We start from the raw sequence: 57,314 nt of genomic DNA, 5'->3' as shown, positions 1-57,314 counted from the left end.
GAACATATAGACCGCAGCCTGCAAACCATACGCGATCATGGCTGCAAGGCTGGCCTGGTATTCAACCCGGCGACACCGCTGCATGTACTGGAAAACGTCATCGATAAAGTTGATATCGTTTTGATCATGTCGATCAACCCCGGCTTTGGCGGCCAGACCTTTATCCCGCATACACTGAAGAAAATCGCACAAGCCCGCAAGATCATTGATGAATCTGGCCGCGACATCATGCTGGAAGTGGATGGCGGCGTCAAAATCGAGAACATCGCCGAGATAGCCCGCGCCGGCGCCGATACCTTTGTTGCCGGTTCTGCCATATTTGGCAAACCCGACTACAAGGCCATCATTGATGCCATGCGTGTTGAGTTGTCCAAGGTTTAATTCTCAAATTCATCCACAGGCTTTTCACCGCAAGAGGTGGAAAGCCTATATCTGATCGCCCCCTCCATGTTCAGCCACATCAAAGCCGCCATCATCGACCTCGATGGCACCATGATAGATACCGCATCAGACTTCCTGGTCGCCATCAACCGCATGCGTGAAGACTTTGCGCTGGCACCGTTGACGCTGGATGTCATCAAGACCATGGTGGGCAAGGGTTCTGAAAATCTTGTCCATAAAGTTTTATCCGTGGATTTTGATGCGGATGGCGTGACAGCACGTTTCAATGACGCGTTGGCTGCTTACCAGCGTCATTATCTGAGTATCAATGGTGACCACAGTCAGCTTTACCCACAGGTGCACGAAGGCTTGCAAGCCATGCGCGATCTGGGTCTGCGTCTGGTCTGCGTTACCAATAAACCACTGGCCTTCGCCTTGCCGTTGATGCAAAGGAAGGAAATACTCCATTATTTTGAACAAGTCTATGGCGGTGACAGCTTTACTAAAAAGAAACCTGATCCCCTGCCCATGCTGGAAGCCTGCAAGTCTCTGGATTTGCCGCCATCACAAGTGCTGGCCATAGGCGATTCCAGCAATGACGCGATTGCCGCCCGCGCTGCCGGTTGCCCGGTCTTGACAGTGCCGTATGGATACAACCACGGTGAAGCTGTACAAAATATTCAAAGTGATGGTATAGTCGAAACCCTGTTGGTAGCAGCACAACTGCTGTCAGCAAAAAACTCTCATTGACTTTCAAACCATTCACATAACGAATGTTCATCGATAACAAACGTTCCATGATCACTCCAGGCACTTTTGAGGCCTGGCTATGGCGACGCTGGCAATTCTGTTAATACACGAATGCCGCGAGTGGCTGTGCACATCCCCAGCACATCTTCTTGCTTGTTATATCAATCTGTCTTACCCGTCCACACTCTCTTGAGCGAATTTGCGTGCGCTGCTGGCTGCTGTTGCAGACGCGTGCATAAGTTTCAGGAACAGGCAGGCGGTTGAAAGAAAACCATGACCGAACTCGAATTCAAATCGTTGGCCGCGCAAGGCTACAACCGTATCCCCATGATTGCGGAAGCCTTCGCCGATCTGGAAACCCCGCTCACCCTGTATCTGAAACTCGCGCAAACCCAGAATGCTGGCAAGAATACCTTCTTGCTTGAATCCGTCATGGGTGGCGAACGTTTTGGCCGCTATTCCTTCATAGGCTTGCCTGCCAATACCCTGGTGCGCAGCTTTGGCGACAAAGTCGAAGTCCTGAAAAATGGCCAGATCATCGAAAGCCGCGACATGAACCCGCTGGATTTCATTGCTGAATTCCAGGCGCGTTTCAAGGTGGCATTGCGCCCTGGCCTGCCCCGTTTCTGTGGTGGTCTGGCTGGCTACTTCGGCTATGACGCCGTGCGCCATGTAGAAAAACGCCTGGCTGGCAAGGCACCAAAAGATGATCTGGGCTTGCCAGAAATCCAGTTATTGCTGACTGAAGAACTGGCCGTCATCGACAATGTATCTGGCAAACTCTACCTCATCGTGTATGCCGACCCTACCCAGCCAGAAGCCTGGTCCAAAGCCCGCCAGCGCCTGAAAGACTTGCGCGCCATGTTGCGCCGTAGTGTGGATGCTCCGGTCACATCGGCGTCTGTCCGTACAGAGTCGATACGCGACTTTGCCAAGGATGATTACCTGAAGGCAGTAGAAAAAGCCAAGGAATACATCATGGCTGGTGACCTCATGCAGGTGCAGGTTGGCCAGCGCATCAAGAAACCCTATGTCGATTCACCGTTGTCACTGTATCGCGCACTGCGTTCACTGAACCCATCTCCTTATATGTATTTCTATAATTTTGGCGATATGCAAATCATCGGTGCATCACCAGAAATTCTGGTGCGCAATGAAAGTCTGAATGATGGCAGCAAGAAGGTCACGATACGTCCACTGGCTGGTACCCGCCCACGCGGTGCGACACCAGAACGCGATGCAGAACTGGCCAAAGAATTGCTGGCCGACCCGAAAGAAATCGCCGAACACGTGATGCTGATAGACCTGGCCCGCAATGACATAGGCCGCATCGCCCAGACTGGCAGCGTCAAGGTCACTGACCAGATGGTCATAGAAAAATACTCGCATGTACAACACATAGTATCGAATGTAGAGGGTGTCCTGCAAGCCAACCTGTCCAACCTTGATGTATTGAAAGCCACCTTCCCGGCCGGCACATTGTCTGGCGCGCCGAAAGTCAGGGCCATGGAACTCATCGATGAACTGGAACCTGTAAAACGCGGCATCTATGGCGGTGCCTGCGGTTACCTGTCCTTTGGTGGCGAAATGGACCTGGCGATTGCGATACGCACCGGCGTATTGAAAGACGGCATGCTGTATGTGCAGGCAGCAGCTGGCGTAGTGGCAGATTCCGTTCCCGAAATGGAATGGCAGGAAACTGAAAACAAGGCACGCGCAGTATTGCGTGCAGCAGAACAAGTGCAAGATGGCCTGGATGGAGAAATTTAAATGTTACTGATGATAGACAACTACGATTCCTTCACCTACAACCTGGTGCAATATTTTGCCGAGCTGGGTGAAGATGTGCGTACCTACCGTAATGATGAAATTACGATAGAAGAAATCGAAGCATTGAAGCCTGATCACATCTGCATTTCCCCCGGCCCCTGCACACCAGCCGAAGCAGGTGTTTCCATCGCCGTCATAGAACGCTTTGCCGGCAAGACGCCTATCCTGGGGGTCTGCCTTGGTCACCAGGCCATAGGTGCAGCATTTGGCGGCAAGGTCATCCGTGCCAAGCAAGTCATGCATGGCAAGACTTCTGCCATTGCCCATACTGGTGTTGGCGTCTTCAGGAATTTGCCCAGCCCTTACACGATTACCCGTTACCACTCGCTGGCGATAGAACGCGCCAGCCTGCCGGATTGCCTGGAAGTGACCGCATGGACAGATGATGGCGAAATCATGGGTGTGCGCCATAAGGAATTCAATCTAGAGGGCGTCCAATTCCACCCCGAATCCATCTTGTCCGAGCATGGCCACGCCCTGCTGAAAAACTTTTTGACTGGAACCGCATCATGACCATCTCACAACAAGAAGCACTGACACGCCTGATCGAACACCGTGAAATTTTTCACGATGAAATGCTGTTCCTGTTCCGTAAACTGATGGGTGGCGAAATGTCGCCAGTCATGATCACCGCGCTGACCATGGGCTTGCGCGTCAAGAAAGAAAGCATAGGCGAGATCACCGCAGCAGCCCAGGTCATGCGCGAATTCTCAACCAAGGTACCATTGGCAAATACGGACAACATGATCGATATCGTTGGTACAGGTGGCGATGGTGCGCATACCTTCAATATTTCTACCGCATCCATGTTTGTCACGGCTGCTGCTGGCGCCCGTGTTGCCAAACATGGCGGACGTAGCGTCTCCTCTTCTTCCGGTAGTGCCGATGTGCTCGAATCATTGGGCGCGAATATCAATCTTAAACCTGAGCAGATTGCCCAGTCGATAGCACAAACCGGCATAGGCTTCATGTTTGCACCTAACCACCATGCTGCGATGAAACATGCGGCGCCAGTAAGACGTGAACTGGGCGTGCGCACCATCTTCAATATCCTGGGGCCATTAACGAATCCGGCAGGTGCGCCAAATATTTTGATGGGCGTATTCCACCCTGACCTGGTCGGCATACAGGTACGCGTCTTACAAAGACTTGGCGCACAACATGCGCTGGTAGTCTGGGGGCGTGACAATATGGATGAGGTCTCACTCGGTGCACCAACCATGGTGGGTGAACTGGTGAATGGCGAAATCCGCGAATATGATATCCACCCTGAAGACTTTGGTTTGCAGATGGTATCCAACCGCAATCTGCGTGTCTCTGGCGCAGACGAATCAAAAGCCAAGATACTTGAAGTGATGAACAATGTTGAAGGCGCAGCAACTGATATCGTCGCCCTGAATGCCGGTACAGCCTTGTATGGTGCGGGCATAGCCACGTCGATTGCAGATGGCGTCAAACTGGCACAAGCAGCGATCGCATCCGGTGCAGCCAAAGCCAAGCTGGAACAGTTTATTGAAGTCACCCAGCAATTAGGGAAGTAAGCGCATGTCTGACATTTTAAATAAAATCCTGGCAGTCAAAGCCGATGAAGTGGCGGCCGCAAAGAAATATCAATCCTTTGCCAGCCTGCGTGCAGAAGTGGAGAGCAACAAGGAAGCGCAAGCAGATCTGCGCAGTTTTGAAGGCAGCTTGCGTAGCAAGATTGCGGCAGGCAAAGCAGCGGTCATTGCGGAGATTAAAAAAGCCTCGCCTTCCAAAGGTGTGCTGCGCCCAGATTTTCATCCGGCAGAGATTGCGCAAAGCTATGCTGAACATGGTGCGGCCTGTTTGTCGGTACTGACTGATATGCAGTTCTTCCAGGGTGCGCCCGAATACCTGCAACAGGCGCGCGCAGCTTGCACCCTGCCAGCATTGCGCAAAGACTTCATGATCGATCCTTACCAGATCTACCAGGCCAGACATTGGGGAGCGGATTGCATCCTGCTCATCGTCTCTGCGCTTGATCATGGCCTGATGGCCGACCTGGAAGCCTGCGCGCATGAACTGGGCATGGGCGTTCTGGTAGAAGTACATGATGCGCAAGAACTGGAAGCCGCGCTAAAACTCAAGACCGCCATGCTGGGCATCAACAACCGTAACCTGCGTACTTTTGAAGTGTCGCTGGATACGACAATAGGTTTGCTGCCAAGGATTACGCCAGACAAACTGGTGATTACCGAATCCGGCATCATGTCAGTTGCTGATGTCACCCGCATGCGGGAGGCTAATGTGCATGGATTTTTGGTGGGCGAGGCTTTTATGCGGGCGGAGAATCCAGGGGCAGAACTGGCGAAGGTGTTTGGCTGATTGCTGAATTCTATTTCCTTTCTTATCAAAGAATGATGTCAGGGATTCGCAAAGCATGGCTTTGCGAATTTCCAATCACCACTTACATCCCTTCCCACTTACCGTATCCGCCACGATCACTCCAGCGACAAGCAAACCAGATATAGCGACATTACCTATTCTCGCCCCTTGAGAATACGCATTCATGCAGTTTTTGCGTTTGGCATCCGCGACATCCCTGCCAAATTTTTCTTCCATTTTCAATTCAGTGACAGGCTGACTAAAAGCCAATGCAGGCTCTTTCAAACGCTGCTTCTTGTCATTCGCAACAGCACCGCGCCGCAAGGCTTCGAGATCCAGCGACGCTGATTTACTCTCTGTCGCAACTTGAGGAGCTGGCACATCAGTGACAGGAAAGCTCAGGGGTTCAGGCGATGCGTTCGCAGAAGTCGCTCTGTTCTTTTTACGGACAGAAGGCAATTCGGGCGTGACTATCCTGGGTGCCCGGATAACTTCAGGCTGGGTTTCAGGCTTAGCTTGAAGAGGAGGTTTTGGCACAGGCTGCACCATACTGACATCCAGATACACCAACCCATCCTGCTTATTTACATACCGCCAGTGTATCTGCCGCAAACCCAACAACAAGATCAGGTGCAATAGAATTATCCCTGCCCAGTTAAGGGACTTTTGCCATAGCGCTTGCTGCGGGTAAGAAGGTGACACTGTCATGCAAGCCCAGACTGAGGTAGTAATTTGGTATGACACAATCATATAGCAGAAAGTTCAGCGCCTACGCGGCAGAAATACCAGATAAAAAAACGCCGTACAGTAAGTCACTGTACGGCGCCTTATCAGATATCAGATGCAGTTTACAACTTACTTCTTGCCAGACTTCTGAAAGCTTGGTCTCACCAAACCAGCAGACTTGCCTGCTGCCAGTACAGTCAAAGTCACGGCTGGCACATCATCTGCCTGCAATTTAGCCTGCACAGTCAGCAATTCATCGCGGCGGAAAGCATGAATCTGCACCGTCTCGCCAACGCGATAGCGGCCCAGTGCCGTAGCCAAACTATCGGCTGCATCTGCCGCGCTTACACGCAGACCATTGATGGAGATGATGATATCGTTTGGCGACAAACCGGCGACATGTGCTGCACGGCCTTCATGTGCATTGGCGATCTTGCAGTCATTACCATCACGCACCACGCGCACACCGAGGCTGGCTTTTTTGCTTGCACTGCCATCGCTTACCTGCAAGGCGAAGTCTGCATACAGACTTGCCAGCGGCACGTCTTCAGTGCCACGCACATGCTTGTCGAGGAAGCGACGTACGTTTACGTCAGTGACTTGCTCAACCAGGCTTTCAAACTCAGTTTCACCCAGGCCTTGTTGCTTACCTGACAGGCTGCGCTCATAAAAGTCACGGCCAAATTTTTGCCACATGGCGCGCATGACGTCATCAAGGGATTTTTTACCCGCAGTTTCTGCGCGTATCATCAAATCCAGGCCCAATGCCACCAAAGAACCCTTGGTGTAATAGCTGACTATCGCATTCGGTGAATTTTCGTCCTGGCGATAATACTTGGTCCAGGCATCGAAGCTGGATTCGGCCACGCTTTGCTTTGTACGACCGCTACCACGTGTCACCATATTGATGGTCTTGGCCAGCAACTTGAAGTAAGCAGCTTCATCAATCACGCCTGCGCGTACCAGCATCAGGTCATCATAGTAGCTGGTGAAACCTTCAAATACCCACAGCAGGCTGGTGTAGTTTTCGTGACGCAAATCATAGCTGGCAAAGGCCGCAGGCTTGATGCGCTTGACGTTCCAGGTGTGGAAATATTCATGGCTGCACAGGCCCAAAAAGCCACGATAGCCATCGCTCATTTCTGCATGGTGTTTGACTGGCAAATCAGTGCGGTTGCAAATCAGCGCGGTAGAAGCACGATGCTCCAGACCGCCATAACCTTCGCCGACCACCATGGTCATGAAGACATAGCGGTCCATCGGTGCTTTCTTGGTACGCGGCTCAAAGAAGGCGATCTGGCTTTCGCAGATTCTTTGTACATCAGCGACCATGCGCTCCATGTCCATATTTGGTACTTTGCCAGTGACCACAAAATCATGCGAGATGCCATGCGCATCAAATGTCGCCAATGCGAAATCACCCATTTCAACCGGGTGATCGATCAGCTCATCATAGTTGGCGGCTACATAAGTACCAAAACCATAGCGCTTGGCTTTCAGCTCAGGCAAGGACGTGGCAACGCGCCAGGTTTTGCATGCGATATCTTCAGAGCGCTGGATATCGACTACATGCGGGTTCATCTCCTGGCCATGCACACTCAAAAATACGCTGGTGCCATTGAAGAAGCCATGGCTTTGATCAAGGTGCGCTGCACGTACTGACAAATCCCAGGCATAGACTTCATAAGTGATACGCAAAGTGCCTTTGCAAGGCGCAGCCTGCCAGGTATGTTTGTCGAGCTTTTTCAGTGTGATTTTTTTGCCTTCACAGCTAGCCTTGATCTGCACGATATTGCGGGCAAATTCACGCACCATATAGCTGCCGGGTATCCATGCAGGCAAGCTGACGATCTGGCCATCGGCATCAGGTGCTGCGATATCCAGCGTGACCTGGTACATATGTCCGGCCAGGTCCTTGGGAACGATGGTATATGCCAGTGCATGTGCTGATACAGACACGTTCGTCACTTGTCTCTTTGTTGTTATCGTTTTTTTCATTCTGAACGATCTTTCTGTTTCTTAAATAATGAGTGCTGAAGTGAGAGCAGTATTTTATGACGCGGTGTAATTACGCACATTGGCCGCAATAAAAGTAAAGAGCTGCGCCCCTACGACTGCACGTGTCAGTTGTAAACGCAAACTGATAAACCATGCTGGCACGCCATAAGATTGATAGAGACGCTTGTCTATCTTGTAGGTCGCGATAAAACCGGCAACCTGCACGATAAAACCGATGAGCATATGGTTCAAAAACAGCCAGGCAATAATAATGGGAACCACGCCCCAGATCAGCACTTTTTTGTTTTCATTCTCATGTCCGCCACCTGCCATAAGAGCTACGCCCCAATGCAGGCCACCAAGAAAAGACAAAATCACAATGCCATAATGCAGTTGTGCCTTGATCAGAGCCCCCAACCAGTCTGGATGCACGATCCAGCAAGCCAGCGTCAAAAAGATAAATGGTGCAAGCCCGGCAAAACCTATCCGTATTGCCAGTTTTTGATTAAGATTATCCATACATTTTGGCAGCACCAATACCGCCACTTCTAAATCAGGTGGAAGAAAACCGCTATTCTATGGTTATTTTAGTTGTATAGATATATCCACAAGCTATTTAGAAGTAACAAAACAGCAGGGAAAGTGAAAAATTGTGGGAAATCCATGGGCATTTTTACCATCATCTGTGAAAACATGTTTTATTTGCAGGATTTTCATCACAAAAACATCGATTACAGCAGACTAAGTCCCCGGCTTATCCACCATGCCCAGATGGCTGATCAAGGCATCCGGGGTATCAATATCCTGATGAATACCAGGGTCATCTACCATTATTTGCGTCACCAAATCACTCTGCAAGAGATTGCGGGCACCGACATCGCCCTGCAAATCCATTAATTGCGGCAGGTATTTATGCGCAAACCCAACCGGATTACCCCGCCGCCCCTGATAGACAGGTACAACGATCTCTGCTCCAGCCTGCAGCGCATCAAAGAGCAATGTCATGGTAGAAGGTTTTACTGCAGGCATGTCTGCCAGCGCGATCAGCCAGCCAGCACTGTCTGCGGTGGCGCGTAGCGCATGCTTAAGGGAATTGGCCATGCCGGCATCAGCATCAAGACAGACCAGGCACACAATACCCATTGCCTGCAATTGATCTGATAACACAGCATTATCTGGCCTCGACACCGCAACAACTTGCGGCATGGCATTCAACAGATTCTGCGCACTATGCTGCGCCACGGATCTACCATCAGCCAGTTTTTGCAAGAGCTTGTCTTGCTGGCCGCTGGTATCGAAACGGCGACCGCGCCCCGCTGCCAGCAAAATACCTGTCCAGCGTGGCGATGACGTCATAGCAAAAGTTTTAGTTGGCTTTATTGCCGCTGGCAGCCGCAGCAATCCTGCTCTCCAGCATTTTCACATCTACCATGCCTGGTGCACGGCTACCATCAGTGAAGATGACTGACGGTGTACCGGTGACCCGCATCTTTTGACCAAGGGCAAAAATTTTGTCATTCGGTGTATTGCAATTAGCTGGCGCTTCTGGTGCTGCCTTGCCATGCAACATCCAGTCATCCCAGGCCTTGTTGCGATCGGCAGAACACCAGATGTTTTTGGACTTGACCTTGGAATCATCGGCAAGGATGTTATACATGAAGGTATACACCGTGATGTTATCCAGAGTATTGAGCGTCTTGCGGAACTGTTTGCAGTAACCACAGTTCGGGTCTTCAAATACGGCGATGACGCGTTTGCCATCACCCTTGACCATCTTCAAGGCAGATTCCAGCGGCAAATCAGAAAATTTTACCTTGCTCAAATCATCTATCCTGGCCTTGGTGTAATTCGTACCGTTTTTTGCATCGATGACTTCGCCGGTGAACAGGAATTGCGCCTTTTCATCGGTATACAAAATGTCTGAGCCTATGCGTACTTCAAACAAACCCGAGTAGGGCGTCTTGCTCACGGAATCAATTTTTACGCCTTCACGAAAGGTAGGCTGTATCAGCTTGCGCACACTGGCTTCTTGCGCTGTCTCAGCCGCAAACACACTGCTGGTCAAAGCCAGTGCCATGATCATCAAGCCTTGTATCGTTTTTTTCATTTTCAATCTTCTTTCATTTTCGTCAGACTTGTGCGAAGCCATCAAGCCTGATCATGTCATTTGGTCGCACTCATTGCCACAAACTTACATGCACACTTACTTACACACTTACTTACACACTTTCATGCACACCGTAAGGCAGGTTTATTTCCCCATGGCGTGGGCGATCAATTTGTTCTTTATGACTGGCAACCGGTCCAGCAAGTTCAATCCCAGATCACGTATTGTACGCAAAGGCGTCAAATCAGATGCAAACAGGCGCGCCAGACCGTCTGTAGTCGCCAGCATCAGCATCACTTCTTCCTTACGTGCACGCTGGTAACGGCCCAGCAAACGGGCATCACCGCAATCGCGATGCGCTTCTTTTTCCTTGATCACTTTCAGCAAATCAACGACATCAGCAAAACCCAGGTTCATGCCATGCCCCGCCAGCGGATGCACAGCATGCGCTGCGTCTCCCACCAGCGCAACGCGTGGCGCAATCATGCTGTGTGGGCGCATCAAGCGCAAGGGAAATGCCTTGATCGTTTCCGGCAACACCGGCTGCAAAGCACCCAGCACTTCACCACAATATGGCATCAAGCGCTCAACCAATGCCGACAAGGGTTCACGCAATAAAGTCTGCGCCAGCGCATCCGGTGCCGACCATACCAGTGATACACGATTACCCGGCAAAGGCAGCAAGGCAATAATCCCCTGTTCTTGCACAAACCATTGGTGGGCAACACCATGATGCGGTTTGGCACATTCAAAATTGGTCACAACACCCTGCTGGTCATAAGAACGATAATCCAGAGCTATATCGCAAGCACCACGCACCCAGGACTGCGCACCGTCAGCTCCGACAACCAGAGATGCACATATGCTACTGCCATCGTCCAGCACCACTTGTGCCGCATCAGCGCTAATGTCCAAAGTTTGCGCCCGTCCCTGCACCAGCGTCAGGTTTTGCGCGAACCGTAAAGCCGTATCCAACGCCTGATTCAGATTCTTGTCTTCGATGATCCAGGCCAGCTCATTCACATGCGCACCATAGGCATCAAAGCCCAGCTTGCCCGCATCCACACCACCGCCCTGCACCTGCATGGCCGACACCGGCGCCACCCGCGCCTGGTCCAGCGCATCCCAAACTTTCAGAGAAGACAGCAAATCATGCGCCACATGGTTCAGCGCATACACCCGCACATCCCAGTCAGCCGAAGGCGCATTGGTCACAACTGCAGGCGCACACAATAAACTCACACGCAAACCCGCCTGGGCAAAGCCCAATGCCGCCGCCTTGCCCACCGCCCCATTACCAACAATACAAATATCGCAATCCCGCACCTGAGCAGACATTAGTCCCCCATTAAAAACCAGATAATGCCCCATTATACGGGAAGCCCACGCACCTGCCCGATGCGCCAGATCAAAGCCCCATCATAGAGAGAAGCACAGGTTTTTTCAGAAAAAGCTTGCAAACCACGCCCAACATGTCTATAATTCTTGGTCTTGGCCTGGTAGCTCAGTCGGTAGAGCAGAGGATTGAAAATCCTTGTGTCGGTGGTTCGATTCCGCCCCGGGCCACCAAGAATCTGTTTCATCATCAGCGCCAACCCTTCAGGTTGGCGTTTTTGTTTCCGCAAGGATAAGATGCCTCAGAGTCCCCAATTATTGCGACGCTTGCTGCGAGCGAAAGACCGGATGGATGGGGCCGCCCATGAGGAATGGCCTGTCCACAAGCTGGCTGAAGTGAGCGCAGTATCGGCGGCACACTTCGCGCGCGAATTCAAGAAGGCTTTCGGCCTGCCTCCCCATCGTTACCTGCTTACGCGCCGCATCGAACGGGCTAAAACCCTGTTGCGCGATACAGATCTGCCGGTTACCGAGATCGCACTTCAAACTGGCTGGACCAGTCTTGGCACCTTTGGCCGCATCTTCCGTGATATCACTGGTGAAAGCCCGGGAGAACTACGGGAGCGCGAACGCTCGCTTCCGCATGCAGGCGTGCATATCCCTGAGTGCGTCATGCGCAATGCAGCACGTCCCGACCTCAATACAGCAGTTTTGGAGAAGCGGCGAATAGAAGCCGCTGGCAAACTGGAGCCTCAATCAAATCAGGAGGATATATGACTCAAGGTGTTAATGTGGCAGGTCTATATGTGCATGATCAGGACGAAGCGCTGGCATTCTACGTCGGCAAGTTGGGATTCATCGTCCACACCGATGTTCGTAACGGCAATTATCGCTGGCTGACAGTTCAGCATCCAGACCAGCCCTCTTTCCAGCTCGGTTTGTCTGTGCCTGGCCCGCCTCTGCATGACGCGGCAACGGCACGTACTTTGCAAGAGATAGTAGCGAAAGGGGCCATGCCACCAAACGTGCTACTGGTAGATAACTGCCGTGCTGCCTATGAGCGTTTGAGCAAGTGCGGTGTTGAATTCACGCAGGAGCCCGTGGATCGTTACGGCACCGTGGATGCAGGTTTTCGCGACCCGTCTGGCAATGGCTGGAAAATGATAGAGGCCGCGTCCAAACCACAACCGGGGAAATCATCATGAACTTGAGCGAATGGATACGACAAAGTCACCGCTGGCTGTCCATCGTTTTCACGCTGACGGTATTAGCCAACTTCGTGGCAAGGGCAATCAGCCCGGCTGAACCACCGCCGTGGATAACATACGCGCCACTGCCTCCGCTGTTTCTGCAGTTGTTTTCCGGTCTGTACATGTTTGTGCTGCCTTATACATCCAAAGGGCGCACCAGGCAGCGTACATAAGAAGTGCCGCTTGAGCCAAAAGCAAACGCGTTAATTTCGAACAATGCCATCACTGAAAGCGTAACTCGTATAAAACGCTTGTTGCGCTACAACGCGACTATTGAAAATCCTTGTGGTGGCGGCTCAAGCTTGGGGAGACTCACGGCATGACCGTAGGAATCCCTTATTTACCTAAGCACCTATTATCTTTTTCATTGATGCCCCGATCTTGCCGCCGCAATAGGCATCACCGTAATCTTCGCTTGCTTTGACTGCCAGCTTGACCAAGGGAGGTAGTGAACTGACGCGTAGTGAAAGGTTGGCCGTCATGGGCGCAGTCTTCTCAAGTAGCTTTTTGATTTTGGGAAAGTGCCCGGCTAAAGTCGACCACAAAGTGGCTGTTACGATGTCAGCAATGCCAGGTGCCTCGCCGCCTAATACAAATCCACTGTTTGCCTGCAAGCCGTGGCGCTTACCAGTCTCTTCCCATAGCAACATCCACTTTTGCAATCTTGGAATGAATTCCTTCCAGCGTTTTTCGGTCCACATCTGACGCCCACCATCCAGGGTGATCTCGTCGATAACGTCATTAGCATCGTTGACTATTTTCATGGTCATGGCGCGGAGTTCCGGCGTTGCTGGCATGAGGTCCAGTGTTTCGCCAAGATACAGCACGATGGCTGGCATTTCGGCGATGGCGAATTTGGTTTTTTTGTCGATGAGTATTGGTGGCCCCATGAAGGGTACCGGCATATCTTCTACCGGCCCGCTCATGAGCTTCAAGATAGACGCCTCGTCGGCCTCTACCCAGGTTTTCCCGGCGCATGCCAGGATCGCCCGTACAAACTGACCACGAAACGGTACCGGCCAATAGTACAGCTCATAGTCAGGAACATTTGAAATACTCATGGCCTGATCCCTTTCTCAATGACTTGCAAATCATATTCGATGTACTCATCTGGGCGACAAGAAAAATCTTGTCACTGTATGCCGCCTGCAATAATAATCTCTTTCTAAGCATATTTCTTCTGACACTTCTCACAATAAAAAGCCCTGCGCTTCTTATGCCCAAGATGTCCTTTCAGAAACGGAATATGGCAACGTGGGCAAATCTTTTTGGTATGCGCAAGCCAGTGCTGTTTCAGGACGAAGGCTTTTTTCCATTCGAGGAATTCAAAGCTGTATTGTCTCGCCTGCGTAACCATTTCCGACAATTTTGCACTTGATAAACTGCCGACTAGCGAAAGAGGATGCAGGCGGATTCTGAACAGGACTTCATTCTTGATGATATTACCAACGCCAGAAAAAATATCCTGTTCCAGCAAGGCGTCACAAACATACATAGAAGCATGTTCGCGTAATTTTTTGCGCGCGGCTGCGGCATCCCATTTGTCTGACATGACATCGGTGGTCCAGTCATAATGGGTATTAATATCGCCTTCGAGATATTTGATTGAGCAGGTATAAAAATTGAGTTCTTCACCGTCCTGAAATGACAGAGACAGACGCGGAACTGCATCTTTTTGTTCATTGATACGGTAACTGCCAAACATCAGGAGATGTATGCGTACCGTAAAGTCCTCAAAGACAATCAGGAAGTGCTTGCCCCAGGTACGCAAGGCCTTGATCTTTTGATTTTCCATGCGTGACATACCCATCTTCGCATTGCCATGTGCTTTCTTCACGGTCTTTCCTGGAAAACCGCTGGCGGCTTCCTGCAATATGCGTATGGACGGGCCTTCGGGCATGACTACCCCTTATCAAGGTTTTATTTGCAAGCAAGGAGTTTGCTGTAGATAAGGGAGATGGGCTATAGGAAAACTCTGAGAAAGATGTAGGACATCTATTGGATGTGAAATGCTACCCCTACGTTTGATACAAGCACTGTTTAGAAAAGACAAAAAAAAGTAATTGCTGTGAATGACGGTGCAGCAAGAATTTGCTGCACCGGCCAATAATCAGATAACAGCTACTTTAGAGTCATATCATTTCCAGAAAATATAATCCGCCTGGTAATTCACCATTTGTTTGCTACCCGCGCTGCCTGCGTCGCATGCACTAGATGGTGCGACCCCGCCTTTGGTCGCCACTCGCTGGATGTAAGTGACGCCTGTCATTGCGCCGCTGCCAGTCGCTGGATTGGCTTTGACCAGTTGATACGGGATATTGCCGGCGCCTGCCGGGGCAACTGCTACCTGGGTGGCCGTGACTTTGGAGCCGTCCAGATTTTCCCAGGTGGCGGGTGGGCCATAGTATTTGCCGACCTTGGTGCCGCTGCGCTCGCTCAGTGTTGCATCAGGGCCGACGAAGGCCCATTCAAACTGGCCAGCCATGTCTTTTTTGGCGCGGCATTCATAGGTGATCAGCCCTGCGCCTACGGTCTGCATGGCGACCTTATTGCCTGCGGGCACCTTGACTGCATCTGGCAAGCTGTCTTGCGAGTAGGTGGCTGCCATGGGGCTCATGGAAGTACAGCCTGCCAATAATGCACTGGCCAGTACGGTGGAAATGCCAGCAACGCGGGACGCGGTAGTCAGAGTGAAGGCTTTCATTTAAGGCTCCTGAATAGTGGTTGAGGTATCAGTCTTTGAGACCAATATGTCAGATACGTATCAGATGCCTGATCGGATTCAAGATTTTTACATTAAATCGACTATTGGCTCACATTGTCTCATCAAGCCAGTTTTCCTCAGCCTGAATTTATTTAGCTGTAAAATTGTCCAGAATATACCGCCACTTGCAAAATGAGTGCGGTACCTGTAATCCAAACAGAAAAGCATCGTATGAACAGAAATCCGGCACAGGCCGAAAAAGATTTGCGCGCCCTGATCAGGGCGAATAAACAAACACTCAAGGGCATGATGTTGCCGCAGGCTTTTAGCCTGATGAGTACTTATTACCGGGATGTGAACGACTACGGTGTTATTCCTGTTGATGGAGATGGCCTGGTGGTGTATGACGACATTACCAATCGCGGGCGCGGAACACGTTTTGAAATAGGGATAGTTCGTCTGTTTTGCTTGCCCTCAGACAAGACTCGCTCAGAGCCGCAACCTGCCCTGCGTTTGCGGCTGCGCCTGTGCTACAAGTTTGACATGGACGTTGCTACAGGTATTCTGCCGGAAGATACCTGGTCACATTATTGCTGGTCACCAGCGGGCGTCGCGACTGTGCTTGAGAAACTGGGTAACGAAACTGCATATCAGGTTCTGCAAGGCAAAGTGCCTGCCGAAGTCAATATCAGCCTGGAAGAAACGACTTACCTGCTCACAAAGAAACACCCCGCACCAGATGCGCAGCAAAACTGGTGGGGCGTCTGGGATGTGAACTGATGTATTTTGTTTATGCTGGCTATTTTGATTTTGCCTGAATAATTTGATTCAGACGAAAACCTTCGATGTCGGTTTTGACTTGTATCCAGACAGGAAAATGGTCAGACATCTGGTAGCTGAATTGCTGCACTGTGTAGTTTTTGCCCGGATAGAGCTTGGCGATATTGGCTTCATCTACAAAGAAATCGACAGCACCACCGGCATTGGTGAAATTCTCTGGCACAGTCGGCAAATGCAGTATCTGGTCATAGCGCGCATTGCGTCCCAGATTGGAACCGCCAATAGTGCGCTTGCCTGCTTTTAATTGCACCAGCGGTTTGGGTATCTGCAAACCGCAATCAACCAGGGCTGCGAAAATCTCGTCCTTGATGGTGGGGGTATTGAAGTCGCCAAAAACAATCAGGTCATTGTCTTCGACATATTTACTTTCAAAGCGGCGCTTGATCCAGTTGCTGAAGCGCTGCAATTCATCACGACGTGCATCTTCGCTGTCACCCCATCTGGCATGCAGTGCCAGCGCCAGAAAATCAAAGTTGCCAGCCCTGAATGAACACAGGTAAGGGGCACGCCAGTAAGATTCTTTGGTGACCCATTCAGTTCCTTCCTTGACGCGCTGTGCGTCAACTTCGGCAGCCAATCCGGTATGCGTCACAGCCCTCCTGTCATATAGAAAAGCAGTGCGTTCATCATTGCCGCCACGGTCATCAGACCAGTCAGAATAGACCACACGCCACGAGTCACCCAGGTAGGTCATGACCTTGCCCAGGTCTTCAAGGTTATTGCGCAGCTCAACAATGGCAATCAGGTCAAATTGGCCCAAAATTTCTGCGATGTAATGTATCGACGCTTCATTGCGTGATTTCTTGCCGAATTCGCGAATATTCCAGGTGGCGATATTGATGGTTTCATCGAGCTTGGATGAGGGTATTCCAGCCTCCTTGATACTCTGTTTTAAGACCAACAAACCTGCTGCAATTTCTGGTGATACCTTGCCGTGATGCATGATTACTCCTTTGAAAGCGTGAGTATTTTCAACTGGAATCGACAACAAAAATAATCGTATTGGCGCTTATCATAGCATCGCAAAATCACGCAATAATATTTTTTACGTGCGGATAAAAATAGTTATCCTGTCATCACATCGTCACACTCAGCTTATATCGTCGCTCTTTTTATCGAGAGACGTTCATGCTACCTACACGCACCCCTGAATATTTATTGGCATCCTCCCTGCTGGTCTTGCTCAGCGCCTGCGGCGGCAATAGCCTGCAGCCTCTACCTACCTTGAATGGTGAGAAACCTTTGGTCGTTGCCCACCGTGGTGCCTCTGGTTATCTGCCTGAAGAAACCTATGAAGCCTACGTGAAAGCAATTGATCTGGGTGCAGACGCGATAGAACCAGATCTGATTTCCACCAAGGATGGTGTGCTGATTGCGCGTCATGATCCTAACCTGGCATACAGCACGGATGTCGACAAGCATCCTGAATTTGCATCCAGGAAGAAAACCATAGCCGTCGATGGTGAAACGCAAACTGGTTGGTTTGCCAGCGATTTTACGTTCGCAGAGATCAAGACCCTGGGAGGCATATCCACGGATGCTGAGCGTCCACAACAATACAATGGCTTGTACAAAATCGTCAGCTTCCAGGAGATTATTGACCTGGTCAAAGCCAAGAGCAAAGAAACTGGCCGCACGATTGCGGTTTACCCAGAGACAAAAAACCCCAGCTACCACCGTGCACTTGGCTTGCCGCTGGAAGACAAGCTCATCGACATCATCACCAAGGCGGGCTGGAATGATAAGACTGCACCTATCTTCGTGCAGTCATTTGAACCAGGCAGCCTGAAAGAATTGCGCAAGAAAGGTTTGAACGTCAGACTGGTGCAATTGATAGATGCGGATGACGTTGATCTGAAAACCGGTGCGCTGACTTTTGCAGCCCCTTACGACAGACCTTATGACTGGGCACTGGTTGGTGACAAACGCCTGTTCAGCGACATGGTGACGCCTGCCGGCCTGGCTGAGATCAAGACTTATGCCGATGGCATAGGCCCGTGGAAGCGGTATATCGTCAGCGTCAAGGGTACGGTTGGTGCCGATGGCAAAGTGGTGGATGTGAATGGTGATGGCAAGGTCAATGAAACTGATACAACAACTTTACCAGCGACCAGCCTGATCAGCGATGCCCACAAGGCTGGCTTGCTGGTCCACCCTTATACTTTCCGTAATGAGAAACGTCGTCTGGCAGCCAACTACAATGGCGACCCCAAGGCAGAATATCTGCAATTCTTCCGTCTCGGCATTGACGGCATGTTCTCTGACTTTGCCGATACGGCACTGGCTGCACGCGCAGATTATTTGAAAGAAACTGGCCGCTGATTTATCTCATCAGCATCTTGCCTATTCATGCGTGAAGTGCCTTCACTTCACGCATGATATCCAGATCAAAGCCCTTTGGCCAAGGCGCCCAGACGGGTAATATCATTGATCAGGAAAGCCGGTACACAGGGGATGTGCTCTGCCGGTTTGACGGGGCAACCCATACGGTCTATCAACGTCCCGGCACCGCGTCTGCTCATGGCCTGAAAGGCTGAATCAGTATTCCCATATGGCACGGTAGTGTCATCACGACCATGGAAGAATGAGATCGGTGATTGCGGTGCCCAGTCATTGACGTTGCTTTGAGCTGTGATGGCATCATCATCATCGTTGAGGAAGTTGTCGAGGAAGGTGGAGTCAAAGCTGATATCGCTATTGTTGCCCAGTGCAGACGACAATAAGAGATTACGTACATTGGCCCTGTCATTCGCACCCAGTTTTTTCAAGAAGCCGGGACTGATGAGTGCACCGACAATGGGGTTCTCTTTACGCACTGCATCCAGCATAGCATTCAGCGTCAACACCACATCGTAGGGACCGGCACCAATGAAGGTACTGACGGGCAAAGCGCCAGTCCGGTTTTGCGTCAGATAGCGCAAGGTTGCCATGGTCGCATACGCGCCTTCAGAATAGCCGGTTAAAAACACCTGACCATTCTCGGCAATCGATTTCATTTGCCGCCAGCGTGAATTGGCCGTCATAAAGTCTGCAACCGAAAGTGCAGTCGGCGTCGCCAGCAAATAGGGATGTGGCAGCCCCTTGGTAGTGCCATAACCTACATAATCAGTGGCACTGACCAGATAACCCATGGAGGCAAACAAGACAGCTGGTTCATCTGCAGTGGCATGGTTGCTTGGTGCCTCGGCATTGGTTTTGATGGTTGCGTGCTGGTAACTGAGTACCGGGCTGGCAAGGCTGCCTGTCTTGCGCGGGATGGCCGCAAGACCAGACGCAGTCACGCTGCGCCCGCTGGCATCAGTCGTGGTGTAGGTGATCTTATAAGTGTCAACTGCGTACAGGGGTTTGACGACAGCCGTTACTTCTTTGGGCAAGGCTGCAGTCACTTCAGCGGCGCTGATGGTTTTGATGAAGGTGGCCGCCTCGAAATGACCAGGGCCAGGGGGATTGGCGACATCCGGGGTAGTGACAACGGGTGTAGTCACCGGGCTGGACGAAGAGCCACCGCCGCATGCAGCTACACTCAAGCAGGCGACCAGACTGGCTGCCTTACATGCGGTAGCAAAACTTAGAAAATTGTGTTTCATACTTATTCCCATCAATGCGGACGATATCTCATCCTTTGTTACCATGCCAAATACTGTATGCATTTTGACATCATGGGGAAAATTACGTTCAATGTGTACATGACAAATTGCGAAATACCCTCGCGCAATAGGGTCTGAGAGTAAAAACATCCAGCCCCTGCAAAACGTGGCCTGAATCTACCTATAACGGCAGAGCAATGAATTGGATGACAGGCATGGCCCAAGAATCAAGCTTATTTGCTCCAGTGCTGCTCATGTCAGCGCTTATTTTATTTATGCTTTGGGCAGGAATCACTTTCAATGCCTGCCATGACAAAAAAAAAGGGGATTCAAAATTTCCCATTTTTTATTTTAGTCCTTCGATGTGGAAAGAATAATTGAAGTTGCAATATGTTACGCCATTGACGTAACAGACATTGGTTTTAGTGTCTGACATTTAAGAGTGCGGCTCAGGAGCACAATTTAAGAATGCTATAGCGAGATGAAAAAATTTCTTGCCAAAACCAAAATCCATCGGCTACTATCAAGCCCTCACCTCAACCAACTTAATCTGAAAGGAGATCAACATGCGACTACTACAAAACCTCTCTCCTTCATTGGGTCTGGTTTTCTGCTGCCTGCATTAATTCGTAATTCATCGCGCCGTTGATACGGCGTACACGTCTGCAAGCATTTCATCTTATCGGTAATTGCCGATGAAGTGATGCGTCTATATCCGCATGCCAGCGCCCAATTCCTCAAAAAATATTATTTGGAATTCCTACATGGGCAATTTTATTCAGCAATTGTCTGAGCGCGTATCCGTGATCGCCTCAGACCGCTTGTGGCTTGAAGACAGTGCAATACAGCAACTCAAGACCACAGCACAATTAACACATATGGTAAGCGTAGTTGGCCTGCCTGATCTGCACCCGGGGCGTGGCTACCCTGTGGGCGCAGCATTTTTATCGCAAGACCATTTCTACCCTGCCCTCGTTGGAAATGATATAGGTTGCGGCATGAGCCTGTACCAGACTGACCTGGCAATCAACAAGGTCAAGCTGGATAAACTCGACAAGCAAATCGGCAATCTTGATGAGCCTGTCGATGAAGATGAGTGGCAGCAATTGCTCAGTCTTGATCCTGCACTGGCAGTAAAAAAACAGGCCGTCGCTGATGGCTTGCTGGCAGCAGGACTGGATTTACTGCAAATGCGTTCACTCGGCACCATAGGTGGTGGCAATCATTTTGCCGAACTGCAAATCACTGACAGGGTCGATGATGTAAACAACTATGAAGCAGCCAGCTTGCATGTCAAACGCGTGCAATTACTGGTGCACAGTGGCTCGCGTGGTCTCGGGCAATTTATCTTGCGTCAGCATGTAGATGTGCATAGCCATGCTGGCCTCGCAAGTGATAGCGAAGCCGCGACAGATTACTTGCGCAAGCATGATGCAGCGCTGGCTTATGCCGCACTTAACCGCGCCATGATCGCAGCACGTATCTTGCGCCGCCTGCGTTGCAATGGTGAACTGGTTCTTGATATACATCACAATCTCGTCACGTCTGTACATGTGGATGGCAAGAATTTGTGGTTGCATCGCAAAGGTGCAAGTCCTAGTGATCAGGGTCTGGTAATGTTGCCGGGTTCACGTGGTGACTATAGCTATCTGCTGCAACCAAAAGCTGAAAACGGCGCAGCCAGTTTGTATTCACTGGCGCATGGTGCGGGCCGTAAATGGCAACGCACAGATTGCAAAGACAGGCTGTTCAAACTGGCTACACCAGATCAACTGAGCCGCACGGAATTTGGTAGCCGTGTCATCTGTGCAGACCGTGCCCTGATTTATGAAGAAGCGCCGCAAGCCTATAAAAATCTGGACAGCGTGCTCGACTGCTTGCTGGGTGCCGATCTGGTTACAGTCATCGCCCGCAGCAAACCGCTACTGACCTACAAAACACGCGGGGAGTGCTGCTGATGCTGTATCTACAAATCACCGCAAATACCGGCCCGGCAGAATGTTGCCTGGCTGTTGCCAAGGCCTTGCAGTTATTTAACAAGGAAGCGGCAAAAGCGGGCGTCACTGCCCGCATCATTGAACAGCTGGATGGCCCGTATGCTGGCAGCCTGCGCTCTGCCTTGCTGGAATTGACGACCGATAAAAGTGAGGATGCCGTACAAAATCTGGCGCAGGCATGGGAAGGTAGCCTGCTGTGGATATGCAATAGTCCTTACCGGCTGGGCCATAAACGCAAGAACTGGTTCTTGGGCTGCAAAGTATTTCAGACTGGCAGCACTATGCCTGAAAGTGAAATACGTTATGAAGCCACACGTGCATCCGGCCCCGGCGGCCAGCATGTCAACAAGACTGACAGTGCCATCCGCGCCACCCATATTGCGACCGGCATTTCAGTCAAGGTACAGACTGAACGTAGCCAGCACGCCAACAAGCGCCTGGCCGCGCAACTGCTGAGCAGCAAACTGGAAGAATTGCATGCTGCCAAAGAACGCGACAGCAAGGCAGAACGGCGCATGCAACATCACGATACAGAAAGGGGAAATGCCAAACGTGTTTTTGTGGGCATGGATTTCAAGGAACAAAAAGCTTAAAGCTTTTTTGTAACAGGTTTCTTGAAAGCCTTCTTTACCATTACCGCACCTGCACCGCTGCCACTATCGGTAGCGGTGCTTTGTGTGGTGGTGACTGGTAATTCAGGTTTGCAAGTCAGCAAGGCAAAGGTCGCCTGCAGTTCTTTTTTTAGGGTTTTCAACTGACGCATGTGCGCGTCTATCTGTGCCATCTTGTTCAATAATTGCTGCTCAATATCGGCGCGACCAAACTTGCCCTCTGCCAGGCGCGGCAGGATGGCCTGTATTTCTGCCAGAGAAAATCCCAGCGCCTGTGCACCTCGTACGAAGCGCAGGGTTTGTACATCAGCATCACCATACTTGCGGTAGCCATTACCCTGACGCGGGGCAGGCTTGATGATGCCCTGCTTTTCATAGTAACGCACCGTGTCGGTGGAAACTTCGCAGGCCCCCGCAAACTGGCTGATGTTCATAGACTGCTCCAGATTGAAATTTTTCTTGACCATGGAGTGTAGTCCAGGCTTTAGGCTGGATACAAGATTAAATAATTTCGCTTTGCAACAAAATCTGTGCGCAGTGATTATTGCTTGACTGCGTTAGCTGCTTGCGAAATGATGAGAGCCTTGCTTAAAAAGGCAAACAAATACAACAATGGGTAGGCCAGAGCCTGACCCAGATGGAGACAAGATGAGTAAAATGTTGAAACGCACGACCGTAGGTCTGGCGATCGTACTGGCCTTGGGCGCTACGGCTGGATACCTGAAGTTGCGCAGTTCCGGCCACCCGCAAATCGATGGCGAAATGCAGTTGACTGGTTTGACTGCACCAGTCAAAGTCTTACGTGACGAATTGGGGATACCCTATATTTTTGCCAGCAATACGCCTGACCTGTTACGCGCGCAAGGTTTTGTGACTGCGCAAAACCGTTTGATGCAAATGGAATTATTCCGCGCCACCTGGCGCGGTGAATTGTCGGCCATACTGGGGGCTGAGACCGTGCCCAGCGACATACGCATGCGGGTACTCGGTATACGTCGCAATGGTGAGCGCCATGCAGAAAAACTCAGCCCTGAATCACGAGCTTTCTTCCAGCATTATGTCGATGGCATCAATGCCTATATCAAGTCTTATCCTGGTGAACATCCCATAGAACTCAAGGCAGTAGGCCTGGTGCCGCAAGCCTGGACAGTAGCTGATCTGGTGTCGCTGGTGCATTACATCCATTACACCCACTCAACCAATTTCAAGGCAGAAGTCATCGCGCAAAAATTGATTGATCATCTGGGTATGGAAAAAGCGCGTGAGATTTTCCCGTTGACGATCAATCCTGACTGGAAGAATGCGCCTACGGCCCAGACCACACAAAGTCAATCCGCGCAATTGAACCTGGCCTGGAGTGATTTGAATATCGCACCAGAGACTTTGAATCATCAGGGATTGGGTTCAAACAACTGGGCGGTTGGCCCGTCGCGCTCACAATCAGGCAAGGCCATCGTCGCCAACGACCCGCATCTGGACAACCGCATCTTGCCAGGCACCTGGCATCCCGTAGGTTTGTTTACACCTGAGATACAGGCGGTAGGTGCCGCCATACCCGGCATGCCTGGCATCATGGTAGGGCGTAACAAGCATGTGGCTTTTGGTGTCACGAATGCCTATGGCGATGTGCAGGACTTGTATGTGGAAAGCCTGGACCCGGCCAATAAAGAGCATTACATGGATGGCGGCCGCAGTGTGCCATTCACGGTCATCAATGAAAACATACGCATCAAGGACAAGAGCGCCGCAGGCGGCTACCGGGATCAACCACTGGTCATACGCTACACCAAGCGCGGGCCGGTGATTACCGACCACCCTGGCCTTGGCCCCAAAGGTGACAAGCTGCTGGTCTTGCGCTCTACCGATGCCGAAGTATTGACACCTCAAATCGGCATAGAAGGCATGCTGACTGCTACCAATGCTGCTGACTTTGACAAGCAAGTGCAAAAGATAGATTTGATGATGTTCAATTTTGTCTTTGGTGATGACCAGGGAGCGATAGCCCACAGAGCCACAGGCGCAGTACCCATCAGGGCAGGTGCTGATGGCGGCTTCCCGCGCCTGCCACCAGCAGATGGCAGTGATGACTGGACAGGCTTTATTCCTAAGGACAAGATGCCCGGCATGGTTAACCCTGCACGCGCCTGGGTGGGCACGGCCAACCATGATACGCGGCCTGAAGATTTCCCCTGGTATTACACCAATTACGTCTCACCAAATTATCGCTATACCCGTATAGGTCAGGTACTCGGTGCGGCACAAAAAATGACAGTAGAAGATCACTGGAAACTCATGCACGACAGCCGTAACCTGCAGTCAGATGCCTTGCGCCCGGCCCTCATTGCTGCACTGGAAAATGATCCAGCACAAAAAGACCTGGCAGCCATACTCAAGAACTGGGACGGCACAGACAATGCCACCCTCGCGGCACCGTTGCTGTATCAGGCGCTATACCGCGAAACTGTGATTGGTACTTTCAATGATGAACTGGGTGACGATGTTGCCAAGGATATGCTGTCTACCTGGTATTTCTGGCAGCAGCGTTTTGATAGCTTGCTGGCCAAGCCAGATTCTATCTGGTTTGATGATGTGCGCACCAAGGACAAGCGCGAAACCCTGGCTGATGTGATACGCGCAGCAGCACCACGTGCCCGGGCAGAGATAGAAGCCTTGCAAGGTAAGGATGCGGCACAATGGCGCTGGGGCAAATCGCATACCGTGCGCTTTGTCAGCCCCTTGCGCCGCAATGGCACAGGGCAGGAATTATTGGGTGGTTTTAGCGTTGAGCGTTCAGGCAGTGGTGAGACTGTCAGCCGCGGTGTCTATGATTTCCAGAAACCTTATGAATCCAATTTCTTCGCTTCCATGCAAGTCATCATGGATTTTGGCGATAATGAAAAGATAGAAACGGCCATGGCGGGCGGTGTCAGTGAAAGACATTTCCAGGAACACCAGAATGACATGGCCAAATTATGGGCCAAAGATGAGCGCCGCCCCTGGTGGTTTGCGCCCGATAAAGTAGAAGCTAATGCCAGGCACAGACAAACTCTCAAACCTTAGCATGTAAAAAGGGGCAGCCTGATCGCTGCCCCTTTTGTTTTTTTAACCTATCAAGTCCACACTTACCTGTCGTTCACGCAGAGCCTTGGCATGGCGATGCCGCGCCCGCAAGCGGGGATTGGTAATCACGCGTCCCAGCGTCTCGCCCACCACCATGGCGATACCCAGTATAGGCAACACCAGCATCAGGCCAGGTACTCCGGCCAGTTCTCCACCTACAAAAATCATCAGCACAGAAATCAGTGGATGCATGTGCAGGCTGCGTCCCAAAGTCAGCGGCATGAAGATGAAATCATCCAGCAAGCGCACGGTGATAAACACCGTGATGGCACCATAGGCCAGCAAGGGAGTATCAGGCGCATCAGTGGCGGCCACCAGCACTACCATGATGCAACCCAGCACAGAGCCAACAAAAGGCACCCACGCCAGCATGGCAGATATCAGAGCCAGTGTGAACGGTGCCGAGATACCTATGGACCACAGGCCGAGAGCGAGAATGAGAGTGTCTATCAGTGTCAGTTTCAACAGCCCCTGAAAGTAGCGACGGGCAGTCTGGTCAACTTCATGCATGAGGAACAGGGTTTCTTCAAAAAATGCATTTGGTACCGCGTTCGCCAGAAATTGCTTGAACTTGCGGCCATCACGCAAGAAAAAGAAAGTCAGGAAAGGTGTCAGAAATACCGCCGGCAATACCCCTGCCATGGACACCAGGATGTTTGCCACATATTGCTGGGCAAAATTGTCGGTATTGCTGGCCATCCAGGCATTCACCGATTCACTGGCATGGGCCTTGTGCAAGATGGGAAAATTTTCTTCCATCGCTTGCATGCTATTGCGCACGAAACGTACGCCGCCATCCACATAATGCGCCAGCATCTCCTGCAGCGAGCCTGCACGCAGGGTAATTTTATTGATTGCATAGGCCAGCACCAGAGCCAGTAAAATAAAGAAGAGGCCGCCCACCAGCGTCGCGGCCAGCTCACGCGGCAACCCCAGCAAACTCAAACGCGCAACTGCAGGCACGAGGATGTAATACAGTATCATCGCGAACAGAAAGGGAACCAGCAGCCACAATATCCTGGGCAGCAAGAACAGTAGCAGGCAAGTGGAAAATAATACGCACAGCCAGACTATGGGGCCGGATTGACGCTGATTCACAAGGCCTCACTACGCGAATTGGCATCCAGGGAATCGCGCAGGCGACGGCTGTTCAGGCGTGCCAGTTCCAGCGAAATTTTGTAACCGATGACAGCATTGGTTTCCAACAAAGAGCTGAAGTCGGCGCGGAAGAATACCGCCACCTCACAATTTTCTATTGCCTTGACCTGGGCACTACGGGGAGAATTATCAAGCAAGGCCACGTCACCAAAAAAATTTCCTGCGCCCAGTTCAGCAATCATTTCATCGCCATGCTCACGTCTGCGGTTAATACTGACCATACCGGACAGGATGATGTATAAGGCTTGCCCCTCCTCACCTTCATCAAAGATGATTTCATTGGCCAGATAATGCCTGTTGTGCAGCATGCCATCGATAATCTTTAGCTCACGCGGACTCAGGGTGGCGAACAGGGACATACCTGACAAGCGCTGCAGGCGATAAGAATTGGGCGGTTGTCTTATCCAGGTGAGTGTCATGTGTATCCTTTTTTATTATTGGTAACAGAGCGATCTACAATTATGCTGTACCGGACGACACTTGCCCATGAAAATCTCATGCATCGTATCCATGCGGCACAATGAAAACGTAGATATTATCACCACAAATCCTGCAAAAGCACCCTCACATTTATTTTCCGTTGCCTGCCTCCGCATTTACTGCACGCTTTGGAATAGCAAGCTGCCAACCGCGCTGATTGCCGAGTACAGCCAGCAAGATCATGAACATGCCCAGCAATTGCCAAGTACTCAGGATAGTTGCAAAAAACAGCACATCGACCAGCAGAGCCACCAAGGGGTAAATAAAGGACAGCGTAGCAATACTCGTTGCTGGCAGCTTTTGAAAAGCATCGTACATGAGTTTGTACATCAAGCCGGTATGGACAAAACCCAGCAGCAATAAACTGCCCCAGCTTTGCCAGCTCCAGCTCCAGCCTGATAAATCTGCCATTGGCGCCAATACCAAGGCCCCCGTCAGCAATTGCAAACCAGCGATCTGCGCCGGGGCTATGCCTTGCAACTTGCGCGTCGCCAGCGTGGCGAAGGCGTACAACAATGCGGCCAGCAGCGCCAACCCGGCACCTGCCAGGGCATGACTAAAATGTCCGTCAGCACTGCGCAGGAAATCATGCTGGATATCCAGGCCCGAGCTAAATACCACGCCAGCAAAAGCCAGCAACAGGAAAGGCAGCTTGCGCCAAATCTGCCCATCTCTTTGCGTCATGGCCAGCAAGATCAGCAAGAAGAAAGGTTGCACGTGATAGACCACCGTGGCAATCGAAATACTGCTGAGCCTGTATGCAGAAAACAGGCATAGCCAGTTGATGATGAGGGCTGCGGCTCCCAACAATAGCCACTTCACTTGGTTGGCATTCAAGTTTTGCCAGCCGCCTTGCCAGTACAGCAAGGCCAGCAGGCTGAGGCCGCCGATCAGGCAGCGCAATAAAACCACAGTCATTGCTGGCTGGCCGCTGGCCAACACGAACATGCCTATGGTGCCTGACAAGCTCATTGCCACCACCATTTGCCATTTGCCGGAGTTACCCGAAGTGCTGCTATTCATCGTATTCGCCTGCTTCTGATTTAAGTTGCCTCCATTATCGACAGGCTGACACTCTTCAACAATACGCATAAAATACAAATAATTATTGCCTAATGGGCAAAAGTAAAAGGATATGCATAATGGAAATGCTCAATGAAATGGCGATCTTTGCCCAGGTCGTGGAAAACGGCAGTTTTTCGGCGGCTGCCCGACAATTGGGTGTGAATACCTCGGCCATCAGCCGCCATATCACCAGGCTGGAAGCGCATATGGGTGGCAGATTAATGCAAAGAACCACGCGTTCATTTGCCTTGACCGAACTGGGGCAGGAGGTGCTGACAGGCAGCATGCGTATCTTGCAGGCAGCACGTGAAACCCATGCGCTGGCAGGTACTTACAGCCAGCATCCCAGCGGCGTAATACGTGTGACTGCCCCTGTGGTATTTGGTGAAGTCTGGCTGGCACCCTTGCTGCCTGGCTTTCTGGATGCCTATCCCGATGTGTCTGTGCGCCTCTCGCTGATAGACAACACCCTGGACCTCATTGATGAAGGCGTGGATCTGGCGATACGCATTTCGCACGACCTGGCACCTGGACTTGCGGCCCGGCCACTGGGCAAGATGCGCTATGTACTGGTGGCTACCCCAGATTATCTGCAACAGTCTGGCTATCCCGCAGAGCCTGATGATTTAACTGCACATCGTTGTATCTATCTGGGCTATGGCAGCTTTGGTGATCACTGGACCATGCAAAAGGGCAAGCAGCAATGCAATGTGCAAATCCCGGCGCGGCTGACCATCAATAATAGTTCTGCCATACTCGCGGCCACCCTGGCTGGTGGTGGCATAGGCCTGGTCCCGGACTTTACTGCGCGCGCTGCCATCGCCGCGAAACAGGTGGAAATTGTTTTACCTGATTGGGAATTTTGCGCACCTTATACAGGCAATATCTATGCTGTTTACACACCCGGTAAACATCTGGCCTTGAAGATCAGGGTCTTCATCGATTATTTACTACAGGCACAAAACTCATCGGCATCATAAGCAAAGTCATCATGCACATTTCAACTATCCAATCTTGATTTTCTTCATAGGTCAATAACGTATAAGGTAAGCTGGATTTGTTCGTGTACGCGCATAAGGAGCAATGTAATACTGATTTTCCAAATTGCGTTTTTTAATCAGGACTTACGCAAAATTGTCCCAGCAAGGCGTCAGCGACGAAGACAGTGCTTTAGCACGGCTAGGAGCTGCAACGCAGCTGGGGCGGATTTGCGTAAGTCCTGGAAATATCAGGTTTACTATGCCCTTTTCCCTGCACAGTCGCGTTATACCTACTTCCTCCTCAGATCAGCAAGAAGACGCTCTGGCTATCGCCAGTGCTTTGGCTGATCAACTGGCCAGCACCGCCGTAGCACGTGACCGCGCAGGCGGACATGCACAGCAAGAGCGCGAATGGATACGCGCCTCTGGCTTGTTGACACTCTCCATCCCGGTTGAATTTGGTGGTCAGGGTGCGGACTGGTCGCTGGTGTTCCAGGTGATACGCCTGCTGGCCAAGGCCGACAGCGCGTTGGCCCATGTCTTCGCTTTCCATCATTTGCAACTCGCTGGCATACAGCTGTATGGCAATGCACAGCAACAGCGTCGCTTGCTGGCTGCTACGGTAGAACAAAGATTTTTCTGGGGTAATGCCCTTAACCCTCTGGACAAACGCACCACGGCAACAAGGACGGATGGCGGTTATATCCTGAATGGCATCAAGAGTTTTTCATCTGGCTCTGTGGGTGCAGAATGGCTGACCATCTCGGCCTGGGATGAACAGACTCAAAGTGCCCTGATCGCCGCAATACCAACAACGCAAACAGGTATCTCGGTACAAGCCGACTGGGATGCCTTTGGTCAAAAACAGACGGACAGTGGCAATGTGCATTTTGAAAATGTCTTCCTGCCTGCCGATCTGGTGTTGCAAGCGCCAGCAACACTACCCACTGCGCAGGCAACACTGCGCTCGCAAGTTGCCCAGCTCATCATGACGAATTTGTATCTGGGCATAGGCCTGGGTGCCTTTGATGCTGCCCGCCAGTACACGCAAGAACACGCCAGGGCATGGTTTGCTTCAGGCGTGGAGAAAGCCACGGACGACCCTTTCATACAACATCGCTATGGCGAACTCTGGTTGCTATTGCGCCCGGCAGTTGCCCTGGCAGACCAGGCAGCAGCCAGCCTGGAAAAAGCTTTTCGCCAGGGGCCGCTGGTCGCAGCAGAAACCCGGGGTGAACTGGCGATTGCCGTGGCAGAGGCAAAATGCCTTGCGCACCGTGCAGGCATAGAAGTCAGCTCACAAATGTTTGAACTAACGGGTGCCCGCTCCACTTCGGCACGTTATGGCTATGACAGGTTCTGGCGCAATGTCAGGGTACATACCCTGCATGATCCTATCGATTACAAATTGCGCGACCTGGGCCGCTATGTGTTGAATGGCAGCCTTCCTGAACCTACTGCATATTCTTGATCGGTAATAAACGTGAGCACTCCTATTATACAAATACAGTCTGTCAGCAAGGCTTTTCCTGTGCCGGATGGCAAGACTTTTCATGCCGTCAAATCTGTCAGCCTCGACATTGAACAGGGCGATATCTTTGGCCTGATAGGCAAGAGCGGCGCTGGTAAGTCGACATTGCTACGTCTGATCAATTTGCTCGAACGTCCGGACAGCGGCACAGTCACCGTCGCCGGGCAGGAACTGACCGGACTAGGCAAGAGAGAATTGCGGGTTGCCAGGCAAAACATAGGCATGATTTTCCAGCAATTCAATCTGCTGCAAAACGCCAGCGTGTTTGAGAACGTGGCCTTCCCTTTGAGAATACACACTAAGCAAAGCAGGCATGAAATCGCCGGGCGTGTCGCGGAATGTCTGGCCATCGTCGGCCTCACCAACAAATCAGACAGTTATCCAGCCCAATTATCGGGAGGTCAAAAACAGCGCGTGGCAATTGCACGTGCACTGGCCAGCAAACCCAATGTGGTCTTGTGCGATGAACCGACCTCGGCACTGGATGCAGAAACCACACGCGAAGTGCTGGATACTCTGCGTGATATCAATCAGCGCCTGGGTGTCACTCTCGTCATCGTCAGCCATGAACTGTCTGTACTCAGTACCATCTGCAACAAGGTGGCGGTTATAGAAGACGGTGAAATTGCCGAGAGTTTTTCATTGGCTGATACGGGCATCCTGCGCAAGACGGCGCTGGGCCGTGAGCTGGCTTTTCATGGACAGGAGAATGGCAGCAATGCACAGTGGAAGGAATTAAGCCATGTTTGAAAACCTGATTTCATTATTGCCTGAGTTGGGTACAGCCGCATTGCAGACTTTTACCATGCTGGCCATAGGCCTGAGTGCTGCGGTGTTGATAGGTGGCCCGCTGGGTGTTTTGCTTTTCCTGGTGGGCGACGGTCAGTCGCTGCAAAACCGTCCATTGGCAGTTTTCCTGGGTTGGCTGGTGAATACCATACGATCATTCCCTTTCATTATTTTGCTGGTGGCACTGGTGCCGTTCACACGTTTTATAGTTGGTACATCGATAGGCCCGCTGGCAGCTGCCGTGCCTTTGTCGATTGCGGCGATTCCTTATTTTGCCCGCCTGGTTGAGCAGAGTTTTCGCGAAGTGCCACGCGGCGTGATTGAAGCTGCGCATGCGATGGGCGCGTCTGAATTGCAGATCATTCTCCGTGTCTTGCTGATGGAAGCACGCAGCGGCCTGGTGCTGGCACTGACTGTATTGGCGATCAGTTTCCTGTCTTACTCTGCTGTTGCCGGTGTGGTTGGCGGCGGTGGCATAGGTGACCTGGCAATACGTTATGGCTACTACCGCTTCCAGACCGACGTCATGTTCATCACGGTTGCCCTGCTGATAGCACTGGTACAGATCATACAGTTCACGGGCAACCGCATCGCCCGTCATATCGATAAACGCTAACTCTTTCATTTTTCAAAAGGACATCATCATGTATCGTCGCCCATTCCTGCTAGCTACACTCACTCTTGCCCTCGCCACTACGTTGACAAGCTCAGCATTTGCCAAAGACCCCAAAGAACTGGTGATAGGCACAAGCGCTGGCCCCTATGCTGACCAAGTCAAACTGGGTATCAAGCCTATACTGGAAAAACAGGGCTACAAGGTCAAGGTGGTTGAATTCAATGACTACATCCAGCCTAACTTCGCACTGGCAGAAGGCTCACTGGATGCGAATGCTTTCCAGCACATCATCTATCTGAAAAAATTCTCGACAGACAATAAACTGGCATTGTCAGAACTGATCAAGGTACCGACTGCGCCGATTGCCATCTACAGCAAGAAGCATAAATCCCTGAGCGAAGTCAAAGAAGGAACTACAGTCGCCTTGCCAAATGACCCAACCAACCAGGCGCGGGCGCTGGTCTTGCTGGATCAACTGGGCTGGATCAAGCTGAAAGCAAATATTGACCCTATCCGTGCATCTGAAAAAGACGTGGCGGACAACCTCAAGAAAATCAAACTAATACCGCTGGAAGCAGCACAACTGCCGCGCTCTCTCGAAGATACAGATTTCTCTTTCGTGAATGGCAATTTCGCACTGGCATCTGGACTGAAACTCAATGAGGCACTGGCGCGTGAAAAAATCTCGGCCAATTATCAAAACCTGGTTGCCATACGCACTGATGACAAGAGCAAACCTTGGGTAAAAGACCTGGAAGCAGCTTACCGCTCAAAAGAATTCCTGGAAGTGACGAATAAGCATTTCGCCGGTTTCTCCAAGCCTGATTATCAGCAGGCCCTTGAAGTCGCAGCCAAGTAAAAATATTTTTTATGAGCAAAAAACTTATCCGCTTCAATGCATTCCAGATGAACACGGTCGGGCATCAGTCGCCCGGCATGTGGCGTCATCCCAAAGATAACAGCCATCGCTACACCAGTGCAAATCACTGGACAGAGCTGGCACGACTGCTGGAAGAAGGCTTTTTTGATGCCATATTCCTGGCAGATGTGCTGGGGGTGTATGACGTATATGCGGGTGATACAGATGCCGCATTGCGCCATGCGATACAAGTGCCGCTGAATGATCCGCTGGCACTGGTGCCACTGATGGCCAGCGTCACCACGCACCTTGGTTTTGGTGTGACTTGCGCACTGACTTATGAACACCCTTATACCTTTGCACGACGCATCTCTACATTGGATCATTTGACGCAGGGGCGCATAGGCTGGAATATTGTGACCGGTTATCTGGATAGTGCTGCCCGTAACCTGGGCTTACAAAAACAACTCAGCCATGATGAACGCTATGACCTCGCTGACGAGTACATGGAAGTGGTTTATAAGTTATGGGAAAAAAGCTGGGATGATCAGGCTGTGGTGCTCGATAAGGAACGTGGCATTTATACCGACCCGGCGCATGTGCATGCCATTAATCATCATGGGAAATATTACAGCGTGCCCGGCATACATTTGTCCGAGCCTTCACCGCAAAGAACACCGCTGTTATTCCAGGCAGGTAATTCCGCACGCGGCACTGCCTTTGCGGCACAGCATGCAGAATGCACTTTTGTCAGCGGCCCCAGCAAGCAGGTAGTTAAACGTTATGTTGATGATGCCCGTGCGGCATTGAAAACCGCCGGGCGTGAATCTGGCGATGTGTATATCTATGCACAGGCATTGATCATTACGGCAGAAAGCAGCGAGGCTGCAAAAGCCAAATACCAGGAATATCGGCAGTACATCGACATTGATGCTTCACTGGCTTTATTGTCTGGCTGGACAGGTGTCGATTTCTCGAAGTTGCCACTGGATGCAACTATCGATTACATAGAATCTGAAGCAGGCCGCTCTGCGCTGGCCTCATTCAGTTCTGCTGACCCAGGCAAAAAATGGACCGTGCGCGAAGCCGCAGAATTTATCGCCCTCGGTGGCCGTGGCCCTGTGCTTGTTGGCGATGCATGGGAAGTGGCTGATCAACTGGAAGCATGGCTGGATGAAACCGGTATCGATGGCTTCAACCTGACCTTCGCTCTCGCGCATGAAACCATCAGGGATGTGGTGAATTTCATCGTACCGGAATTACAAACGCGTGGACGTTATAAAACCAGTTATAGCGATGGCACTTTGCGCCAGCAATTATTCCAGCGCGGCTCACGACTGCCAGACAACCACATAGGCAGGAATACACATATTCACAACACACTGGCTGACGCCGCTTAAGAAGGAATGTCATGAAACGCCGCCATTTTCTACAACTGACTACTGTCGCCGCAACAGCAGGTATCACCAGCTTGCCATCAGTTGCCCATGCCGCATCCGCCCTCAAGGAATTGCGGCTGGACTATGCCTACTACTCACCGACCAGTCTGGTATTGCGCCGCTTTGGCTGGCTCGAAGAAGAATTCAAGGCAGACGGTACGAGTATCAAATGGGTGCTCAGTGCGGGCAGTAACCGCGCACTGGAATATCTGAATGCAAATAGCCTGGACATAGGTTCCACTGCTGGCCTGGCCGCCTTGCTGGCCAAGGCCAATGGCAACCATATCAAGACACCGTATATTTTTTCACGTCCTGAATGGACGGCACTGGTAGTGCGCAAGGATACTGCGATACACACTTTGGCCGATCTGAAAGGCAAGAAAGTCGCTGCGACCAAGGGCACTGATCCTTACCTGTTTTTGTTGCGGGCCTTGAAAACTGCGGGCCTGAAACGCTCAGATATAGAGCATGTCAGTCTGCAACATGCCGATGGCCGCGCCGCGCTCGAACAGGGCAAGGTAGATGCATGGGCCGGGCTTGATCCACATATGGCAGCCAGTGAACTGGAGGCCAACTCGCGCCTGATTTATCGCAATGTCGCTTTCAATACTTATGGCTTTTTGAATGTGCGTGAAGAATTTCTGAACAATCACGGCGCGGAAGTGAGTCGCGTATTGCTTGCCTATGAAAAAGCCAGAGCATGGATACGCACTAACCCAACTGAAGCAGCAAAAATTTTGTCTGAAGAAGCCAAGGTCAGTTTGCCGGTAGCCTTGTTGCAAATTAAATTGCGCAGTGACTTCAGCAATGCCCTGCCATCGAATGAGCATATACAGGCCTTGCAGGTAGCCGCGCCTATTCTGCAGGACGAAGGTCTGGTGAAACCGGGCGTTGACCTGAGCCGTACCATACGCGATCTCGTCGATACCCGCTTTGCCCAGAAGCTGATCACGGTGTAATCCAGACTAGCGAACCAGCATCATGCCATCGACCAGCGCCACCATTATTGCAGACACGCCTGCCAAGACTGTCACTACCAACAGGCAGCGCCCTGTCATGCCGCGTTTCTTGTTGGGCCTGATACTGCCCTTCGCCTTGATCCTGCTGGCTGAAGTCAGTGTCAGTCGTGGCTGGATCGCTGCCAATCATTTGCCTGCTCCCAGTGAGATTTTCAATACCATTGCTCACCTGGCGCAGCAAGGCTTGCTGGCACACATAGGCATCAGTAGCGCCAGGGTGGCTGCTGGCTTTATTACAGGGGCGAGCCTGGCTATTGTGACCGGTTCGCTGGTTGGTCTGAGTACCCGCTTGGAAGCAATACTGGACCCCAGTTTCCAGGCCCTACGTGCGATACCATCACTGGCCTGGGTGCCTTTGCTCTTGCTATGGCTGGGCATAGATGAGGCGCCCAAGCTTGTGCTGATTGCCATTGGTGCTTTCTTCCCTGTATATATGGGTGTGGTATCCGGCATACGCGGGGTGGACCGGCGTCTCATAGAAGTGGGCAAGCTGTATCACTTGTCCACCGCCGCCATGATCAGGCGCATACTTTTGCCCGCCGCCTTGCCGGCCATTATCACCGGTCTGCGCAATGGCCTCAGCCTGGCCTGGATGTTCATGGTAGCGGCAGAACTGATTGCTACCAGCCAGGGCCTGGGTTATCTGCTAACCGATGGTCGTGAAACCAGCCGTGCCGATATCGTCCTGGCGGCGATTGCCATACTCGCGCTACTCGGCAAGAGCAGCGACTGGCTCATGCAAAAACTGGAAACACATTTGCTGGCCTGGCGGGATACTTACCAGCATGGCAGCGGGGCTTGAGATGAGCGCTTTTTCACCACCGTTTTTACAAATCGAAGTCGCCAGGAAGTTATATGGCACACGTCAGGTACTCAAGAACCTGCAACTGAGCGTGCAACAAGGTGAAATCCTCAGCCTGATCGGCGCGAGTGGCTGTGGCAAGAGTACCCTGCTATCCATCATTGCCGGGCTGGATCGCAATTTTGAAGGACAAATCAGCCTGGAGGGCAACAAACTGCAGGGTGTCAGCCGCAATATAGGTTTTATCTTCCAGGAGCCCCGCTTATTTCCCTGGCTGACGGTGGCACAGAATATTGCTTTCGACAGTGATGATGCCAGTCGTGATCAGCCCAAAATTGCCAGACTCTTGGCTGAAGTCGGCATGCATGACTATGAAAATGCTCTGCCCAAGCAATTATCTGGTGGCCAGGCACAACGCGTAGCAATTGCGCGTGGCTTATTCTCCAGCCCAAAAATCCTGTTACTGGATGAACCTTTTTCTGCGGTGGATGCCTTCACCCGCATGAAGTTGCAGGATTTGCTAATCAATATCGCCAGCGAGCATGGGTTGACCATCATTCTGGTCAGCCATGATATTGATGAAGCCCTGTATCTGAGTGACCGTGTCGTATTAATGGAGCAACATAGAGGGCAACATGCAGCGAGCATACGACTGGAATTTACTGTATTGCAGGAAAGGCCACGCAGCAGGGCGCAAGCAACTTTATCGACAATGAAGGCCGATATACTGGAGAGCTTGCATGAGGCACATGCTTTTTAAGCGGATTTACGTGTAGTCATCCTTAATTTTTATAGCTTCGTTTAGTAGCTTTGCAAAATAAAAAGTGCATAATTTTGCAATCCTGCCCGCCTATTGGTAGGATTAGTCCTTTTCATGCTTGCCACAATTGGTACATGGATATAATTCTGTCATAAGAGGATGTGATTATTCCTTCTGTGCAAGTATTTGGGTAATAAGAACCTGTTTGCGATCTGTAGCGAGCGTGCGTCAGCGGGGTCGGGGTAACAAAAGCGCAGCGCAAAAAGCGGAATGTACTCTAGTACATGAGCATTTTGAGCAGCACATGAGCCCCGATCACGCTCGCGCTTAAGATCGGAAACAGGTTTTAAGCAGATTTACCACTATTTTTTTTGGATGCCATGCAAAACAGCCTGACGCGCAAGCCCATCGAGATCAAGATTTCTACTGTTGTTGCTGTTGCAATTTTGCTGCATGACTCTGCTTTTCCTGTACTGGAAGCAGCATTGAAGGAAATGACTGCGGGTTCACCTGATTTTTTTGATGACGAATTTGCCGTCATTGATGTGGAAGCCATTACTGAACAGACACTGGACTGGAATGCACTGATCCCGCTGTTCAAATCGCATGGCCTGAACCCGGTAGCCGTGCGCCATGCGCGCGAAGAAGACCATGCCACCATACGTTCACATGGTTTGAGCATAGACGTGGTCAGCAAACCCAGGGCTGAGCCTGAACTTAAGATTGAGCCTCCGGTTGAAACGCCAATTGAACAAGCAGCTCCGGCACCGGTAGAAATTGCGCCTGCCCCGGCACCCGTTGCAGTTGAGCCACAAGTCATCATCCGCAATATGCCTGCCATGGTGATTGATACGCCAGTGCGAGCCGGCCAGCGTATTTATGCACGCGGGGCCGACCTGATCATTACTGCCTCGGTAAATAACGGGGCTGAAGTGATTGCCGATGGCAGCATCCATATTTACGCGCCTTTGCGTGGCCGCGCCCTGGCTGGTGCGACCGGTAACACAGAAGCCAGGATTTTTGCCCTGACCATGGAACCAGAACTGGTCTCTATCGCCGGGATATACCGTACGTTTGAAAACGGCTTCCCGCCGTTACAGCCTCACCATCCGGTTCAAGTTAAACTGCACGGTGACAGTATTGAAGTATCATCAGTGAAAACGGCAGGCTAACCTGCAGCTTGTACTGAAGATTAGCAGCCTCAATTTTCAGTATCTTCGGATAGATAAAAGGAGTTATTTGTGGCAAGAATCATCGTTGTGACATCCGGTAAGGGCGGCGTAGGCAAGACCACTTCCAGTGCCAGTTTTTCTTCTGGCCTGGCCATGCGCGGACATAAAACAGCCGTGCTGGATTTTGACGTGGGTTTGCGTAATCTTGACCTCATCATGGGCTGTGAGCGCCGTGTCGTGTATGACCTGGTAAATGTCATCAGCGGTGAAGCAACACTGAACCAGGCCCTGATCAAGGACAAGCACTGCGATAATTTGTATATTTTGCCAGCATCACAAACCCGCGATAAAGACGCCCTGACTGAAGAAGGCGTGGAACGCGTACTGAATGACCTGATCAAGATGGATTTTGAATTCATTGTCTGCGATTCGCCCGCCGGCATAGAGCGCGGTGCCGTCATGGCACTGACCTTTGCCGATGAAGCCATCGTCGTGACCAACCCTGAAGTCTCATCCGTCAGGGATTCTGACCGTATCCTCGGCATCATCCAGGCCAAGTCCAAGCGTGCCCAGGCAGGTGGTGAGCCGGTCAAGGAACATCTGCTGATCACCCGCTATTCACCAAAACGGGTGGAAGCGGGCGAAATGTTATCCCATACCGACGTACAGGAAATCTTGCGCATCCCGCTGATTGGTGTTATTCCTGAATCGGAAGCAGTATTACATGCTTCCAATCAGGGTAATCCGGCTATTCATATGAAGGGTAGTGATGTGTCGGACGCTTATGAAGACGTAGTTTCACGCTTCCTGGGCACAGAAGTTCCCTTGCGTTTCATCACTTACGAAAAACCGGGGCTGCTGCAACGCATTTTCGGAGGCAAATAATATGGCTCTGCTTTCATTTTTATTTAATACCAAACCCAAAACCGCCAATATGGCGAAGGAACGCCTGCAAATCATCATTGCACGCGAGCGCACGGGCCGTGATGGTTATGATTTCTTGCCGGCATTGCGTGAAGAACTGATCGCCGTGATTTCCAAATACACCAAGGTCAATCCGGAAGACATTAAAGTGTCCCTGGATAAACAGGGTAATCTGGAAGTGCTGGACGTGAATGTTGTTTTACCGGAACTTGAGTTACGTAGTTAGGTCTATACCAATATAGTAGGGATAGAGACTGCATGGTCTTGCGGATGCAGGCGATATAGACAGGGAGTTTATTAAAAGATCAACAAAATCAGCAATTGTCGCTTTCCATTACCGGAAGTTTGTAACAAGAAGTAATTTGTGTTTTATTCACATTTTTTCACAATTACTTATTTTTTCACTTGCTTTCGATATAATGGAAGATATTCCACTTTATTTGCCGAACATCAACGGTAACATCCCATGAGAATCGCTGTACTTGACGACGACAATAACTTGCTCGAATTGGTCTGCACCATATTGAATGCAGCCGGTCATACGACTCACCCTTTCCTTAGCGGGAAAGAGATGCTGCATCAATTGCGCAGGGAGAGTTACGACATGCTGATACTCGACTGGCAAGTGCCAGACCTGAGCGGCACCGAGATCTTGCACTGGGTACGCGAAAAGCTCTCGCCTACACTGCCGGTTCTGTTCATGACCAGCCGCTCTGGTGAAGACGATATCGTGGCTGGCCTGGCAGCAGGTGCCGATGATTACATGATCAAACCGATACGCCGCAGTGAAATGGTGGCGCGCGTACAGGCCTTGTTGCGCCGTGCCTACCCTACCCAGGCGGCATCTGAACATTTGCAATTTGGCATCTACAAGTTTGAGACCCGTGCTGGCCGCGTCAGTGTCAATGATGTGCCTGTGGAAATGACGCAGAAAGAGTTTGATCTGGCCCTGCTGTTGTTCCGCAACCTCGGTCGCCCGCTATCGCGCGCCTACATACTGGAAGCAGTGTGGTCACGTGACGTGGACATCCCTTCGCGTACCATGGATACGCATATTTCTCGTGTACGCAGCAAGCTGGAATTGCGACCGGAAAACGGCTACCGCCTGGCACCCGTCTATAGTTACGGTTACCGCCTGGAACAGATGACACCAGAATAAATACCTCCGGGGCAGCCAAGGCTGCCCCGGAAAGCTTTTCCCAACGAGGAGTCCCGCATGAGACTAAGCGCCCCCACACTCTTGCGACAAATACCATACTGCATGTTATTGGGCCTGGCACTTGCAACACCCATCAGTGTTTTTGCTAGTCCAACGCCAACTAACGCAGGCACATCAGGTACACCAGGCAGTTTCATCAATACCCCGCCAGACATGACTTACTTCGCCCTGCAAGGCGATACTTTGACATCGATAGCCAAACGCTACACTGACAAAACCACCAACTGGCCCATACTGGGCAAGCGTAACAAGATAGGTAATGACAGGACTATCCCCATAGGTACAGCGATACTGATACCGCTGGAACTGTTACCGGAAGAGCCGAGTGAAGCCAAGGTGATTGCCATGACCGGCAACCCGGTCTATAAGGCGGCAGATGGCACAGTTGGCACGCTGGCACTAGGTAGCGTCTTGAAAGAAGGCGCGCAGATCAGCACCGATAAAAATGGTTTCCTGACCATGGCCTTGCCGGATGAATCACGCATATCCATTCCTTCGAACAGCAATGTCAGCCTGAGCAAGCTACGCAAGACCAGGTACACGGCGAGCCCGCGTACTGAAGTCACCTTATTGCAGGGCAAAGTAGAGTCACGTGTATCTTCACTGGCCGGTAACAAGGGGCGCTTTGAAGTACGCACCAATCTGGCAGTGGCGGGTGTACGTGGTACCAACTTCCGCGTTGGCGTCAACGAAGACGGGATTGCCAATGAAGTGCTGGAAGGCGGCGTAGCGGTCAATAATACTACTGCCAAAAAGACGGATGAGCTTGTGCTGACTGCTGGCAAAGGCAATATTATTTCAGCTTCAGGCATAGGCAAGGCCGTGGATTTGCTGCCACCACCCAAATTGAATGACAGCTACTTGCTGCAAGAACGTCCTACCCTGCAATTCCAGGTCGAAGCCAGCCCTGAAGCCGCAGGCTATCGTGTGCAAATTGCCCAGGACAAAGACATCATCAATGTACTGGCAGAAAACCGCTATAAAGACGCCCGGGACAACCGCTTCAAGTTTGATGGCTTCGCTGATGGCAATTATTTTGTACGCATTACTGCCATCGACAAACTGGGGCTGGAAGGTCTGCCATTGGTAAAAGCGGTGACTTTAAAAGCACGTCCGGAACCACCTTTCACGGTTCAACCTAAAAACAAAACTAGAGCTGAACGCCTGGATTTCGCCTGGACGGAAGCCAGCAATGCTCAGACTTATCACTTGCAAGTTGCCAAAGATGCAGAATTCAAAAACCTGCTCATTGATAAGCCTGACCTGAAAGAAGTGCAGTTCAGCGCAGACCGCCCTGCCGAAGGCGAGTATTTCTGGCATGTCGCCACGATAGCGCAAAAAGATGGCAAGCCAGATCATGGTCCTTACAGTGATGCCCAGAAGTTCCTGGTCTTGCCAGTCACCAGTCTGGCACCACCAGATGAAGGCAATGGTAATCAACTGTCATTTAGCTGGGCTTCTGAACCAGGACAAAAATTCCTGATACAGATCAGTACGGATGCTGACTTCAAGAAGCTGTTCCTGAGCAAGGAGCTCGACAAGGCTGAACTGAAGATCAATCGGCCTGACGCGGGTACCTATTTCATCCGTGTACGTTCCAGTGACCCGGATGGCTATGTCAGCCCCTTCTCGTCCACCCAGAAAATCACACTGCAACAGCGCTGGACCAGTGGTGATGGCTCAGCCATACAGAGTGGCAGCGGCCCTGTTGGCACTAATTATTGATACAATCACATTAAGAAAAGATCACGATAAGCTCAGAAAAAGATAGCAGCACAATATGAAAAACAGCCACTTGCAGGTAGAACGCATTGCACTACGGGAGTGGCTGGTTCTCAGTATCCTCATCCTCTTCTTCACCGCTGGCCTGCTGTACTACAAGACCCTGGAACGGACTGACCTGGTCTTGTACGACAGGCTGATGCAACTCAATTCCCGTCCGGCGCGGGATGACATCATCATCGTTGGCATAGACAGCCACAGCCTCAGTGAACTCGGCAAATGGCCGTGGCCACGCTTGCGCCATGCTGAACTCATCAAGCAAATCAGCGCGGCCCAGCCTGTAGCAATTGGCATGGACTTTGTATTCACTGAAGCCGAAGAGCGTAATGACCAGGCACAAAATGGTGACCAGCAACTGGCCGAAGCGCTGGTGCGCAGCAATAATGTGGTCTTGCCCCTGATCTCGGAAAATGCAGGCAAAGGTCTGACAACAGTACGCCCCATCCCTTTGCTGGCGAGTGCTGCGCGTCAACTGGCCCACATCAATCTGGAACTGGACAAGGATGGCGTGGTGCGCAGCGTCTTCCTGCGTGAAGGCATGAACGGTGAATGGTGGCCACATTTTGCACTGGCAATGGCCGATGTCGCGGGCAAGATTGCCCCCGGCACTGAAACAAATTTGCCAGGTGAACGCCTGTCCGCCGCTATGCGCAATGCCGCACCTGAGCCTGGCACCTGGCAGCGCGACTATCTCATGCATATACCCTTCGCTGGCAGTAGCGGGCATTTCCGTTCTGTGCCCTATGTCAGTGTCTTGCGTGGTGAAGTACCTGCTGATTTTTTCAAGAACAAGTATGTACTGGTAGGCCCCACTGCCAGTGCCATGGCTGACTCTTTCCCTACCCCGGTATCGGGCAACGAGGGCATGATTTCTGGTGTAGAGATCAATGCCAACATCCTCGCCGCCCTGCTGGATCAGCGCAGCATACATGCCGCCCCAAAGGCATATTTGTACCTGCTCAACCTGCTGGCAGTAGCAGTAGCACTGACAGCCTACCAAATGCTGTCGCCGCGCAAAGCCCTGATGGCAACTGCAGTAGTGGCTGTGGTCACCATGCTGGGTAGCTGGGCGATGCTGCGTTATGCCGGTTATTGGGCTGCCCCGACTGCTGCACTATTCGGCTTGATCATCGCTTACCCCTTGTGGAGCTGGCGCCGGCTGGAAGCGGCAATCCGCTTCCTGGCAGAAGAATTCAGGATACTCGACAAGGAACCGCATCTCTTGCCTGAGTTTATTGATGAAGATGACGAACAACCGGTGCGCGCCCTGACCGACACCCTGGAACAAAGTATCAATGCCATGCGTGAAGCGGTAGACCGGGTGCGTGACTTGCGCCAGTTTGTCAGCGACAGCCTGGCCAGCCTGCCGGACGCCACCATGGTTACCACCACGGATGGCAATGTCTTGCTGACCAACCAGCCTGCCCTGGATTATTTTGCCGGCATAGGCATGCCCAAGGTGAATGATGCCCTTGTACCTTATCTGTTTGCCAAGATGTCGCCACCACAAAATGGCGAAGCAGGGCCAGATGCCAGCTTTAGCTGGTGGGATTTGCTCGACATCAAACATACCAAAACCATGTCGCAAGGCATAGAAGTACGAGACCCGCAGGGCAAGGACCTGCTGATCAAGAGCGCCCCGAGTTACAACGGTGAAAAGCAACTGGTGGGCTGGATAGTCAGCCTCATCGACATCACCAGCGTGCGGGCAGCAGAACGCAGCCGTGATGAAACCCTGCATTTCATTTCTCATGATATGCGCGCCCCGCAGGCGTCGATACTGGCCTTGCTGGAATTGCAAAAGGACAGCGGCACGGCCCTGCCTGCTGAAGAATTCATGGCACGCATAGAAAGAGCATCACGCGCCACTCTGGGTCTGGCAGATAATTTTGTACAGCTGGCCCAGGCAGAATCCCAGAATTACCGCTATGAAGAAGCCGACTTCCAGGACATCCTGCTGGTGGCAACCGAAGAAATGTGGTCGCTGGCCCGTAGCAAGAATATCCGCATACAAACCAAGATACAGGATGAAGAATTCCCGGTCCTGGTAGACAACTCGCTGATGACCAGGGTGCTCACGAATTTGCTGTCAAATGCCATCAAATACAGTCCCAAGGACACCACCATCACCTGTTCACTGGTACGTGAGCAGCGGCTGGCCGATTCCATCATTGTCTGCTCCATCACTGATCAGGGTTATGGCATTACCCATGCCGACCAGGCCAGACTGTTCCAGCGCTTCCAGCGCTTCAGGACCAATGAACAACCCAAGAATGATGGCATAGGCCTGGGCATGGTCTTCGTGAAAGCTGTGCTGGACAGGCATCAGGCGACAATAGACTTCACCAGTGTACCGAATGAGGGTACGACATTTAATGTGCGTATCCCCGCTGATCTGGATTGATGCAATGATCTTGCTTATGAACAAGGATATGCGCAGCATAGTATTTTTTTGTTGCAAGAAAGGCATAATTTCACCCTGTAGCAGGCATTGATATGCATCAAACACTGGCGTCCGGGAAAATGCCGGAGCAACGCGTTATAATGTAGGCTTAGATCCTCCTCAGCTTATTTTCAACTTATTTGCAATGCAACTGTCTGCCGTTGGCCTCAACCACACGACCGCGCCGCTGTCCTTGCGCGAAAAGGTCGCCTTCTCGCCTGAGCAAATTTCTCAGGCAGTGGTGGCCGCACGTGCCTGGTTTGGTCGCGATGACAATGTGGCAAGGCATGGCAATGAGGCCGCGATCCTGTCAACCTGCAACCGTACAGAACTGTACGCTGCCTGCACAGGCGCCAATGCCATTGATTCTACCGCCCACTTTCTGGCGGATTTTCATAAGCTGTCTTACACAGATTTACGCCCGCATTTGTACACCCTGCCGCAAGACAATGCGGTAAGACATGCCTTTCGTGTTGCCTCTGGCCTGGATTCCATGGTCATTGGTGAGCCGCAAATTTTGGGGCAAATGAAAGATGCAGTACGCCAGGCAGAAGCTGCCGGTGGTCTCGGTACTTATCTGCACCAGATGTTCCAGCGCAGCTTTGCGGTCGCGAAAGAAGTACGCACTACCACAGAGATAGGCGCGCACAGTGTTTCGATGGCGGCGGCGGCTGTCAGATTATCACAACGTATTTTTGACAAGATCGCTGACCAGCACGTCCTGTTCATCGGTGCGGGTGAAATGATAGAACTGTGCGCCACTCATTTTGCGGCACAAAACCCCAAGTCGCTCACCATTGCCAACCGCACGCTGGAACGTGGCGAAGCACTGGCCCATCGTTTCAGCGGCAAGGCCATACGCCTGGCAGACTTGCCGCAGCAACTGGCGCAATTCGATATTATCGTTTCCTGCACTGCTTCCTCGCTACCCATCATCGGTCTGGGCCTGGTGGAACGTGTCGTCAAAGCGCGCAAGCACCGCCCCATCTTCATGGTAGACCTGGCCGTGCCGCGCGATATAGAACCTGAAGTCGCCAAGCTGGATGACGTGTTTTTATATACCGTCGATGACCTCGGCACCGTGGTACAAACCGGGCTGGAAAATCGCCAGGCTGCTGTTGCTCAAGCTGAGGCCATCATAGAAACCCGCGTGCAATCTTTCATGCACTGGGTAGATGGCCGTGCTGTTGTACCCGTGATACAGGACTTGCATGAAAGCAGCGAGCAATTGCGCCTGATAGAACTTGAACGCGCACGCAAGATGCTGGCACGTGGCGAAGACATAGACGCCGTACTCGAAGCCTTGTCCAAGGGCATCACCGCCAAATTCCTGCATGGCCCGCAACAGGCACTGCATCAGGCCAGCGGCGATGAACGCGCCCGTCTGGCAACGCTGTTACCTCAATTATTCCGCACCAAGCGTTAGCGATTCGCTACGCAGCTGGTCTGTCCGCGTAAGCGCGGGCTATATACTGGCACATCCCATCTGGGTCACACTGATCCACCCTATCATTAGCCTTATCTGCATCTATCGCTATACAGCAAAAAGAGTACATCATGAAACCATCAATGCTACATAAGCTCGACCAGCTTGCCGAACGCCTTGACGAAGTCGGCCACCTGCTCATGCAGGAAGGTGCCACCAATGACATGGATGCCTATCGCAAACTCAATCGCGAGCATGCCGAACTTGATCCCCTGGTCGCCCTGTACAACAACTACAAGCAGGCCCAGGCAGATATCGCCGAAGCCGAACTCATGCTCAGTGACCCGGACATGAAAGCCTTTGCGCAGGATGAAATAGAAGCCGCCAAAAACACCATGCAAACACTGGAAAGTGATTTGCAAAAGATGCTGCTGCCCAAAGACCCGAATGATGACCGTAACATCCTGATGGAAATTCGCGCAGGCACCGGTGGTGATGAAGCTGCGCTGTTTGCCGGTGACTTGCTGCGCATGTATATGCGTTTTGCCGAGCGCAATCGCTGGCAGACCGAGATCATGTCCGAGTCACCATCCGAGCTGGGCGGCTACAAAGAAGTTATCGTGCGTCTGGCTGGCCAGGGTGTGTATTCCAAACTCAAATTTGAATCAGGTGGCCACCGTGTACAGCGCGTACCCGCGACAGAAACCCAAGGCCGCATCCATACCTCGGCCTGTACCGTGGCCGTCATGCCTGAAGCCGATGAACTGGCGGACGTGGTCATCAACAATGCAGACCTGCGCATAGATACCTTCCGCGCCAGCGGTGCCGGTGGTCAGCATATCAACAAGACTGACTCCGCCGTGCGCCTGACGCATATACCTACCGGTATTGTGGTCGAATGCCAGGATGGCCGCAGCCAGCATCAAAACAAGGCGCAAGCCATGCGTGTGCTGGCAACCCGCATCATGGATGGCCAGTTGCGCGAGAAGCAAGCCAAGGAAGCAGCGACCCGCAAGAGCCTGATCGGTTCCGGTGACCGCAGTGAGCGCATACGCACTTACAATTACCCGCAAGGCCGCATGACAGATCACCGCATTAACCTGACGCTGTACAAGCTGGATTTCATCATGGATGGTGAGCTGACGGAATTGACGACTGCGCTGGTGGCAGAACATCAGGCGGAACTGCTGGCTGAACTGGGTGATGATTGATTGAAAGGCCACTAGAGATACCGGCAGGGATGACTAATAGATATGACAAATAAGCATATCCATAAGACAAAACCAGCTTTCGCGTAAAATCAACAGTATTTGATTGCGCAATTGCATGAAACTGTCGGATACTCGCTGCCACTATCCTGTGATACAGAACTAAAACGCCAGGATCGCATCCAATAACAATTCTTTCACCGCGTTCACCATGAATCTGTCGAAAAAACTTTTGCTGTCGATTGCCCTTATCTGCATAGGCTTGCTGGCAGCCGCCCTGTATTTGCAAATCGTAGAAAAAATGCTGCCTTGCCCGTATTGCGTATTCCAGCGCTACGCCTTTGCCCTGATCGCGGTTTTCTGTCTGATAGCTGTTGCCAACGATGGCATCGTTCACCGCCTCACTACGGGCATGGCACTGTTATCTGCTCTGATAGGACTGGGTGCTGCTGGCAAGCATTTCTGGATACTTGAACACCCTGCCCTGTCTTGTGGCATAGACCCGTTGGAAACTGGCTTGAACAGTTTCTTCCTGGCGCAATGGTGGCCAGCCATGTTCAGGGCTGACGGCCTGTGTGAAACACCTTATCCACCTACCCTGGGCTTGTCACTGCCAGCATGGGCTGGGATATTCTTTATATTGTTTAGCCTGACCTTGCTGATACTGCTGATCCGCAACCAAAAAACCAAGCGCGGCATGTTTGGCCCCTCACGCTAATGCTGGACTGGCTACAGCCCGGCATCACCCTGGCTGCTTGTGAAAACGCCAGTCCGCTGGATCGCATAGACACTCGCCTGCTGCTCATGCATGGCCTGGGTCTGACGCGCATACAACTGATCACGCAATCTGAACTGATATTAAGTACTGAACAACTCGCCGTCCTGGACGAGTTGTTCAACCGCCGCCTTCAGGGTGAACCCATTGCCTACATCTTGCAAGAACGGGAATTCTTTGGCTTGAATTTTCGTGTCACGCCTGATGTCCTGATCCCAAGGCCAGACACCGAGTTGCTGGTGGAACTGGCTTTGCAATATGCGCCTGCCAATTCAAGGCTACTGGACATGGGCACGGGTTCCGGGGCGATTGCCGTGGCAATTGCGCATCAAAGCTCCGACTTGCAAGTAACTGCACTCGATGTCAGCCCTGCTGCCCTGGAAGTAGCCCAGGAAAATGCACTACGCCATCTGCCCGCAAATAAAATAGAATTCCTCTGCAGCGACTGGTATGCCGCCCTGGCAAATAAAAAATTCCACACCATTGTCAGCAACCCGCCTTATATCATCGCCAATGATGCTCATCTGCACCAAGGTGATTTACGCTTTGAACCCATCAATGCCCTGACCGACCATGCCGATGGCTTATCGGCTTATCGCCAGATCATCAACCAGGCACCTTTACACTTGCATGTAGATGGCTGGATCTTGCTTGAGCATGGCTATAACCAGGCAGAGGCTGTGCGTGACTTGTTGATGCAGGCAGGCTTTACTGAAGTACGAAGCTGGCGCGATCTGGCAGACATAGAACGTGTCACCGGCGGCAGCTTGAAAAACTGAATAAAAAAATGGCGCATGTGATGCGCCATTTTTACGAACAAACAGGCTTAGTTCCTGGATGGGAATATACCTTCTGTTGCGATGATGTAATTCAGACCAAGGTAAGGCTGCATGATCGAGATGTTGGCCGTTGTTGATACAGGCGCGGCAACTGCTGCACCATTACCGGTGTTGGCATTGTTGACAGCAGCACTACCAGTAATAGTCGAAGTAACACCACCCAGGTTCACTGGCGCTGTAGGTGCTGTTGCCGCTGGCAAGAAAATTGCCGCGCCAGATGGACCACCAGCAGTGCTTGTCAGACCACCATTGGTAGCAACTGCTGCCAATCCACCATTGGTACCGGTGCCAACCGTCACAGCAGTTGCAACCTGCAAAGCGCTGGTATCAACGGTACCTGTATGTGTATGGGAAGGCAGGTTATTGACGCTCAGGGTGAAAGAAGTCGTACCAGAGCCGATGACGGTGACATTATTCGTACCGGCTCTCTCACCTTGCTGAACCGGAGTGATTCCTGGACCAGCACCTTGGGAGCCGACTACGGTACGGCCACGCAAATCTGGCAAACCAAAAGTGTTCATGCCGTCACCGCCGTACATGGTGCCCAGCAGGGCAAACAATGCAGAGTTTTGTGCAATAGACATTAGTTGTCCATTACAAAATGCCCAACCACGTGGTGGATAATTAAATGCCACGGGTAAAACCGTACCGATAAATGCTTCCATCGCTAACTCCAATCTCAGTTTCAGTTGTAGAAAAACCTGCAAATTGCCTAATTGAAGGCCAAGCCTTAGTAAATCCCTGCTTTCAAAAAAAGCAAACTAATTCTACAATTCTTATCATAAAAACACACTTCAATTCTTCCTGGAAAAATACAATATCAATAATATTTTCATTAACTTAACAACATTTAACAAAACCTCATCTCTCCTGATTGAGTCTGCACCTCTCCAATGACTCGTACAAAGCCAAAGCTTGTAACAATGCATGTTCACAGGCTGCACTGCTTTTGCTTTCAATTAAAGCATCGCCGGTATAGGGCTGATACCTGTTTTTTGAATGCAGCCCAGACCGCTGTTCCATACGCTTTAATTCACTGTCCTCACATTGCATGGAAAACAAAGGGAGCAAATGCTGCCACAAGACTCCTGGTAACTGGCTGTAGTTCAAGAGTATGGCTTCTGCATTTTCTCCGTGCTCAAGTCCGGCATGGAGCATGGCCAGCAACATGGCTGCCGTATATCCATCATGATCGGCCAGATCCAGTCCCTGCAAATCTGCTTGCAATCTTGTGGTGTTGACCAAGCCAGGTATCATCTGTGGCCCACGCTGGCGGCGGTGTGAAGCCAGCACTGCCTGTGGTTCACGGTAAAGGAAGATAAAAACAACCTCAGGAAAAGCTTGCCGTATGAAGTCCAGCCAGGGCAAATGCCAGCTATCGAACTTGATAAAAAAATGCTCCTCCCTGCGTGCGGCATGAGCACGTCGCTGTCCCAGCACCGCCACCAGTTGCCGGAATAATGCCTGCGCATCAGGCAAGTCCGGGTTCTCATGATAGAGCCGGAAAAATGCATCAATGACCGGCGGCTCAGAGAGCACAATACATTGCTCCAGGCCAGCCAGCATCTGCGTAAGCAGAGTCGAGCCACAACGGGAAACATGAAAAATAAAAGCGGTAGGTTTGACACTGTCAACACACCCGGCAATCTCATTCAATGTAGCAAGAGGCGTACTGCAAACCTGTCTTGCATCGCGGTCTTGCGTGGCAAGGCTATCCTGGAAAAAAGCCTCGACAAAGACCTGCTTATGCATATTGCGCCACCAGACTTCCTGACTATCGGCAGCGATGGCGACCGGATACCAGTTGGCAAACGAGGCCAGTGTCCGGGCATCGATCCTGCTTCCACGCAGCATGGCGCGCTCTTCTGCAGCAAATCCCTGTTTGGTGTTCATGAAATCCTTGTTGGGGTGCCGGCAGATTGCCGGACTTAGCATCGATGTGCGGAAAAAATCAGGCTGGCAAGCTGTTGCTGATAGCTTCAAGACGGTTCGCCATTTCCAGTGCGGCAGACTGCCCGGTTGAGCGCAGTTGCGCAATTACCTCATCCACATTGCCATCATGAATGGCTTTATCGCCGTACTTTGGCGCAGGCCTGGCTATCCACCCGGCATCGGTAAATGCCTGCTGCAGCCAAGCATTACTGACACAGTCGAGCATGAGGTGGACACGCGCCTGTGGCCCGGGATTGATCACTCCATGCAGACAACTGGCATTGAGATACCAAGTATCACCTGCAGAGAAATGCACATCCTCACCTTCTATGCGAAACAGCACTTCTGGCGTCGTGGTAATGGGGATGTGCAGACGTGTAATACCATCTTCGAGTGAGGTACCTTCATCCCTGTGCTCCCTGATAATCCCGCCTGACTCCAGTGACATCAGGCGCACCGAGGTTTTGTCACACTGAAAAAAATCGATGACCTCCTTGAAGTAAGGACTGTGCCTGAGTAAGACAGTATCTTCAAACTGCCCTTCATTGACCGGAATGATATGGTCCATGCGCCCACCGACAGAGCGCAAAGGCAGGCATGACCAGTTATTCTCATAGGCACGGGTATTGAAGTGACTGATCCATGCAGAATTTTCGAGCGCCTTCAATTCTGCCTGCAGACGCGCGAGCTCAAAAGAAAAAGGTAGTTTCAGGTAAGTGCTAGGTTGCATGTTGCTCTCCACCTGGCTGACTGCTGGATTGGGGATGCCAGTGCAGTTGCTCAAACATGCTGTCCTCGCCATGCACATGAAAACCTGCGGACAGATAAAGCGCCCTCGCCCTTGCATTCACTTTTTCCACCGCCAGACTCATCCCCAGTCCCTGATCTGACGCATATCCCTGTACGGCCAGCAAAACCGCCTTGCCTATGCCCCGGCCCTGTACTTCCGGCAACAAGGCAATATCAACGAGGCGTACATCGCTCTGACCAGCATCTAGCACTACCCGGCCTACGCGCACGCCACCATCTTCAAGCAGCAAATGCTGTGCCTGCGGAAAATTGTTCTGTATACCAATAGCCTGCATCTGCTGCTGCATTTTGATGAGCTGCTGCACAAATTGAGGATCTCCCGGAATTTGCTGCAGATCAGTACGACGGCTGAAGTACAGCGCATCCAGAAAGTCCCTGTCATCGTCATTAACAACACGCAAATGTAAAGTCCCCGGTAATTTGTACACACGCACTCCCAAGATGGTTAGAATGACATTCTTATCATCCTGCCTATTTTTGGCATTTTCTGCAAGCCCGACTTTTTACACTTGAAAAAGCATGACTATTACTTTTGAACAGGCGCAAGCCCTGGTGGGTGAACATTTTGGCCTCCAGACTACTGCAGGTATCGTCGAACTCAAGCTCGTCGAAGCCGAAGAGCGCCCAAGACGTGGTTTGCCGGAACAGTTCCGCACCCCATTGAGCCTGATATTTTCTGGCCCCAGCCAGTTTGAACTTACGCAGGGGAATTTCCCGTTTGAGCATCCTGTCCTTGGAAGCCAGGTCTGGACCTTTGTCCCCACGATGCCAGCACCCGAACGCGGTCAACATGCCAATCGCCAGGCTGATGGTAGTTACACAGTTTTCTATCAGGTCTTGTTCAATTGACAGAATTTCTGTGGCACAATCAATGCTCAAGAAATAAGCAAAATATTGTTAAATCAGCGTGTTGTAACAATTAAATGCTAAAGTTGCAGTTATTTTTTTAGTATTATTTGTTAAATAAAAATCCACTATTCTGTGTCTTTCTTATTGTAAATACCGTCAAGCCTGAACAAGTTCCTGGCAGCAACAATAAATGAATGACGCCCTGGTAGCGGATGACGTATCGGGCTTCAGTAACTCCCGATGTCTTGTGTAACATTATCGGTGGTTGGCGAATGCTTGATTCGAATTTAACAGTAACATCGTTCAATGATGCCGCCAGGGCAATCAGAACCTGGTGGCTGAGCGGTTTCCCTGGAGCTGGCAAAACCACGATAGCGCAGGCACTGGCGGCGCATTTGCGATGGCAGGGCTTACCCGTTTGTGTTCTTGACGGTGATGAACTTCGTCTTGGCCTCTCAAAAGATCTGGGCTTCAGTACTGCGGAACGCGAAGAACAAAGTCGCCGCACGGCAGAAGTGGCGAAAATACTCAACAGCAACGGTATCTGTGTCATCGTCGCCCTGGTTTCCCCCAGTGCCAGCGGCAGGGCAAATGCCCGTCAGATCATAGGTAATGATCACTTTATTGAAACCCACGTAGCCACTCCGCTACATATTTGCCAGCAGCGTGACCCAAAAGGCTGGTATGCCAAGGCAAAAATGAACCCGGCCTTGCAATTGACCGGCGTTTCAGCCCCTTACGAAGCCCCCATCAACCCCGAGTGCATCATCGACACCAGTCAGATCAGCCTGTCTGATGCAGTTGATCAGTTGTTTATTTTTTTGGAAAATCATAGATCCCCATGAGTCAGGCGAAATATCACTTCATTTCTGGACTACCGCGCTCGGGTTCCACCCTGCTGGCCGCCCTGCTGTTGCAAAACCCGCGCTTTCATGCCGGCATGACCAGCCCGGTTGGCAGCCTGTTTCGCGGCATGCTGAATCAACTCGGTGCCGGCAGTGAATTTGGTACTGTGGTCAGCAAAGCGCAAAGGCGCAGGCTTACCCATGGCATCTTTGCATCCTATTATGCCGACCATGATGACAAGGAAGTTATTTTTGACACCAACCGCATGTGGAGTGCCCACATGCCCGTGTTGATGGATCAATTCCCCGACTCCAAAGTCATTGCCTGTGTGCGCAATGTCGCCTGGGTCATGGATAGCCTTGAGCGCCGCTACCGCGCCAACCCTTATGAAATCACCCGCCTGTTTAACGATGACGTAGAACGTAATACCGTCTATAGCCGTGTGGAAACCCTGGCCCAGGCCAATCGCCTCGTCGGTTACCCGTGGACCGCGCTGAAGGAAGCCTTTTACGGCGAGCATGCGGACTCTTTACTGGTCGTTGATTATGATTTTCTGGCGCAAGTACCAGAAAAAGTCATGCCTCTGATTTATCAATTTCTGGGTGAGCCTGAATTTGCCCATGATTACACCAATGTCAGCTATGACGCGCCGGAATTCGATGCGCCTTTGGGCATGCACGGTCTGCACAAGGTGCGCAAGTATGTGAGCTTCGAAAAACGTCCGACTATCTTGCCGCCTGACTTGTTTGAGAAATTCGAGTCACTTTCATTCTGGAAAGATAGCCGCAATAGCCGTGCCAATGTCATTACTTCAAAAGAACCTGACAGCAAACAGGAGACGGCATCATGACATCAGCCGTGCATCTGCTATCACGCGTCACATACTGTTACGTAACGCTTACGCTTTTACAATACACTGATCAATTTTTCAATTATCTGACCGTTAAGTCTACTTACGGTGCACATCAACTCCCTAGCCAGGCCTGATTATCATGAACACGTCCAACATCAATCGCCCACAAGATAGCCAGTCTGACAACGATCATGTGCAGGCACATGAAATTCAGATAAGCAGCCCTGGCTTGCCAGCACCTGCCCCATTCAACACTACTGCTAATGCGGGCAATGCTGCTCCGCATGATGTGGTGTTCATCGATAGCCGGGTAACGGATAGCGCAAGCTTGTTGAAAGGCCTGGCAGCGAATACGGAAGTGGTTTTTCTGGATAAAGCCGGAGATGGCCTGCAACAAATGGCTGACTATCTGGCTGGACACCAGGTCAATTCGGTACAGATCGTTGCGCATGGCTTTGAAGGCCAGTTGTGGTTAGGTAAAACTTTTCTCGATAACACTACCCTCAATACTCACAGCGATGCCCTGGCCAGTATTGGTAAAGCGCTGGTACCTGGTGGCGATATCCTGGTGTATTCATGCAACCTTGCAGCAGGTGATGAGGGTGCCAGTTTTATTGCCAATCTGGCGACATTGACCGGTGCTGACGTCGCAGCGTCCAGCAACCGCACAGGCGCAGGTGGAGACTGGGACCTGGAAGTAACCACTGGCAAGATTGAAGCCACATCGGTTTTATCCAAGGATGCTGAAAGTCACTATGATCATTCGCTGGCAACCGTCACGATTACCAATGGCAATAATACGGGTGCAGGTTCTCTGCGCAATGCGATTGCCGTAGCAGGTGTTGGTGACACTGTCACCTCGAATGCCAGCAGGACAGTAACTCTGAGTTCTGGCGAACTGATCATCAACAAAAACCTGACCATAGACTTCGATCTTGACGACAACGGTACAGCTGATGTCGTGGTAGACGCAAATTATTCGAGCCGCGCATTCAATATCACGACTGGCACGGTTGTAATGGATGGGATAACCATCACTCATGGCCTCGTTTCCGGCAATGGCGGTACCAGTTACACTGTGACTGCCGGTGGTTCCAGTAATGGTGGTGCGATCCTGAACGCTGGTACCCTGACGCTAAAAAATAGCACGGTCACAGGTAACTTTGCGACTGGCGGCGGTGGTGGTGGTGGTGCAGCCAGTCCATCTGTTGGTGGCGGTGGTGGCGGTGGCAGCGGCGCTGGTGGCATTGGTGGCGGCAATGGCGGCAATGCCGGCAACGGCGGTGGCACATATAACGGCGTTGCTGGCGGTGCTGGGAGTGGTGGCTATGGCGGCGGATTCGATACAAACCTCAATAAGATGGGTGGTCGTGGCGGCACATCTTCTGGAGGTGGCGCTGGCGGTATAGGGGCCAGTGGTTACAGCAATGGCGGCGCAGGCGCAACTGGCACAGCGAATAGCGTCACCATAGGTGGCGGTGGCGGTGGCTCCGGCTGGGACGCCACTGGTGGCGCAGGTGGCGCAGCTGCCGGCGCAATTTATAACACCGGCACCATGTTCATCATAGGCACTTCAGCAGTCACCAACAATATAGGTGCAGGTGGTGGTGGCGGTGGCGGTGGTGGCGCTGGCAATAGCCAGGGTCTGGGCGGCAAGGGTGTCGGCGCGATCTGGAACCAGGGTGGCACCGTCAAGGTAACCAGTGCCAACTACACTGCAATGACGGGAAACTCTGGTGTCAGCGGTGCAGTAGGAACCGTAGTGAATGGGGCCACCATAGTCGGGTCCTCTCCGGCAGGGGTCGCCAAAATCTACAATAATGGCGGTACTTTAGACGTCAACTATAACCCTGCCACCATCACCAGTGCCACTTATAACGCCAGCACGGGGGTTTTGGTTGTCACTGGCCTGGACATGATCAATGGTGGTGCCATTGATGAAACCAAGCTCTCACTGACAGGCCAGGGCGGGTCTTACACACTGACGACGGTCGCCAGTACCACCAGTACCACGACATCGTTCTCGATTACCCTGAACGCGGCAGATAAAATAGCCATCAACGGCATACTCAATAACAATGGCACGTCGGCTGTTGATACCACAGTGTTTAATCTGGCAGCTGCTGCAAGCTGGTCTGCCAATGCAGTCGCAGACCTGACCAGCAATGCTGTCACCGTATCGAATGTCGCGGCACCAACCATCACGTCAGCGACTTACGATGGCAGCACTCACGTCTTTACAGTTACCGGTACGAATCTTGTAAAGACTGTCGGCGCAACGAATGACATCACCATTTCTACCCTGACCATTACTGGCCAGGGCGGTGCAACACGCACCTTGTCCACAACCAGCAATGTCGAGATAAGCAGTGCAACCACTTTCTCGTTCACGTTGGCCGGTGCCGATATTGCTGCGGTAGATGCATTGCTGAACAACAATGGCACGACCTCCAGTGGCGGCACCACTTACAATCTGGCAGCGGGTGATGACTGGGACAGCGTGATTACTGGCGGCAATATTGCCGACGCCACCAATGCGATCACGGTATCCAATGCCCCTGCAGTCATCACCAGTGCCACTTACGATGCAAGTACCGGCATCCTGGCTGTCACTGGCATCAATATCACCAATGGTGGTACGATAGACGTCAGCAAACTGGCAGTGGCAGGCCAGGCTGGGTCTTATACCCTGACCACCGCCAATGTCACTGCCAGCAGCACGACGGCATTCTCTGTAACACTCAATGCTGCCGATAAAATTGCCGTCAATGGTATATTGAACCAAAACGGTACTACGGCTGTCGATACCACTGTCTTCAACCTGGCTGCATCAGCCAACTGGGATGTCACGGCTTCAGCAAGTGCTGACCTGACTGGTAATGCAGTGACAGTATCTAACGTTACCGCCCCGACGATTACATCGGCAACCTATGATGGCACGACGCACGTTTTCACGATCACCGGCACCAATCTGGTCAAGACCGTTGGTGCGACCAATGACGTCACGATTTCTACACTGACGATTACAGGCGAAGGTGGTGCGACCCGTACTTTGTCTACAACGGGCAATGTAGAAATCACTTCTGCCACCAGTTTCACCTTTACGCTCGCCGGTGCCGATATTGCAGCGGTAGACGCTCTTTTAAATAAAAACGG

General features: G+C 51.6%; 57 protein-coding genes and 1 tRNA gene (2 of these 58 only partly in view). 39 read left to right on the top strand and 19 right to left on the bottom strand.

The window, feature by feature from the left end:
* From rpe to trpC, 6 genes are all read left to right on the top strand, one after another.
* Nucleotides 1-381, top strand: the 3' portion of a protein-coding gene (gene rpe / locus AC07OI_RS17790; RefSeq protein WP_110258197.1) for a ribulose-phosphate 3-epimerase. The gene continues 285 nt to the left of window position 1, outside the view; the window shows 381 of its 666 coding nt (coding positions 286-666); the start codon falls outside the window, past its left edge; its stop codon occupies nt 379-381.
* 66 nt (nt 382-447) lie between these two features.
* Nucleotides 448-1,131 carry a phosphoglycolate phosphatase gene (locus AC07OI_RS17785; RefSeq protein ID WP_495258110.1) on the top strand — a complete coding sequence of 228 codons (684 nt, stop codon included), beginning with the start codon at nt 448-450 and terminating at the stop codon, nt 1,129-1,131.
* Nucleotides 1,132-1,404: 273 nt separating this feature from the next.
* Nucleotides 1,405-2,901, top strand: coding sequence for an anthranilate synthase component I (gene trpE / locus AC07OI_RS17780; protein ID WP_492709134.1), 1,497 nt, complete (start codon nt 1,405-1,407; stop codon nt 2,899-2,901).
* The gene (locus AC07OI_RS17775) at nt 2,902-3,474 is read left to right on the top strand and encodes an anthranilate synthase component II (protein ID WP_110258194.1); all 573 of its coding nucleotides are present in this window, start codon (nt 2,902-2,904) and stop codon (nt 3,472-3,474) included. It abuts the gene before it with no gap.
* On the top strand, nt 3,471-4,502 hold the full coding sequence (gene trpD, locus AC07OI_RS17770) for an anthranilate phosphoribosyltransferase (RefSeq protein ID WP_492709132.1): 1,032 nt from the start codon (nt 3,471-3,473) through the stop codon (nt 4,500-4,502). Before AC07OI_RS17775 ends, trpD begins: the two co-directional genes overlap by 4 nt.
* Nucleotides 4,503-4,506: 4 nt before the next feature.
* Nucleotides 4,507-5,307: an indole-3-glycerol phosphate synthase TrpC gene (gene trpC, locus AC07OI_RS17765; RefSeq protein WP_495258098.1), complete on the top strand. Its 801-nt coding sequence runs from the start codon at nt 4,507-4,509 to the stop codon at nt 5,305-5,307.
* Nucleotides 5,308-5,382: 75 nt separating this feature from the next.
* On the opposite strand, the gene AC07OI_RS17760 is transcribed toward trpC, so the two are convergent.
* From AC07OI_RS17760 to AC07OI_RS17735, 6 genes are all read right to left on the bottom strand, one after another.
* Nucleotides 5,383-6,015 carry a hypothetical protein gene (locus tag AC07OI_RS17760; RefSeq protein WP_495258097.1) on the bottom strand — a complete coding sequence of 211 codons (633 nt, stop codon included), beginning with the start codon at nt 6,013-6,015 and terminating at the stop codon, nt 5,383-5,385.
* Between the two features lie 147 nt (nt 6,016-6,162).
* A complete protein-coding gene (locus AC07OI_RS17755; protein WP_495258096.1) occupies nt 6,163-8,031 on the bottom strand; it encodes a M61 family metallopeptidase in 1,869 nt (622 codons plus the stop codon).
* A 54-nt stretch (nt 8,032-8,085) separates the two neighbouring features.
* Nucleotides 8,086-8,550 (bottom strand): DUF3429 domain-containing protein, encoded by a 465-nt coding sequence (locus AC07OI_RS17750; protein WP_492709125.1) that lies wholly within the window; start codon nt 8,548-8,550, stop codon nt 8,086-8,088.
* A 222-nt stretch (nt 8,551-8,772) separates the two neighbouring features.
* Entirely contained in the window at nt 8,773-9,387 is a 615-nt protein-coding gene (locus tag AC07OI_RS17745) for a nucleotidyltransferase family protein (RefSeq protein WP_492709123.1), read from the bottom strand.
* Nucleotides 9,388-9,397: 10 nt separating this feature from the next.
* A complete protein-coding gene (locus tag AC07OI_RS17740; protein WP_492709121.1) occupies nt 9,398-10,138 on the bottom strand; it encodes a DsbC family protein in 741 nt (246 codons plus the stop codon).
* A gap of 144 nt (nt 10,139-10,282) precedes the next feature.
* Entirely contained in the window at nt 10,283-11,476 is a 1,194-nt protein-coding gene (locus AC07OI_RS17735; RefSeq protein ID WP_495258095.1) for a UbiH/UbiF family hydroxylase, read from the bottom strand.
* Between the two features lie 155 nt (nt 11,477-11,631).
* Here AC07OI_RS17735 and AC07OI_RS17730 point away from each other — a divergent pair.
* From AC07OI_RS17730 to AC07OI_RS17715, 4 genes are all read left to right on the top strand, one after another.
* Nucleotides 11,632-11,707 (top strand) — tRNA-Phe (locus AC07OI_RS17730).
* A 63-nt stretch (nt 11,708-11,770) separates the two neighbouring features.
* Nucleotides 11,771-12,250 carry a helix-turn-helix transcriptional regulator gene (locus AC07OI_RS17725; protein WP_492709111.1) on the top strand — a complete coding sequence of 160 codons (480 nt, stop codon included), beginning with the start codon at nt 11,771-11,773 and terminating at the stop codon, nt 12,248-12,250.
* Nucleotides 12,247-12,678, top strand: coding sequence for a VOC family protein (locus AC07OI_RS17720; protein ID WP_492709109.1), 432 nt, complete (start codon nt 12,247-12,249; stop codon nt 12,676-12,678). The genes AC07OI_RS17725 and AC07OI_RS17720 overlap by 4 nt, the downstream gene beginning before the upstream one ends.
* On the top strand, nt 12,675-12,896 hold the full coding sequence (locus tag AC07OI_RS17715; protein WP_492709107.1) for a hypothetical protein: 222 nt from the start codon (nt 12,675-12,677) through the stop codon (nt 12,894-12,896). The genes AC07OI_RS17720 and AC07OI_RS17715 overlap by 4 nt, the downstream gene beginning before the upstream one ends.
* A 171-nt stretch (nt 12,897-13,067) precedes the next feature.
* On the opposite strand, the gene gst is transcribed toward AC07OI_RS17715, so the two are convergent.
* The 3 genes from gst to AC07OI_RS17700 form a co-directional block, all read right to left on the bottom strand.
* Nucleotides 13,068-13,784 (bottom strand): glutathione transferase, Atu5508 family, encoded by a 717-nt coding sequence (gene gst, locus AC07OI_RS17710; protein WP_495258094.1) that lies wholly within the window; start codon nt 13,782-13,784, stop codon nt 13,068-13,070.
* Nucleotides 13,785-13,888: 104 nt separating this feature from the next.
* The gene (locus tag AC07OI_RS17705) at nt 13,889-14,623 is read right to left on the bottom strand and encodes a DNA-formamidopyrimidine glycosylase family protein (RefSeq protein ID WP_495258093.1); all 735 of its coding nucleotides are present in this window, start codon (nt 14,621-14,623) and stop codon (nt 13,889-13,891) included.
* A 237-nt stretch (nt 14,624-14,860) separates the two neighbouring features.
* Nucleotides 14,861-15,427 carry a DUF3455 domain-containing protein gene (locus tag AC07OI_RS17700; protein ID WP_495258092.1) on the bottom strand — a complete coding sequence of 189 codons (567 nt, stop codon included), beginning with the start codon at nt 15,425-15,427 and terminating at the stop codon, nt 14,861-14,863.
* A gap of 231 nt (nt 15,428-15,658) precedes the next feature.
* On the opposite strand from AC07OI_RS17700, the gene AC07OI_RS17695 reads away from it, so the two are divergent.
* Nucleotides 15,659-16,207 carry a hypothetical protein gene (locus tag AC07OI_RS17695; protein WP_495258091.1) on the top strand — a complete coding sequence of 183 codons (549 nt, stop codon included), beginning with the start codon at nt 15,659-15,661 and terminating at the stop codon, nt 16,205-16,207.
* A 19-nt stretch (nt 16,208-16,226) separates the two neighbouring features.
* Here AC07OI_RS17695 and AC07OI_RS17690 read toward each other — a convergent pair whose 3' ends face one another.
* On the bottom strand, nt 16,227-17,210 hold the full coding sequence (locus AC07OI_RS17690) for an endonuclease/exonuclease/phosphatase family protein (protein WP_492709100.1): 984 nt from the start codon (nt 17,208-17,210) through the stop codon (nt 16,227-16,229).
* A gap of 185 nt (nt 17,211-17,395) precedes the next feature.
* Here AC07OI_RS17690 and AC07OI_RS17685 point away from each other — a divergent pair, with 185 nt between their 5' ends.
* Nucleotides 17,396-18,589 carry a glycerophosphodiester phosphodiesterase gene (locus tag AC07OI_RS17685; RefSeq protein WP_495258090.1) on the top strand — a complete coding sequence of 398 codons (1,194 nt, stop codon included), beginning with the start codon at nt 17,396-17,398 and terminating at the stop codon, nt 18,587-18,589.
* 65 nt (nt 18,590-18,654) lie between these two features.
* Here the strand turns inward: AC07OI_RS17685 and AC07OI_RS17680 are convergent, their stop codons facing one another.
* On the bottom strand, nt 18,655-19,854 hold the full coding sequence (locus AC07OI_RS17680) for an alpha/beta hydrolase (protein WP_495258089.1): 1,200 nt from the start codon (nt 19,852-19,854) through the stop codon (nt 18,655-18,657).
* A gap of 215 nt (nt 19,855-20,069) precedes the next feature.
* Between AC07OI_RS17680 and AC07OI_RS17675 the strand changes: the two genes are divergently transcribed.
* The 3 genes from AC07OI_RS17675 to prfH all read left to right on the top strand — a co-directional run bounded on the left by AC07OI_RS17675 (nt 20,070) and on the right by prfH (nt 22,444).
* Nucleotides 20,070-20,231, top strand: a complete 162-nt coding sequence (locus tag AC07OI_RS17675; RefSeq protein ID WP_492709095.1) for a hypothetical protein — start codon at nt 20,070-20,072, stop codon at nt 20,229-20,231.
* Between the two features lie 387 nt (nt 20,232-20,618).
* Entirely contained in the window at nt 20,619-21,812 is a 1,194-nt protein-coding gene (locus AC07OI_RS17670) for an RNA ligase RtcB family protein (RefSeq protein ID WP_495258088.1), read from the top strand.
* On the top strand, nt 21,812-22,444 hold the full coding sequence (gene prfH, locus AC07OI_RS17665; RefSeq protein ID WP_492709091.1) for a peptide chain release factor H: 633 nt from the start codon (nt 21,812-21,814) through the stop codon (nt 22,442-22,444). The genes AC07OI_RS17670 and prfH overlap by 1 nt, the downstream gene beginning before the upstream one ends.
* Here prfH and AC07OI_RS17660 read toward each other — a convergent pair.
* Nucleotides 22,441-22,929, bottom strand: coding sequence for a MerR family transcriptional regulator (locus AC07OI_RS17660; RefSeq protein WP_495258087.1), 489 nt, complete (start codon nt 22,927-22,929; stop codon nt 22,441-22,443). The two genes, prfH and AC07OI_RS17660, sit on opposite strands and share 4 nt — an antisense overlap.
* 181 nt (nt 22,930-23,110) lie before the next feature.
* Here AC07OI_RS17660 and AC07OI_RS17655 point away from each other — a divergent pair, with 181 nt between their 5' ends.
* Nucleotides 23,111-25,522, top strand: coding sequence for a penicillin acylase family protein (locus AC07OI_RS17655; RefSeq protein ID WP_495258086.1), 2,412 nt, complete (start codon nt 23,111-23,113; stop codon nt 25,520-25,522).
* Nucleotides 25,523-25,564: 42 nt separating this feature from the next.
* Here AC07OI_RS17655 and AC07OI_RS17650 read toward each other — a convergent pair whose 3' ends face one another.
* From AC07OI_RS17650 to AC07OI_RS17640, 3 genes are all read right to left on the bottom strand, one after another.
* Complete coding sequence (locus AC07OI_RS17650) at nt 25,565-26,680, bottom strand: AI-2E family transporter (protein WP_492709086.1); 1,116 nt, start codon at nt 26,678-26,680, stop codon at nt 25,565-25,567.
* Nucleotides 26,677-27,159, bottom strand: a complete 483-nt coding sequence (locus AC07OI_RS17645; RefSeq protein ID WP_492709084.1) for a cyclic nucleotide-binding domain-containing protein — start codon at nt 27,157-27,159, stop codon at nt 26,677-26,679. Before AC07OI_RS17645 ends, AC07OI_RS17650 begins: the two co-directional genes overlap by 4 nt.
* 151 nt (nt 27,160-27,310) lie before the next feature.
* A complete protein-coding gene (locus AC07OI_RS17640; RefSeq protein WP_495258085.1) occupies nt 27,311-28,243 on the bottom strand; it encodes a DMT family transporter in 933 nt (310 codons plus the stop codon).
* A 119-nt stretch (nt 28,244-28,362) separates the two neighbouring features.
* Here AC07OI_RS17640 and AC07OI_RS17635 point away from each other — a divergent pair, with 119 nt between their 5' ends.
* The 19 genes from AC07OI_RS17635 to prmC all read left to right on the top strand — a co-directional run bounded on the left by AC07OI_RS17635 (nt 28,363) and on the right by prmC (nt 48,808).
* A complete protein-coding gene (locus AC07OI_RS17635; protein ID WP_495258084.1) occupies nt 28,363-29,265 on the top strand; it encodes a LysR family transcriptional regulator in 903 nt (300 codons plus the stop codon).
* Between the two features lie 259 nt (nt 29,266-29,524).
* The gene (locus AC07OI_RS17630; RefSeq protein WP_495258083.1) at nt 29,525-30,736 is read left to right on the top strand and encodes an acyl-CoA dehydrogenase family protein; all 1,212 of its coding nucleotides are present in this window, start codon (nt 29,525-29,527) and stop codon (nt 30,734-30,736) included.
* 12 nt (nt 30,737-30,748) lie between these two features.
* Nucleotides 30,749-31,546: a methionine ABC transporter ATP-binding protein gene (locus AC07OI_RS17625; RefSeq protein WP_495258082.1), complete on the top strand. Its 798-nt coding sequence runs from the start codon at nt 30,749-30,751 to the stop codon at nt 31,544-31,546.
* Nucleotides 31,539-32,201, top strand: a complete 663-nt coding sequence (locus tag AC07OI_RS17620) for a methionine ABC transporter permease (protein ID WP_495258081.1) — start codon at nt 31,539-31,541, stop codon at nt 32,199-32,201. The genes AC07OI_RS17625 and AC07OI_RS17620 overlap by 8 nt, the downstream gene beginning before the upstream one ends.
* A gap of 28 nt (nt 32,202-32,229) precedes the next feature.
* The gene (locus AC07OI_RS17615) at nt 32,230-33,060 is read left to right on the top strand and encodes a MetQ/NlpA family ABC transporter substrate-binding protein (RefSeq protein WP_495258080.1); all 831 of its coding nucleotides are present in this window, start codon (nt 32,230-32,232) and stop codon (nt 33,058-33,060) included.
* 11 nt (nt 33,061-33,071) lie between these two features.
* The gene (locus AC07OI_RS17610) at nt 33,072-34,460 is read left to right on the top strand and encodes an LLM class flavin-dependent oxidoreductase (RefSeq protein ID WP_495258079.1); all 1,389 of its coding nucleotides are present in this window, start codon (nt 33,072-33,074) and stop codon (nt 34,458-34,460) included.
* Nucleotides 34,461-34,471: 11 nt separating this feature from the next.
* A complete protein-coding gene (locus tag AC07OI_RS17605; RefSeq protein ID WP_495258078.1) occupies nt 34,472-35,458 on the top strand; it encodes an aliphatic sulfonate ABC transporter substrate-binding protein in 987 nt (328 codons plus the stop codon).
* A 22-nt stretch (nt 35,459-35,480) separates the two neighbouring features.
* On the top strand, nt 35,481-36,320 hold the full coding sequence (locus AC07OI_RS17600; RefSeq protein ID WP_495258077.1) for an ABC transporter permease: 840 nt from the start codon (nt 35,481-35,483) through the stop codon (nt 36,318-36,320).
* Between the two features lies 1 nt (nt 36,321).
* Complete coding sequence (locus tag AC07OI_RS17595) at nt 36,322-37,080, top strand: ABC transporter ATP-binding protein (protein ID WP_495258076.1); 759 nt, start codon at nt 36,322-36,324, stop codon at nt 37,078-37,080.
* A 380-nt stretch (nt 37,081-37,460) separates the two neighbouring features.
* A complete protein-coding gene (minC, locus tag AC07OI_RS17590) occupies nt 37,461-38,252 on the top strand; it encodes a septum site-determining protein MinC (protein WP_495258075.1) in 792 nt (263 codons plus the stop codon).
* Between the two features lie 69 nt (nt 38,253-38,321).
* Complete coding sequence (gene minD / locus AC07OI_RS17585) at nt 38,322-39,137, top strand: septum site-determining protein MinD (RefSeq protein ID WP_492709062.1); 816 nt, start codon at nt 38,322-38,324, stop codon at nt 39,135-39,137.
* Between the two features lies 1 nt (nt 39,138).
* Complete coding sequence (minE, locus tag AC07OI_RS17580; protein WP_186955666.1) at nt 39,139-39,402, top strand: cell division topological specificity factor MinE; 264 nt, start codon at nt 39,139-39,141, stop codon at nt 39,400-39,402.
* Between the two features lie 240 nt (nt 39,403-39,642).
* Entirely contained in the window at nt 39,643-40,335 is a 693-nt protein-coding gene (locus AC07OI_RS17575; protein ID WP_162043428.1) for a response regulator transcription factor, read from the top strand.
* Nucleotides 40,336-40,392: 57 nt separating this feature from the next.
* Entirely contained in the window at nt 40,393-42,120 is a 1,728-nt protein-coding gene (locus AC07OI_RS17570) for a FecR family protein (protein ID WP_495258074.1), read from the top strand.
* Between the two features lie 55 nt (nt 42,121-42,175).
* A complete protein-coding gene (locus AC07OI_RS17565; protein WP_495258073.1) occupies nt 42,176-44,581 on the top strand; it encodes a CHASE2 domain-containing protein in 2,406 nt (801 codons plus the stop codon).
* 184 nt (nt 44,582-44,765) lie between these two features.
* Nucleotides 44,766-46,046 (top strand): glutamyl-tRNA reductase, encoded by a 1,281-nt coding sequence (gene hemA, locus AC07OI_RS17560; RefSeq protein ID WP_495258072.1) that lies wholly within the window; start codon nt 44,766-44,768, stop codon nt 46,044-46,046.
* Nucleotides 46,047-46,177: 131 nt separating this feature from the next.
* A complete protein-coding gene (gene prfA / locus AC07OI_RS17555) occupies nt 46,178-47,257 on the top strand; it encodes a peptide chain release factor 1 (RefSeq protein ID WP_422979847.1) in 1,080 nt (359 codons plus the stop codon).
* Between the two features lie 208 nt (nt 47,258-47,465).
* Nucleotides 47,466-47,972: a disulfide bond formation protein B gene (locus tag AC07OI_RS17550; RefSeq protein ID WP_495258071.1), complete on the top strand. Its 507-nt coding sequence runs from the start codon at nt 47,466-47,468 to the stop codon at nt 47,970-47,972.
* On the top strand, nt 47,972-48,808 hold the full coding sequence (gene prmC / locus AC07OI_RS17545; RefSeq protein ID WP_492709052.1) for a peptide chain release factor N(5)-glutamine methyltransferase: 837 nt from the start codon (nt 47,972-47,974) through the stop codon (nt 48,806-48,808). Before AC07OI_RS17550 ends, prmC begins: the two co-directional genes overlap by 1 nt.
* A gap of 47 nt (nt 48,809-48,855) precedes the next feature.
* Here prmC and AC07OI_RS17540 read toward each other — a convergent pair whose 3' ends face one another.
* The 4 genes from AC07OI_RS17540 to AC07OI_RS17525 all read right to left on the bottom strand — a co-directional run bounded on the left by AC07OI_RS17540 (nt 48,856) and on the right by AC07OI_RS17525 (nt 52,038).
* Complete coding sequence (locus AC07OI_RS17540) at nt 48,856-49,533, bottom strand: phage tail protein (protein WP_492709050.1); 678 nt, start codon at nt 49,531-49,533, stop codon at nt 48,856-48,858.
* A 196-nt stretch (nt 49,534-49,729) separates the two neighbouring features.
* A complete protein-coding gene (locus AC07OI_RS17535; protein ID WP_492709048.1) occupies nt 49,730-50,761 on the bottom strand; it encodes a sulfotransferase in 1,032 nt (343 codons plus the stop codon).
* A 58-nt stretch (nt 50,762-50,819) separates the two neighbouring features.
* Nucleotides 50,820-51,530, bottom strand: coding sequence for an aspartyl/asparaginyl beta-hydroxylase domain-containing protein (locus AC07OI_RS17530; protein ID WP_495258070.1), 711 nt, complete (start codon nt 51,528-51,530; stop codon nt 50,820-50,822).
* Nucleotides 51,520-52,038, bottom strand: coding sequence for a GNAT family N-acetyltransferase (locus tag AC07OI_RS17525; RefSeq protein ID WP_492709045.1), 519 nt, complete (start codon nt 52,036-52,038; stop codon nt 51,520-51,522). The genes AC07OI_RS17530 and AC07OI_RS17525 overlap by 11 nt, the downstream gene beginning before the upstream one ends.
* Nucleotides 52,039-52,129: 91 nt before the next feature.
* Between AC07OI_RS17525 and AC07OI_RS17520 the strand changes: the two genes are divergently transcribed.
* The 4 genes from AC07OI_RS17520 to AC07OI_RS17505 form a co-directional block, all read left to right on the top strand.
* On the top strand, nt 52,130-52,459 hold the full coding sequence (locus tag AC07OI_RS17520; protein WP_492709043.1) for a DUF6916 family protein: 330 nt from the start codon (nt 52,130-52,132) through the stop codon (nt 52,457-52,459).
* Nucleotides 52,460-52,731: 272 nt separating this feature from the next.
* Nucleotides 52,732-53,304, top strand: coding sequence for an adenylyl-sulfate kinase (cysC, locus tag AC07OI_RS17515; RefSeq protein ID WP_492709041.1), 573 nt, complete (start codon nt 52,732-52,734; stop codon nt 53,302-53,304).
* A complete protein-coding gene (locus AC07OI_RS17510; RefSeq protein WP_495258069.1) occupies nt 53,301-54,155 on the top strand; it encodes a sulfotransferase in 855 nt (284 codons plus the stop codon). The genes cysC and AC07OI_RS17510 overlap by 4 nt, the downstream gene beginning before the upstream one ends.
* A gap of 142 nt (nt 54,156-54,297) precedes the next feature.
* Nucleotides 54,298-57,314 carry the 5' end (the start) of a DUF4347 domain-containing protein gene (locus AC07OI_RS17505; RefSeq protein ID WP_495258068.1) on the top strand. Its footprint extends 7,822 nt past the window's final position, so 3,017 of the gene's 10,839 nt are visible here — the first part of the coding sequence; the start codon lies at nt 54,298-54,300; the stop codon falls past the right edge of the window.

The organism is Undibacterium sp. GW821-FHT07F11 (assembly GCF_059418665.1).
The sequence above is the reverse complement of the archived record's forward strand: the minus strand, read 5'-3'. Positions and strand labels throughout refer to the sequence as shown.

What these genes read in the sequence shown, in the direction of transcription:
- AC07OI_RS17785 (WP_495258110.1), top strand. Translation starts at nt 448, where the DNA reads ATGTTCAGCCACATCAAAGCCGCCATCATCGACCTCGATGGCACCATG.
- trpE (WP_492709134.1), top strand. Translation starts at nt 1,405, where the DNA reads ATGACCGAACTCGAATTCAAATCGTTGGCCGCGCAAGGCTACAACCGT.
- AC07OI_RS17775 (WP_110258194.1), top strand. Translation starts at nt 2,902, where the DNA reads ATGTTACTGATGATAGACAACTACGATTCCTTCACCTACAACCTGGTG.
- trpD (WP_492709132.1), top strand. Translation starts at nt 3,471, where the DNA reads ATGACCATCTCACAACAAGAAGCACTGACACGCCTGATCGAACACCGT.
- trpC (WP_495258098.1), top strand. Translation starts at nt 4,507, where the DNA reads ATGTCTGACATTTTAAATAAAATCCTGGCAGTCAAAGCCGATGAAGTG.
- AC07OI_RS17760 (WP_495258097.1), bottom strand. Translation starts at nt 6,015, where the DNA reads ATGACAGTGTCACCTTCTTACCCGCAGCAAGCGCTATGGCAAAAGTCC.
- AC07OI_RS17755 (WP_495258096.1), bottom strand. Translation starts at nt 8,031, where the DNA reads ATGAAAAAAACGATAACAACAAAGAGACAAGTGACGAACGTGTCTGTA.
- AC07OI_RS17750 (WP_492709125.1), bottom strand. Translation starts at nt 8,550, where the DNA reads ATGGATAATCTTAATCAAAAACTGGCAATACGGATAGGTTTTGCCGGG.
- AC07OI_RS17745 (WP_492709123.1), bottom strand. Translation starts at nt 9,387, where the DNA reads ATGACGTCATCGCCACGCTGGACAGGTATTTTGCTGGCAGCGGGGCGC.
- AC07OI_RS17740 (WP_492709121.1), bottom strand. Translation starts at nt 10,138, where the DNA reads ATGAAAAAAACGATACAAGGCTTGATGATCATGGCACTGGCTTTGACC.
- AC07OI_RS17735 (WP_495258095.1), bottom strand. Translation starts at nt 11,476, where the DNA reads ATGTCTGCTCAGGTGCGGGATTGCGATATTTGTATTGTTGGTAATGGG.
- AC07OI_RS17725 (WP_492709111.1), top strand. Translation starts at nt 11,771, where the DNA reads ATGCCTCAGAGTCCCCAATTATTGCGACGCTTGCTGCGAGCGAAAGAC.
- AC07OI_RS17720 (WP_492709109.1), top strand. Translation starts at nt 12,247, where the DNA reads ATGACTCAAGGTGTTAATGTGGCAGGTCTATATGTGCATGATCAGGAC.
- AC07OI_RS17715 (WP_492709107.1), top strand. Translation starts at nt 12,675, where the DNA reads ATGAACTTGAGCGAATGGATACGACAAAGTCACCGCTGGCTGTCCATC.
- gst (WP_495258094.1), bottom strand. Translation starts at nt 13,784, where the DNA reads ATGAGTATTTCAAATGTTCCTGACTATGAGCTGTACTATTGGCCGGTA.
- AC07OI_RS17705 (WP_495258093.1), bottom strand. Translation starts at nt 14,623, where the DNA reads ATGCCCGAAGGCCCGTCCATACGCATATTGCAGGAAGCCGCCAGCGGT.
- AC07OI_RS17700 (WP_495258092.1), bottom strand. Translation starts at nt 15,427, where the DNA reads ATGAAAGCCTTCACTCTGACTACCGCGTCCCGCGTTGCTGGCATTTCC.
- AC07OI_RS17695 (WP_495258091.1), top strand. Translation starts at nt 15,659, where the DNA reads ATGAACAGAAATCCGGCACAGGCCGAAAAAGATTTGCGCGCCCTGATC.
- AC07OI_RS17690 (WP_492709100.1), bottom strand. Translation starts at nt 17,210, where the DNA reads ATGCATCACGGCAAGGTATCACCAGAAATTGCAGCAGGTTTGTTGGTC.
- AC07OI_RS17685 (WP_495258090.1), top strand. Translation starts at nt 17,396, where the DNA reads ATGCTACCTACACGCACCCCTGAATATTTATTGGCATCCTCCCTGCTG.
- AC07OI_RS17680 (WP_495258089.1), bottom strand. Translation starts at nt 19,854, where the DNA reads ATGAAACACAATTTTCTAAGTTTTGCTACCGCATGTAAGGCAGCCAGT.
- AC07OI_RS17675 (WP_492709095.1), top strand. Translation starts at nt 20,070, where the DNA reads ATGGCCCAAGAATCAAGCTTATTTGCTCCAGTGCTGCTCATGTCAGCG.
- AC07OI_RS17670 (WP_495258088.1), top strand. Translation starts at nt 20,619, where the DNA reads ATGGGCAATTTTATTCAGCAATTGTCTGAGCGCGTATCCGTGATCGCC.
- prfH (WP_492709091.1), top strand. Translation starts at nt 21,812, where the DNA reads ATGCTGTATCTACAAATCACCGCAAATACCGGCCCGGCAGAATGTTGC.
- AC07OI_RS17660 (WP_495258087.1), bottom strand. Translation starts at nt 22,929, where the DNA reads ATGGTCAAGAAAAATTTCAATCTGGAGCAGTCTATGAACATCAGCCAG.
- AC07OI_RS17655 (WP_495258086.1), top strand. Translation starts at nt 23,111, where the DNA reads ATGAGTAAAATGTTGAAACGCACGACCGTAGGTCTGGCGATCGTACTG.
- AC07OI_RS17645 (WP_492709084.1), bottom strand. Translation starts at nt 27,159, where the DNA reads ATGACACTCACCTGGATAAGACAACCGCCCAATTCTTATCGCCTGCAG.
- AC07OI_RS17640 (WP_495258085.1), bottom strand. Translation starts at nt 28,243, where the DNA reads ATGAATAGCAGCACTTCGGGTAACTCCGGCAAATGGCAAATGGTGGTG.
- AC07OI_RS17635 (WP_495258084.1), top strand. Translation starts at nt 28,363, where the DNA reads ATGGAAATGCTCAATGAAATGGCGATCTTTGCCCAGGTCGTGGAAAAC.
- AC07OI_RS17630 (WP_495258083.1), top strand. Translation starts at nt 29,525, where the DNA reads ATGCCCTTTTCCCTGCACAGTCGCGTTATACCTACTTCCTCCTCAGAT.
- AC07OI_RS17620 (WP_495258081.1), top strand. Translation starts at nt 31,539, where the DNA reads ATGTTTGAAAACCTGATTTCATTATTGCCTGAGTTGGGTACAGCCGCA.
- AC07OI_RS17615 (WP_495258080.1), top strand. Translation starts at nt 32,230, where the DNA reads ATGTATCGTCGCCCATTCCTGCTAGCTACACTCACTCTTGCCCTCGCC.
- AC07OI_RS17610 (WP_495258079.1), top strand. Translation starts at nt 33,072, where the DNA reads ATGAGCAAAAAACTTATCCGCTTCAATGCATTCCAGATGAACACGGTC.
- AC07OI_RS17605 (WP_495258078.1), top strand. Translation starts at nt 34,472, where the DNA reads ATGAAACGCCGCCATTTTCTACAACTGACTACTGTCGCCGCAACAGCA.
- AC07OI_RS17600 (WP_495258077.1), top strand. Translation starts at nt 35,481, where the DNA reads ATGCCATCGACCAGCGCCACCATTATTGCAGACACGCCTGCCAAGACT.
- AC07OI_RS17595 (WP_495258076.1), top strand. Translation starts at nt 36,322, where the DNA reads ATGAGCGCTTTTTCACCACCGTTTTTACAAATCGAAGTCGCCAGGAAG.
- minC (WP_495258075.1), top strand. Translation starts at nt 37,461, where the DNA reads ATGCAAAACAGCCTGACGCGCAAGCCCATCGAGATCAAGATTTCTACT.
- minE (WP_186955666.1), top strand. Translation starts at nt 39,139, where the DNA reads ATGGCTCTGCTTTCATTTTTATTTAATACCAAACCCAAAACCGCCAAT.
- AC07OI_RS17575 (WP_162043428.1), top strand. Translation starts at nt 39,643, where the DNA reads ATGAGAATCGCTGTACTTGACGACGACAATAACTTGCTCGAATTGGTC.
- AC07OI_RS17570 (WP_495258074.1), top strand. Translation starts at nt 40,393, where the DNA reads ATGAGACTAAGCGCCCCCACACTCTTGCGACAAATACCATACTGCATG.
- AC07OI_RS17565 (WP_495258073.1), top strand. Translation starts at nt 42,176, where the DNA reads ATGAAAAACAGCCACTTGCAGGTAGAACGCATTGCACTACGGGAGTGG.
- hemA (WP_495258072.1), top strand. Translation starts at nt 44,766, where the DNA reads ATGCAACTGTCTGCCGTTGGCCTCAACCACACGACCGCGCCGCTGTCC.
- prfA (WP_422979847.1), top strand. Translation starts at nt 46,178, where the DNA reads ATGAAACCATCAATGCTACATAAGCTCGACCAGCTTGCCGAACGCCTT.
- AC07OI_RS17550 (WP_495258071.1), top strand. Translation starts at nt 47,466, where the DNA reads ATGAATCTGTCGAAAAAACTTTTGCTGTCGATTGCCCTTATCTGCATA.
- prmC (WP_492709052.1), top strand. Translation starts at nt 47,972, where the DNA reads ATGCTGGACTGGCTACAGCCCGGCATCACCCTGGCTGCTTGTGAAAAC.
- AC07OI_RS17540 (WP_492709050.1), bottom strand. Translation starts at nt 49,533, where the DNA reads ATGGAAGCATTTATCGGTACGGTTTTACCCGTGGCATTTAATTATCCA.
- AC07OI_RS17535 (WP_492709048.1), bottom strand. Translation starts at nt 50,761, where the DNA reads ATGAACACCAAACAGGGATTTGCTGCAGAAGAGCGCGCCATGCTGCGT.
- AC07OI_RS17530 (WP_495258070.1), bottom strand. Translation starts at nt 51,530, where the DNA reads ATGCAACCTAGCACTTACCTGAAACTACCTTTTTCTTTTGAGCTCGCG.
- AC07OI_RS17520 (WP_492709043.1), top strand. Translation starts at nt 52,130, where the DNA reads ATGACTATTACTTTTGAACAGGCGCAAGCCCTGGTGGGTGAACATTTT.
- cysC (WP_492709041.1), top strand. Translation starts at nt 52,732, where the DNA reads ATGCTTGATTCGAATTTAACAGTAACATCGTTCAATGATGCCGCCAGG.
- AC07OI_RS17510 (WP_495258069.1), top strand. Translation starts at nt 53,301, where the DNA reads ATGAGTCAGGCGAAATATCACTTCATTTCTGGACTACCGCGCTCGGGT.